Origin of the sequence: Corallococcus sp. bb12-1, assembly GCF_026626765.1 — a bacterium.
In the GTDB taxonomy this organism is placed as follows: domain Bacteria; phylum Myxococcota; class Myxococcia; order Myxococcales; family Myxococcaceae; genus Corallococcus; species Corallococcus terminator.
Genome location: NZ_JAPNJZ010000017.1, coordinates 56,240 through 101,379 on the forward strand (window position 1 = coordinate 56,240; position 45,140 = coordinate 101,379).

Genomic DNA, 45,140 nt, shown 5'->3' on the forward strand with positions numbered 1-45,140 from the left:
TCCACCACGTCCGCGAAGGGCAGGCCCTGCTCCGGCCGCGACGCCGCCGCGATGACCCCGTCCCGGAACAGCAGCGCGTCCGGGGACACCGCCTGCCCGTGCAACTGCACGAGCATCCGCGCGGCCACCGGCGCCAGCCGCTCGCGCAAGGTGATGCACGCCTCGCGCACCGCCGCGCCGTTGAGGTCCGAGCCACTGGAGGCCGCCGTCGCGGACGTGTTGGGCACCTTGTCCGTCGCCGTCTGCGCCACGCGCACGCGGTCCGAGGACAGGCCCAGCTCGCGCATGGCCACGCCTTGAATCTTGGTGTGCAGACCCTGGCCCATCTCCGTGCCGCCGTGCGACAGCAGCACGGAGCCGTCGCGGTACACGTGCACCAGCGCGCCCGCCTGGTTGAGGAAGGTGGCGGTGAAGGAGATGCCGAACTTCATCGGAGTAATCGCGAGGCCCCGTTTGATGCGGGGGCTCTTCGCGTTGAAGGCATCCACCTGCGCGCGGCGCTGCTGGAAGTCCGAGGACTCCATCAGGTCGTTCCACAGCTTTGGCAGCCGGTTGTCGTCCAGCTCCTGGCCGTAGTGCGTGGTGTTGGTGTCGCCGACGCCGTCGTAGAGGTTCCTCTGGCGAACGGCCTCCGGCGCCAGTCCCAGCACGCGCGCGATGCGGCCCAGGATGTCCTCCATCACCAGCATGCCCTGCGGCCCGCCGAAGCCCCGGAACGCGGTGTTGGACACCAGGTGCGTCTTCGCCACTCGGCCCGAGTAGCGCACGGACGGGACGTAGTAGCCGTTGTCCAGGTGGAAGAGGGCGCGGTCGGTGATGGACTCGGACAGGTCCAGGGACCAGCCGCCGTTGGACACCAGGTCCGCCCTCAACGCGAGCAGCCGGCCCGTGGCGTCGAAGCCCACCTCCCACTCCGCGTGGAACGGGTGGCGCTTGCCGGTGACGGCCATGTCCACGTCCCGATCCATCATCCACTTCACCGGCCGGCCCGTGAGCACCGCCGCCAGCGCGACCAGCGCGGCGGGCGCGTTGCCCTGCGTCTCCTTGCCACCGAAGCCGCCGCCCATGCGGGGCGCCTTCACCACGACGCGGCTCCGGGGCACGTGCAGCACGTGCGCGATGACCGCCTGCACCTCCGACGGGTGCTGGGTGGAGGAGGTCACGGTGACGTCGCCGTCCTCACCCGGCTCCGCGAAGGCGGCTTGCGTCTCCAGGTAGAAGTGCTCCTGGCCGCCCATTTCAATCTCGCCGCCCAGCCGGTGCGGGCTGGACGCGAGCGCGCTGTCCACGTCGCCCCGGCGGATGATGTGCGGGTCGGTGTGGTAGCTGCCCTGCGCCCGGGCTTCGGCCAGCGTGAGCACCGCGGGCAGGGGCTCGTAGTCCACCACCACCTGACGGGCTGCTTCGCGGCAGGACTCGGGCGTTTCACCGATGACGAGCGCCACCACCTGCGCGTGGAAGAGCACTTCGTCCTTCGCGAGCAGCGGTTCGTCGTGGCGGATGGGCCCGGTGTCGTTCATGCCCGGGATGTCCTCCGCGAGCAGCACCTTCACCACGCCGGGCACCTTCAGCGCGGCGCTGGCGTCGCGGCGGAGGATGCGCGCGTGCGCGTGCGGCGACAGCACCGGCCACACCGTCAGCATGGGACGGCGCTGCGCCAGGTCATCCACGTACTGCGCGCTGCCCGTCACGTGGCCCAGCGCGCTCTCGTGGCGCAGCTCGCGGCCCGCGTCCGCAGTGGCGGAGGGCTCTCCGGTGATGAAGCGGGGCCGCTCGTCCAGCACGGGGCTGCGCTCGCCGGAGACGAACTTCTCGAAGAGCGACACCACCAGCCCGCGCCGGTAGTCCGCGCCGCCGCGCAGGTCGCTGATGGGCGTGAACTCCGCCGCGAGCGTCGTCCGGACGCGCGCCACCGCCTCGGCGTTCCAGGGGTGGCCCACGAGCAGCGCCTCGGTCTTGAGCGCGCGCACCGGCGTGGCCGCCACGCCGCCGTAGCCGAGCCTCGCGGTGCGCACGATGCCCAGGGAGTCCGTCTCGATGCAGAAGCCCGCCGCGACGATGCTGATGTCCAGCTCGCGGCGCTTGGACACCTTGAAGCTGTCCGAGTGACGCTTCAGGCCACTGTCCTTCGCGGGCGCGTGGGGGATGACGATGAAGCGGACGACCTCGTCCGGCTGGAGCGCCGTCTTGCGGTAGGCGAGGAAGAAGTCCGACAGCGCCAACGTCCGCTCCCCGCGCACGGAGGCGAGCACCAGCTTCGCGTCCAGCGAGAGCAGCACCGGCGCCAGGTCGCCGATGGGCGACGCCGTGACGAGGTTGCCCGACAGCGTGGCGCGGTGACGGATCTGCCGCGAGGCGAAGACGTTGAGCATCTTCGCCACCTCCGGCACCTCGGAGCCCAGCGCGTCCTCCACGTCCACCAGCGACGCGGCGCCGCCCACGTACCAGCCGTCTTCTTCCCGGCGGATGGCGCGCAGGGACTCCACGCCCTCGGTGGAGATGAGGAAGGGGTAGCGGCGGGACTTCTTGGTGATGTCCACGCCCAGCTCCGTGGCCCCGGCCACGAGCATCGCCTCCGGGTGCAGGGCCCTCAACGCGAGCAGGTCCTCGAGCGTGCCCGGGCGCAGGAACAGGCCGTCGCGTGCCTCGTAGCGCAGGGGCGGGGTGGGGGAGGGTGGGCCTTCCAGCGAGACGCCGGGGAGCGTGGGCGCGGTGCCCTTCGCGTCGCGGGTGGCGAGCGCGTCCATCATCGCGTCACGGATGGGGCGGTAGCCCGTACAGCGGCAGATGTTGCCGCAGAGCTGATCCGCCACGGCCTCCGGCGAACCCGCGTCCTTGCGACAGTACGCCTCCACCATGGAGACGACGAAGCCCGGGGTGCAGAAGCCGCACTGCGACCCGTAGTGCTTCACCATGGCCTGCTGCACGGGGTGGGGCGCGTCGCGCTGGCCCACGCCTTCGACGGTGACCAGCTCGCGGCCGGCCACCATGGGCAACAGCGCGATGCAGCTGTTGAAGGCGCGCAGGTTCTTCTGGCCGTGGGTGTCCTGGTCCACCATCGCCACGGTGCAGGCGCCGCAGTCTCCCTCGGCGCAGCCCTGCTTGGTGCCCGTCAGCCCGCGTGAGCGCAGGAAGTCCAGCAGCGTGGTGTTGGGCGACTCGGCGTCGACCCGGACGGTCTGGCCATTGAGCCGGAACTCGAAAGGGGTGCTCATTCTCCGGAAGATAGCAGGGGCGCGGGCGATGGCTGAGCCCCTGCTTCCGGCGCCAGTCCGTGGTGGAGCTGGAGCAGCCCCGCCGCGATGCTGACCGCCACCTCCTGGGGCGACTTTCCTCCAATGGGCAGGCCCATGGGGCACTGGACGCGGCCCACCTGCCGGGCGGGCAGGCCCTTCGCGTCCAGGCGCTGCCGGAAGCGGGCCCACTTCGTGTCGCTGCCAATGAGCCCGATGTAGCGGGCGGGCTTCTGGATGGCGAAGGCGATGATGTCCTGATCCACGTCGTGGCGGTGCGTCATCACCGCCACGTAGGTGCGCCGGTCATCCCACGGGGCGGACGCCGCGAACTCGTCCCAGGGTTCTTCGTGGCGGACCACGGAGGCCGGCACCTGGGGGGACTGGACCCATTCGGCGCGCTCGTCCACCAGATGGACGCGAAAAGGGGTGCCTTCGAGGATGCGGCACAGGGCCTGGCCCACGTGGCCGGCGCCGAAGAGATAGAGCTGCGGCCCGTGATTGACGGGCTCGACGAAGACGTCCACGACCCCTCCACAACACTGGCCCAGCTTCGCGCCCAGCGGATAGCGGAACGTGCGCGCCTCGCCCCGCTCCAGGCACCCGCGCGCATCCTGGAGGACCAGCTGCTCCAGGTGACCTCCGCCGATGGTGCCGTGGAAGCTTCCGTCCGCGCGCACCAGCAGCTTCGCGCCGGGGGAGGCGGGCGTGCTGCCCTTGCACTCCGTCACCGTGACGACGGCGAACGGGGTGTTGGTGCGTGCCCACTCCGTGAGCTGGTGAACCCAGTTCCACATGCAGGCCCCAGCTTGCCATGGAGCCCTCCGGGGCGTCCGGTTGTCTGCTCAGGAGAGGAGGAGGGAGGCGCCCCTTGCCGGGTGGGGGAGGCACACCACCTTTGCGCCAGACGATTTCACTTCACCGATTCCAAGGAGCCACGTCATGGCCAATACCGACGTCGATACGCTGAACTCGTTCCTTCGCGGTGAGCTGTCCGCCGTGGAGACCTACCGGCAGGCTAGCAAGCACATCAAGAGCCCCGTGGCCCTCACGGAGGTCGAGGCCTGCCTGAAGGACCATGAGAGCCGGGTGGAAGCCATCAAGGAGCGCATTTCGAAGCTGGGCGGGCAGCCCGCCGAAAGTTCAGGGCTGTGGGGCACGTTCGCGAAGGCCGTCCAGGGCGGCGCGGACCTGTTGGGCGAGAAGATCGCCATCGACGCGCTGGAACAGGGCGAGGACCACGGCCTGGCGGACTACAACCGCGACATCGACAAGCTGCATGGCGCGGAGCGCACCTTCGCGCGCAGCACCCTGCTGCCGGCCCAGAAGCAGACGCACGGCAAGCTCAGCCATCTGAAGAAGAACCCGAACTTCCACTGAACGTGGCGGTTGCGCGGTGCCGGACATCGCGAGGCGCCCATCCCTGCTTCGAGGGTGGGCGCCTTGTGGTGCAGCGCACGTCCCTCCATCCAGTCCTGGAGGCCGGGGGCGGCGTGCGATATTCGGAAGGCCTCTTCCGTCGGCATCGAAGAAGGCAGGGGTCTGGAGAAGCGCGCATGGGGCGTGAGCACACGGGGCCAGGACCGCACGGGTCCGGCACCGACAGGGATGACGAGGGGACAGCCTCCCCCCGAACGCCCGACGTGCGCGCCGAATCCGACCTGCCGTCCATTCCGTCCCCGACGCTCGCGGACACCAGCCACGCCGCGGGCGCGCTGGGCACCGGCATCGAAGTGCTCTTCACCACCTCCGAGCGTGCCCTCCAGTGGGCGTGGCTGGTGCTCCAGCTGGCCCGGGGCGTGGTGGATGCCACCCCGCGCGGCGACGCCTTCCTGCGCGAGGCCCGCGCGTGCGTGGTGGACTTCCTGGACCACATCCCGCCGCACGTGCGCCGCGGCGTCGAAGAGGTGCTCGTCTTCGGCAACCTCTGGCAGGCCGTGGGCGTCCGCCTGCGCCGCCGAGGCACCTTCCCCCAGAGCGACGACGAGGCCTGGCGCCAGCTCAGCGAGGACGTGGAGCTGCTCCAGCGCGCCGCGCAGGCCCGCCTGGGCACCGCCGCCGCGCTGGAGCAGGGGCTGCTCAAGGACCTGGGCCGCCTGCGGGCGCTGGGCCTCACCGTGGGCAGCGACGCCACCGACCTGAGCACCGGCGTGGAGTCCTTCACCCGCTGCATCGGGGAACTGATGGCCGTCGCCAGCGCCGTGCGCCGCGCCTGGGAGGCTGCCGCCGGGGAGCTGGCGGAGTCCGCCGCGTGGCTGCGCGCGGGGGACCCGGCCTTCAGCTCATGGCTCGCGGATCACCTGGTCGACTCCGAGCCCGCCTGGATGCGGACCCAGGCGACCGCGCGCTGGCTGCGCGACGTGGGCGCCCTCGCCGGACAGCCCTGAGCCTCGCCCAGGGCGCTCCGGCTGAACGCTACGGCTCCACGAGGATGCGGTGCCGGTGCAGCTCCAGGAGGATGTCCGGATCCAGGTCCGCCTGCCGGTGGTCGCGCAGGTGCTGGCGCACGGCCTCCACCGGCTTCTGGCCGGTGAACTCCACCAGCAGCGAGTAGGCCTCGCCGGGCAGCGCCACCGCGTCGAATTCGCTGTAGGAGCCCAGCGCGACGCTGCCGTCCGACAGCCACTTCACCGTCGCATCCGGGTTGAAGCGCAGCACGCGCGGCAGGGTGGGGGCGGTGGCCTGCGTGTGCAGCCGCTCCAGCAACTTCAGTTCGATGGTGCCATCCAGGCCCAGCATCCGCTCCAGGCCGTCCGCGGGCACCGCTCGCACGGCGTCGTAGCAGGCGCGGTAGAAGTCATGCTCCATGCCCACGTACCCCTTCCAGAGGGCCGCATACACCTTGGGCAGGGGAGGCGCGTCGTCCAGGTCCTCCACGGTGAGCGGGACGGTGGCGATCTCCGCCTTGTCGCGCCCGTCCATCAGGAACTCTGGCATGAGCTGGAGCAGGGCGTGGCGGGAGAGCTGGTACTCCGCGAGCGTCAGGTACGTCTTCAGCGACATCCAGAAGCGCCGGCCGTCCGCGCCCGCCACGTACTTGCAGAAGAACGTGGAGCACACCGACTCGCGGTACGCCCAGATGGTGCAGCCGCCGGACTCCAGCGCGTAGTACGGACAGCGCATGTTCGCGGACCGGCCGAAGAACTGGTGCGCGTTCTTGTACAGGTGGTTGAACTTCGCGGGCGCCTTCACCCACTGGGGGCTCACGCCGATGCGGCTGTCGATCTTCTGCTCGATGCGCCGGCGCCCCTCCGCCATCTCCTTCGAGTCGTCCGACAGCAGGGCGCCAATCAGGTAGTTGGGCAGGCGCGGGTAGTACGTGCAGCACTTGGTGTCCGGCCGGAACAGGTGTTCGACGCCGTCCACGGACTCCACGGTGGACTGCGCGGACGCGCGGCTCATCGCGCACTTCGAGCACGTGGCCTTCGTCTCCGTGGGCGCCTCCTTCTGGAAGAAGGACGGGAACAGCTCCCGGTACAGCGCGGGCAGGGTCGAAAGGAGGGAGGACATGGAGTGCGGTATCAGGAGGCCCGGGCGGCCCATTCCAGATGGTAGGTGACGGCGTCGGGGGAGTGGCGGGTGCGGTGCAGGGTGAGGCCCTGCACGCCGATGCGCAACAGTCCTTCTTCCAGCACCCCTTCCGCGAAGCCCTCCATCAGGTCCGGCTCGTTGAGCCAGAGGTCCACCTGGGTAGCGCCCAGCACGGTGAGCCGGGTCTCCGTGAAGTTGTTGCCGCTGCGGAAGTTGTGCTGCATGCGCTCCAGCGAACGCATGGGCCCCACCACCTTCGCGAGCGTGAGCACCGCGCCGCCCATCAGCGTCTGGGCGTAGCCTTCGATCATCCGCCTGCCCAGCAGGCGCCGAGCGACGTCCAGGGGTTCGGCCGGATGCAGGGTGCGGCCCACGTCATCCAGGCACTCCACCCACGTCGCCAGCGGATACGCGGCGAGCAGCGGGGCCTGCGGATCCAACCCTCGCGCGCGCAGCCGGGTCATCAACGCCGGTGGCAGGTGCGGCAGCAGGGTCTTGCGGTACAGGCTGTCCACGGTGTTGCCGAAGATGACGCGCTCGTCCCGCATGGCCATGTGCCTTCCACGGACCCAGGGGGTCCTGGACACGCATTCTTCGCCCAGCGGCCCGGTGCAGGCCAGTTCCCAGGCGACTTCGTGAGCGTTCAGGGACTCACGCGCTCAGGCCTCCTCGTCGGGAAGGAGCGTGCGGAGCAGTTCGTCGTCGGGTCCGAGCGGGCGCCAACCGGAGGGCGGAGGTACCGCGCGGAGCGTAGCTCTGACCTGCTTCACGCGCTCCTCATGCGTCTCTGGGGTGTAGCTACTCCAGCGGGCGAGAGCTTGGGCGACATCGAATCTGTTGGTGTCATCCAGCACGGGCGGCCATCCATTTGGAAGATGGTGGAACAGTTCGCGTACGAGCTGCCCGCGCACCAGGCGTGTGACCTGCTTGCGCTGCTCCGCCTCGGCCACCAACCCGCTGAACACCTGCACCCCGGCGACGTCGTCCGCACCCAGCTCTTCCGCCAACGCAACCAGTGATGCGGTAGGGCGTGCTTCGGCAAAGGCGGTCAGCGAGTCGTATCCATGCTCGCGGACGCGCTCGTAGAGGCGGGCCTTCCAGTTCCCCTGCCAGGATCGTCCGTCAGTCATCGCCTTCTGCCTGGGATGAAGTTCATCGAGATGTCGTACTCCTTCAAATATCCAGCGACGAGCTTCAAGATCTCGTTCCGTGTCAACCTCTGGCCAGTTTCGGCCTCCGCGTCGCGTAGCACCTTCATGATCATTCGGTTCCATTCGCCGGGCCATGTGCGCCCCAGGCGCCAGTCGCCGCCGCCGTGAATGGCCTCATGGTGCGATTTCTCCAGCCTCACGCAGAACTGGTCGATGTTCATGTCCCCCGTGAAGCCGCGCTTCTCGAACCATGCCCGATGCTCGTCGGGAAGGACGTGGTGCTTGGGCGCGTCGGCCATGCCCGCCCCGGCCCTGTCTGTCACCTGCATGGCGCGCACTTCGGGGCTGTCCCCCAGCGCGTCGCGCACGCCCTTGGGCAGGTCCTGATGCGCTTGGGCCATCAGGACCTGTCCGCCATGGATGCGGACGGCCGCGCTGACGGCGGGGACGGAGATGACGCCTGCCTGCACGAGCCTGCGCATCATCTCCACCCACTCGGCGGAGACCACAAGCCGCGAGCCCACCATGACTCCACTCGAACTCATCACGAGGCCCACGCCGAGCGTGGCGGGGGCGGAGGGAGGCCTCCGCGGCAGTGACATCTTCATCGTGGAGATCAGGGTGAGCATCTCCACCGCCTGCATCGCCGCGATGACCTGCCCGCCGAGCTTCATCGTGGAGCGGGTCTCTCGATGGAGCGCGTCGAACTCAACGGTCAGCTTCCCCATCAGCTCGGGCATCGCGGTCGCCGCCGCCTCGACCCGCTCCGGGTCCAGTGATGCGAGGTCCGTCAGCGTGGGCTGCATGAGCCCCTGCACGCGATGAAGGTCGACGAACAGCTTCTCGACGCTGCACAGCGGGCAGTATCGGAGCACGGCGTCAGAGAGGTGGAGGAAGTCAACCCAGGTGGCCAGCAGGAGGGTCCCGAACAGGGCAGCCTGGAGCCGGGGCCCTGTCATTCGCAGGAGGCCCAGCTCCATGTTCGAGTCATCGACGTCCGATGCCGCATCCGTCAGCGCGGTGGCACTTCCGAGCGCACCCTGAAGCCACGTCACCTGATGGGAGCCATGGTCGAGATAGCGCGTGAAGACGCCGTTGAGGCCCCATCCCCCGAGGGCTGGAGGACGGGCCGCGAGCTTGGAGAACGCGGCTTCGACGCGAGTCATCGAACCCTTCACCTCGTCCATGGCTCCGAGGACTGCTTGACGCGTCAGTGCGGCGCTTTGCTCCCCACTCCCAACGGCCCCAGTCCTGCTGCCTGACCCTGCTCCCGTCGCGTCGCCACGTGGCCGCTGGCGACGCAACAGCCGTTGGGACACCTCGAGCCCCTCAATGGATGACGGAGAAGGGCCGCGGACGCGCGGGTGCCCATTGCTCGAAGCCTCTCCCCTCGCGGGCGCGGGAGTCACACGCGGCGCGTAGCTCAAGCTCCGGCCACCCCCAGTCTCATGTGATACCGAGGCGCATCCCGTGGCCAGCATCACCACGGCCAGCAGCAGGGCGTCAGCGCGCATTGTCTTCTCCCAGGCCCGCCGGGGCGCAAGCCACCGGCAGGGTCAGCAATCTCAATCAGTGGGTGAACCGCGCGCTCGCGGCTCCAGGAGGCGAGGCGCGCGCGTACGTGCGCGCGCAGGCGGCCGTCCCTCAGGGTGAACCCGGCGGGTGGCACATGCCGACGTGAGCACCGTCGCCGTCCCAGGGGCCTGGAGCAGGCCCGTTTCCGTTGCCCTCGCCTCCACCGCGCAGGGTCGCGGTGGAGGCGGGCGCTGCGGATGCGTCAGTAGTGCACGGACAGGGACACGCCGCTGTAGGCCGAGAAGGCGCTCAGCAGGATCCACTGCCGGCCGGCGGTCGCTTGCGTGCCCAGGTTGCACGTCTCGGTGTTGCCGCCCAGGTAGGGCCGGCAACCGTAGGTCGTCGCCGACGGCGCGTTCCCGAAGCGGGTGTAGAGGTCCACGTCCCCGGTGCCCCCGGAGACGCTCACGGTGGAGGCGGTGTTCGCGGGCACGTCGAAGCAGTAGTACTGCTTCGAGCCCGCCGCGCCGGAGAGGCTGGAGACCGTGGTGTTGTTCGGCAGCAGCGTGCACGGCGGCGGCGGCGGCTCGATGCCCACGCCCACCGCGGTCCACGCCGCATCCACCGCGTTCTGGATGGCGGTGCTGTAGCCCAGGCTCTGCGCCGCCAGCTTCGTCATCGTCTTGGCCTGCGCCAGGTTGGTGCTGGCGAGGAAGAGGTTGGCGTTGGCGTAATGGAAGATGCGCCCCGCGGCCTGCACGCCGATGCCCGGCACGTTCACCGTCGACTTTCCTCGCGGGTGCACGCCGCCCGTGGACAGGAGCTTGAATGCGAGGTTCGGCACGCCCGAGCCGTAGTGCACGTCGGTGCCGGGCGCGAACTGCGGGAAATAGTCCAACGACGCGCCATCCAGCGCCGGGTCGTTCATGTAGCGCAGGGCGTCCCCGGGCGTGTTCGGCGTCACGAACAGCTCACCGATGTGCCAGATGTCCGTCGTGGTGCTCCAGGTGCCAGACGCCCAGCTTCCGCACGTCGCGGCGAAGATGTCTGACAGCGACTCGCTGAGGGCGCCGGACTCACCCGAATAGATGAGGTTGGAGTTGGCACTCGTCACCGCGTGGGTGAACTCGTGCACGACGACATCCGGATCCGTGCAGGGCGACCCTGACGAGATGCCGTCGCCGTCACTGCACACCATCGTGCTGCCGTTCCAGTAGGCGTTCGGGTACGGCGAGGTGGAGTGCACGCTCGCCTTCAACTGGGCGCCCGCGCCGTTGTAGGAGTCATAGGCGTAGTTCTGCTGGAAGCAGTCGTAGAAGAAGCCCAGGTTGTCGTACGTCGTGTCGAGGACCGTGTCCCCGGTGGGAAGCTGCCCCTCGTTCCGGCACCAGCCGTTCGTCGGGCCTCCCACCGAGCACACCCGGCGGTTGCGCGCGGTGTGGATCTCCGACGTCCGCAGCACCTCCGCGCCGTCCGCCGCGCCGATGAAGACGTGGTCTTGCACCGGCAGGCCGTCCGGGGCCTCGCCGGACACCACCACCTCGAAGGCGCGCACCAGGGCCGCGTCCGGCGTCGGGCGCACGAACACCTCTCGGGGCACTGACGCCGTCAGGCCTCCGGACGTCGCCGCCAGGGCCGCCTCCCGCGCCCGCTCCGGAGAGACGCGCGCCGCTTCCAGCGGCCCTTCACCATCGCGCGCGGTGGCGTTCACCAGGTACACCCGGCCCGCCTCGTCCAGGTGCACAAGCAACTCCTCGCCCACCACCGGCAGGCCCGCCTTCACCTGTGCGTAGCGCACGTGGGTGTGGCCCAACTCGTCGCGGCGGATGCCCACGGGCGTCACATCCTTCATCTTCAGCCGGAGGGCGGGAAGCACCCGGGCCAGCGTGGGCTCCAGCAGCGCATGCGCCTGCCAGGCCGAGGCCCCGGTGATGGGACGGCCCGTGGCCCCCAGCTCGCCCTTGAGGAACGACGGAACACCGTCCGCGTGCGCATCCAGCACCTGCGCGCCGGGCAGGGCGGCCAGCGCCGCCTCCACCTCTCGTTGGCCGGAGTTCTTGATGCTTCCGGAAGGCGCAAGAGCGGGCGCTTCCGCGTCCGGCCCTCCCGCACCACAGGCGGACAACGTGAACGACAGGCCGGCCAGGAGCCAGCGGCTGTTACGCGTCATGGAGCTACCCCCGTTGGAGACGAAGCCCTGCTTTGAGGCATTACAAGGAAAGCATGGGTCGCTGACTGTCAGTAGGGTTCTTGGAAGACCTGGAGTCCGTGGACGGATCACCCGAGCCCACGTCGGAGGCGGTGCACCCACCTGGACGGGGGGCAGCCATCCGGACGCGAACTCCGGGCGTTGTGACGCGGGGCGCGATGATAAGGACGGCCCCGCTGTTACCTCCCGTCACCCGTTCGCAAGGTCCTTCATGCTCACGCTGCGCGGGGCTCCGGCCCTCTCCGAATTCCGGCTCGCCAAGGTGCTCGTCCGTTGTCGCGAGCAGGTGCCCACGGTGGCCACCGTCTATTCGGAGTACGTGCACTTCGCGGACACGTCGGCGCCGCTGACGGACGCGGAAGCAGAGCGGCTGGGGCGCCTGCTGGAGTACGGCCCCCGGGCGGCGAAGCGCGAGCGCACCGGCACGTTGCTGCTGGTGGTGCCGCGTCCGGGCACGGTGTCGCCCTGGTCCACGAAGGCGACGGACATCGCGCACCACTGTGGCCTCGCGCAGGTGCGCCGCATGGAGCGTGGCATCGCGTTCTTCCTCACCGGCCCGGGAGGCCGCGAACTGGACGCGCAGGAGGCCGAAGGCGTGGAGGCGGTGCTCCACGATCGGATGACGCAGGCGGTGCTGCCCCGCATGGAGGACGCGGCGGTGCTCTTCCAGACGCACGCGCCCCGGCCGCTCACGCGCGTGGACGTGCTGGGCGGAGGCCGGGCCGCGCTGGTGCTGGCCAACGGCGAGCTGGGCCTGGCGCTGGCGGAGGATGAGATCGACTACCTGGTCGAGCGCTTCACGGAGCTCAAGCGCAACCCCACCGACGTCGAGCTGATGATGTTCGCGCAGGCCAACAGCGAGCACTGCCGCCATAAAATCTTCAACGCGTCGTGGACGCTGGATGGCAAGCCGCGCGAGCGCTCGCTCTTCCAGGCCATCAAGAACACCTTCGCCGTGAGCCCCGGCGGCGTGCTGTCCGCGTACAAGGACAACTCCGCCGTCATCGAGGGCTTCGAGGTGGAGCGCTTCTTCCCGCAGGGCGAGGCGCGCGAGTGGGGCGCCGTGCGCGAGCCGGCCCACATCATGATGAAGGTGGAGACGCACAACCATCCCACCGCCATCTCCCCGTACCCGGGCGCGGCCACGGGCGCGGGCGGGGAGATCCGCGACGAGGGCGCCACCGGGCGCGGCGCGAAGCCCAAGGCGGGCCTCACGGGCTTCTCCGTCAGCCACCTGCGCATCCCGGGCTACACGCAGTCGTGGGAGGTGCCGTACGGCAAGCCGGACCGCATCGTGTCCGCGCTGGACATCATGCTGGACGGTCCGCTGGGCGGCGCGGCGTTCAACAACGAGTTCGGCCGGCCGAACCTGTGCGGCTACTTCCGCAGCTTCGAGCAGCAGATTCCCACCGCCACCGGCGTGGAGGTGCGCGGCTACCACAAGCCCATCATGCTGGCGGGCGGGATGGGCAACATCCGCGCGGGCCACGTGAAGAAGGAGCAACTCCGCGCGGGCGACAAGCTCATCGTGCTGGGTGGCCCGGCGATGCTGATTGGCCTGGGCGGCGGCGCGGCGTCCTCCATGGCGCAGGGCGCGAGCGCGGCGGACCTCGACTTCGCCTCCGTGCAGCGTGACAACGCGGAGATGGAGCGCAGGTGCCAGGAGGTCATCGACCAGTGTTGGATGCTGGGCGATGCGAACCCCGTGCGCTCCATCCACGACGTGGGCGCGGGCGGTCTGTCCAACGCGCTGCCGGAGCTGGCGCACGACAACGGCCTGGGCGGCCGGCTGGAGCTGCGCGAGGTGCCCAACGACGAGCCGGGCATGTCCCCGGTGGAGATCTGGTGCAACGAGGCGCAGGAGCGCTACGTGCTGGGCGTGGCGCCGGAGGACCTGTCGCGCTTCGCCGCCCTTTGCGAGCGCGAGCGTGCCCCCTTCGCCGTGCTGGGCGAGGCCACGGCCGAAGAGGTGCTCACGCTCTCCGACAGCCAGTTGGGTGACACGCCCATCGCGCTGCCCATGGACGTGCTCTTCGGCAAGGCGCCGCGCATGCACCGCGAGGGTGTGTCGCGGCCGCTGAAGCACGCGCCACTCGACATCCCGAAGGACTACAAGGCGCTAGCGCACGCGGTGCTGGCGCACCCGACGGTGGCGGACAAGTCGTTCCTCATCACCATTGGCGACCGCAGCGTGTCCGGCCTTACGGCGCGCGACCAGATGGTGGGCCCCTGGCAGGTGCCGGTGGCCGACTGCGCGGTGACGCTGTCCTCCATCCTGTCCACCACGGGCGAGGCCATGGCGCTGGGCGAGCGCACGCCGCTGGCGCTCATCGACGCGGCGGCCTCCGCGCGCATGGCGGTGGGTGAGGCGCTGACGAACCTGGCGGCGGCGCGCATCGACAAGCTGTCGGACGTGAAGCTGTCCGCGAACTGGATGGCGGCGGCGGGCAGCCCCGGCGAGGACGCGAACCTCTACGCGGCGGTGCACGCGGTGGGCATGGAGCTGTGCCCCGCGCTGGGCATCGCCATCCCCGTGGGCAAGGACTCCATGTCCATGCGCACGCAGTGGCAGGAGGACGGCGCGAAGAAGGCGGTGACGTCGCCCCTGTCGCTCGTCATCACCGCGTTCGCGCCGGTGCTGGACGCTCGTCATACGCTGACGCCGCAACTGGTGGACGTGGCGGCGGACACGCGGCTGCTGCTGGTGGACGTGGCGGCGGGCCGGCAGCGCCTGGGCGCCTCCGTGCTGGCCCAGGTCCACCAGCAGGTGGGCCCGGAGTGCCCCGACGTGGACGACGCGGCGCTTCTCAAGGGCTTCTTCGCCGGGGTGCAGGAGCTCCAGGCGGCGGGCGTGCTGCTCGCCTACCACGACCGCTCCGACGGCGGCCTCTTCGCCACGCTGGCGGAGATGGCCTTCGCGGGCCACTGCGGCCTGGACGTGGACGTGGCCCCGCTGGGCAGCGACCCGGTGGCGGCCCTCTTCAACGAGGAGCTGGGCGCGGTGGTGCAAGTGCGCTCGGCCGACGTGACGCGGGTGCGGGACGTCTTCGCGAAGCACGGCCTGGGTGGTCACGTGCACGCGCTGGGTTCTCCGACGCAAGCGCCGGTGGTGCGCGTGCGCGGCGGTGGTTCCGAGCTGCTCGCGGAAGACACCCTGGCGCTCAAGCGCACGTGGTCTCGCGTCAGCTACGAGATGCAGAAGCTGCGCGACAACCCCGTCTGCGCGGAGGATGAGTACGCGGCGAAGTGCGACGCGAGCGACCCGGGCCTGTCGCCGGTGCTCACGTTCGACCCGGCGGTGGACGTGGCGGCGCCGTTCATCGCGAAGGGGGCCCGGCCTCGCGTGGCCGTGCTTCGCGAGCAGGGCGTCAACAGCCAGCAGGAGATGGCGGCGGCGTTCACCCGCGCGGGCTTCACCGCGGTGGACGTGCACATGAGCGACCTGCTCGCGGGCCGCGTGTCGCTGAATGACTTCCACGGCGTGCTGGCGTGCGGCGGCTTCAGCTACGGCGACGTGCTGGGCGCGGGCGGCGGCTGGGCGAAGTCCATCCTCTTCAACCCTCGCACGCGCGATGCCTTCTCCGCGTTCTTCTCGCGGCCGGACAGCTTCGGCCTGGGCGTGTGCAACGGCTGCCAGATGTTCGCGCAGTTGCGCGACCTCATCCCTGGCGCGGATGCGTGGCCGCGTTTCGTGCGCAACGCGTCCGAACAGTTCGAGGCCCGCCTGGGCACGGTGCAGGTGGCCCCGTCCCCGTCGCTCTTCTACAAGGGCATGGAGGGCAGCCGGATGCTCATCGTCGTGTCGCACGGCGAGGGGCGCGCGGAGTTCCCCAACGCCGAAGAGGCCGCGCGCGTGGACGGCTCCGGGCTGGTGACGACGCGCTGGGTGGACAACCGGGGACAGGTGGCCGTGAAGTACCCGGCCAATCCCAATGGTTCGCCGCACGGCATCGCGGGGCTCACCACGAAGGACGGGCGCTTCACCATCACCATGCCCCACCCGGAGCGCGTGCACCGCACCGTGCAGCACTCCTGGGCCCCGGCGACGTGGGGTGAGGACGGCCCCTGGATGCGCATGTTCCGCAACGCCCGCGCCGCCCTGGGGTGATTCGGGGGGGCGGTGGGGCCTTCCGGCGTTACGGCAGGAAGGCGCCCTTCACCGCGTCCAGCAACGGATTGGCGCCGGTGGCGGCGTCGATGCAGCCCTGGTTGAGGGTCCAGATGATGGCGCCGCCATAGCCTTCCTGTTTCACGAAGGCGCCCTTGGCGGCGATGGCCTGCGGACTGTCGTAGGAAATCCACGTCACGGTCCCGTCCTCCACCAACTGGTCCGGCGCGAACGTCACGTAGCTGGCCTGCGCCTTCTCATCCCACTGGTACTTCCCCTGCTTCGAGTAGCGGAGGATCTTCTTGTACGTGAACGAGTTGTCCCCACCGACGTAGTCGGACCAGTTCGTGAACGGCTGGTAGGGCCCGGTGATGTGGCGCCACGCGAGTCCGTAGAAGGGGATGCCCAGGCCCAGCTTCGCCTTGGGGATGCCCGCCTTCACCCACAGCTCCAGGCTGGAGGACACGGACGTGGGATGCAGGCCCTGCTCCCCGCGCAGCGCGGACGTGTGCCAGGACTTCCAGCCGTCCCACGGGCCGATCATCTCGTAGGACATGAGGTTGAGCTGATCGAAGTAGGACGCCAGCTGCACGAACCACGGGTCGGCGTCGTTGGGGAAGTTGGTGTTGATCCAGTGCAGGGGGAAGGTGAGGAGCATCTTCGGACGCGCCTCGCGCAGGGCCTTCGCCAGGGCCAGCAGGTGGGGGCGGTCCTCGGGCTTCACGGGCTCCCAGTCCAGGTCCAGCCCGTCGTAGCCGAAGTCGTCCATCGCCTTGAGCAGCGCGCGGACGAACTTCGCCCGGTTCGCGTCGGAGGCCGCGCCCACCCAGCCGTCGTGCTCGCCGGAGCCGCCCACCATGATGATGGCCTTGCGACCGGCCGCATGGGCGCGCTTGGACAGGATGCGTGCGATCTCCGGCCCGCGGTCATTGTCGAACTTCGTGCTGAGCGTGCCGTCCGCCTTCGGGGTGACGCGGCCCACGAGGATGTGCGTGAGCGCGCTGAAGTCCACCTTCTCCGGCGGGTAGTCGTCCGCGTTCCAGCCCGTGTAGTAACCGGACACCCACTTGCCCTGGCCGGGAGGCGCCGGAGGGCTGACCACCACGGTGGCCACGGCCTGCTGGTTGGGATCCGCCTTGCTTCGGGCCGTCACGCGGTAGACGCCCGGCTTCTTCGGCGCCGTGTAGAGGCCGGTGGCTCCGAGGGCGCCGCCCTCCCGGCCCGGATCCACGCTCCAGGCCACCTCCGTGTTCGGGCTGTTCGCCACCGTGGCGACGAAGGCGTGCGTGGCGCCCGGGGACAGGAAGACGTCGGGTGTGTTCAGGGTGACGCTCACGCCCGCCTTGAGCGACGGCGTGCCCGAGTGCTCCACGCCAATGTCGTCGAAGAAGAGCGGGGGCAGGGTGCCGCCGCTGTCCTCCTGGAGCCAGAGCCCGGTGATGCTCTTGCGCTCCTCGGGCACCAGCTTCGACAGGGGCACGCGGCAGGTGGTCCAGCGTCCGGTGGGAATGGCGCCGCCGTCACACGTAGGGCCCAGCGGCACGCCCACGGGCTGCTCCGTGCCGATGACGACGCGCACGCGCACCGCCGCGTTCCCGCTTGTCTTGCCGCCGTGCACGCGCAGCACCAGCGTGTCTCCGGGCTCCACGCGCAGGCCCTCATGGCCGAAGTACAGCGCCTCCCAGGCACCCAGTGTCACGGAGATGGCGCGCTTGCCGGCGGCGACGGGCGCGGTGGCGCCGAGTGAATGTGTCCCCGCCCAGGTCAGGTCCTGCCAGGGCGCGACCAACTGGTCCTGATAGATCCATATCGTCGGTCGGGCCGGAGTGCCCCCGTCCGCAGGCGTCTTGGGGCGCGGTGGTGCGCCATGGCTCACGCTGGCCATGAGCAGCGGGGTGAGCAGCGCCGCCAGCCACCCCGTCGGATTCCGTCGCATGGTGCTCCACCCTCATGAGGAGGGGAACCGGTCCGCCGGGACGGCGCCCTCGGGGGCCTCATACTACCCGGTCAATACTCCTGAATGCAGATGCTGGGTGCACCATGCGAAGAGCCAGCGCAGGAGAAGCCACGAGGGCAAGGGGTGACCTGCGTCTCACACACCCGCTTGCAGCTTCGATATTGCTTGAAGCGTGCCCACCAGGGCCGTTCGATGGAGCTTCCTTCGGCGTACGGCCAACTCATGCAGTAGTTCGGTCCTGCTCCGGCGCAGTCCTCATCGTGCTCACAGCCATACGAGCCGGTCAGCATCCAGGTCGCCCCAGCGGAGAGCGCCATGAGGGCGAGGGTCGTCATCGCGGTGGGCAGTCGAGCAGCCATTCATTTCCTCGCGGTGCATGTGTGTGCGACTTGGGTGACCCCGTGGTCCCAGGCCTCGCACATGCGGCACGAATGATGGCGGGCAAGGTGGAAGGCGCGCCCTGCTCCCGGTTGCGACCCGGAGCAGGGCATCCGGCAAGAAAGGCTTACGCCCGCACCAACTCGATAGGGCTGCCTTCAGGCACGTGCTTCATGGCCACCGAGTTCATGCAGTAGCGCAGCCCCGTGGGCGGCGGGCCGTCCGGGAAGACATGGCCCAGGTGTCCGTCGCAGCGGGCGCAGCGCACCTCGGTGCGCACCATGCCGTGGGACACGTCGCGGATCTCCGTGAGCGAGTCCGGGGACAGGGCCTGGGTGAAGGACGGCCAGCCCGTGCCGGACTCGAACTTCGTCCCGGACTGGAACAGCGGGTTGTTGCAGCCGGCGCACACGTAGGTGCCGGGCGTCTTCGTGCCCAGGAAACAGCCCGACCCCGGGTACTCCGTGCCGTGCCGGCGCAGCACGTCGAACTCCTCGGGGGTGAGGCGCTTGCGCCACTCGTCGTTGGAAAGATTGAGCTTGTCCGTCATGGGTCCTCCTCCACGGTTCCGGGCACCTGCCCGAGCACGACCTTCGATGCTCCAGGGTGATTCCCGTCGCACCGTATACCAGGGAGGCAGGCGGGGGGCTGTCTCCCCGACACTCCATGGCACGGCCCTGCGAGCCAGCAGACAGGAGCACGAAGAAAGGGTGGCGCGGGTTGTACCTCGGCAGGGACGCGCACGCCCCGAGGAGGTTGCCGATGCGGATTTCGGAGCTGATGAAGAAGGACGTGGAGACCATCGACGCGGGCGAGTGTCTGCGCACCGCCGCCGAGCGCATGCGCATCCACTACATCGGCGCGCTGCCCGTCACGGAGAACGGCCAGCTCGTGGGCATGCTGACCGACCGGGACATCGCCGTGCGCTCCACGGCCCTGGGCAAGGACCCCAACGTCACCTCCGTGCGCGAGACGATGACCGCCGCCGTCATCACCTGCTCCGCGGACGACTCGCTGGATGCCGGCGAGCGCCTGATGGAGGAGAAGAGCGTGCGGCGGCTCGTCGTCGTGGACGCGGACCGCCACGCGGTGGGCATCCTCAGCATGGACGATGTCGCCACCGTGCCCGGCAAGCTGATCCGCCCCGGTGAGCTGCTGGAGCATCTGAGCATCTATTCATGAGCCGTTGACGGAAGCAGGGCCCGGCATCCCCCCACGAGGTGGGGAACACCGGGCCCTCGGAGCGACTGACTTCAGCCCGCCACGGCTGGCTGGCACGCGGCGGACAACCACGACACGGCCTCATCCCAGGACAGGTCGCGCTGGGCGCCGTCTCGCTGGCGCAGGCGGACGTTGTTCGCCTCCACCTCGCGGCCACCGACCACCGCGAGGAACGGCACGCCGTCCTCATGCGAGCCCAGCACCTTGCGCGACAGCGACTCGTCGCGGACATCCGCCCTGGCGCGGCAGCCCGCCTGTCTCAACCGCGCGGCCAGCCGTTCCGCGTACGCGGCGGCCCCCGCGCCCACGGAGGCCACCACCACCTGTTCGGGCGCGAGCCACGCGGGCAGCGCGCCCCCATGGTGCTCCAGCAGGATGCCGATGAACCGCTCCAGGCTGCCGAACAGCGCGCGGTGAAGCATCACCGGGCGCAGGCGTGCTCCGGCCGCGTCGACGTAGTGCAGGTCGAAGCGCTCCGGCAGCACCAGGTCCAGTTGGATCGTGCCGCACTGCCACGCGCGGCCCAGCCGGTCCTGGAGCACGAACTCCAGCTTGGGCCCGTAGAAGGCGCCCTGGCCCGGCTGCTCCGCGAACTGGAGCCCCGCCTGTCTGGCGGCCGACTGGAGCCACGCCTCCGCCTGGTCCCACACCGCGTCGCTGCCCGCGCGCATCGCCGGGCGCCCGGAGAAGGCCACCTGCACGTCGTCGAAGCCGAAGCCCGCGTAGAACGCCTTGAGCGACTTCACGTAGCGCACCACCTCCGCCTCCACCTGCTCCGGAGCGCAGAAGATGTGGCCGTCGTCCTGCGTGAACTGGCGCAGGCGGAACAGACCATGCAACGCGCCGCTGGGCTCGCTGCGGTGGACCAGCCCGAACTCCCCCAGCCGCAGAGGCAGGTCGCGGTGGCTGGGCGCCATGCGCTGCACGAGCTGGATGTGGCCCGGACAGCTCACCGGCTTGAGGGCCAGGTGCCTGTCCCCCTCGGGCAGGCAGAACATGTTCTCGCGGAAGTTCTCCCAGTGGCCGCTCTGCTCCCAGAGGGGCTGGGAGCACAGCTGTGGCGTACGGACTTCCTGATAGCCCTCGTCGCGCATGCGGGCGCGGACGTGGTCCTCCAGCAGGCGGTACAGCATCAGTCCGCGCGGGTGCCAGAACACCATGCCCGGGGCCTCTTCCTGCAGATGGAAGAGGTCCAGGCGCTGGCCCAGCGCGCGGTGGTCATGTTCGTCGAGCATCGTCGTGTCTCCGTGTGTCGGTCGGATGAAGAGCCGGGGCCGGACACGGGGCGTGAGTGCTTGCACGGTCGCCCCGGCCGGAACTCGGCGGGGCGGGAAACCGTGCGCTCGTCAGACCACCGACACGCGCACCGATACCCGTCCCGCCGAGGCGGTAGTGGTCGTGGTCGCGGTGGTGGTGATGAAGAGGCTCACGGGACAAGAAGTGCTCCCGGGCGCACGGAAAGTCAAGCCGTGCGCCGGGATGAGGCGGACCGTCAGTTCAGCAGCGCCATCAGGCCGAACAGACCGACGAACAGGTAGAAGAGCGACTCGCCGGCGATGAGGCCACCGCCCACCAGCGACATGGTGCTCATGTCCTCCGGGAGCACCGCTTCGCCCGGCGCGGGTTCGCGGGTGAAGCGCTTGGAGAAGGTGTTGAACAGCGACGTGAGCACGCCGCCCACGCCGAACCAGATCGTGGCCGGCAGCGCGATGAAGCCACCGAACGCGGCCGCGTAGGGGCTCGGCAGCACCACCGAGTCCATCACGTAGCCCGCCGCGAAGCCCTGCCGCGAGCCCTGCACGAAGCGCAGGTAGGCCGGGTGGCGGCGGATGATCTTGCGCAGGACCTCCATCGTGAAGCCGATGCCCAGGCCGATGAGCAGCGCCTTCACCTTGTGAGCCGACAGCGCGCCCAGGTCGCGGATGGCGCCCACGAACTTGTACGTCATCGCGCTTCCCCACTGGCCCACCTGCGTGTCGGGGTGATCCAACTGGTTGACTGAGAGCACCGGGTAGGCGCCCATGAACACGCGCGCCAGGCCTACGCACAGCACCGCACCCATGAAGATGCCCAGCACCTGGTAGCGGAACTGCACCACGCGGTTGGTGCCCAGGCGCCAGCCGGTGGAGCGGTCCTGCTGCATGTCGCAGCCCACCGACGTGGAGATGAGCAGGATGGAGGACGCCATCAGGCCCACCAGCGGATCCTTCAGGCCCAACAGCGACATCAGCAGCACCGACATCACGAACGCGCTGGAGATGGGGTTGTTGTCGCTGATGCCGTAGGCGATGCCGTTGATGAGCACGAACAGCAGCGACAGCGCGAGCCCGAAGATGATGAAGCCCGCGGGCTGATGCAGCACCTGCGTGGCGACGACGACGACCGCCACGCCCCAGCCCACCACCCAGGCGATGAGCCGGGGAACGTTGACCTTCTTCCAGGCCGGCTCGTTGTCCACCGGCGCCTGCGCGCGGCCCCGGATGCGCGCCACCGCCTGCACCGCGAGCAGCGCCAGGTCCACCAGCGCCGCGCCGCAGATCATCGCCAGCGAGATGAGGAAGCCAATCTTCCGGTACGGATCATTGGGCCCCAGCCACCCGATGCCCTGCAGGAACGGGGTGATGGCGAAGCCCAGCAGGCCCATGCACATCGCGGGCACGGTGATGCGGCTGCCCACCACCATGCCGGCGCCCACCGTGGAGCTGCTCACGCTCAGCGCCGCGACGGCCGCGACCTTCTCCGTCAGCCACGCGGCCAGGATGCCCAGGCCGGTGCCGCCGCCCAGCTTCGCGATGGAGGCCTTGAGCAGGCGCTTGTCCGTGAGCGCGCGCAGGATGTTCGCCACCGCGTAGCCCGACGGGTAGTCCAACTGGAGCCGGTCCACGAGCAGCGGCGTGTAGAGCATGCCCACTCCGACGCCGAACATGCCCACGCAGCCGACGAAGAGCATCAGCTGCCACGCGGGCGGCTGGGGCATGCCCAGCCACACCATGGCTTGGATCAGCACGGACATGGCGCACAGCGAGGCCACCGACGCGGCCATCGTCTGCATGTAGTTGGCGCCGTGCTTGCCCTCCGCGCCGTAGCCGTAGGTGACGACGCTGCCGAGGATGCCGGAGAGCACCTGGCTGGCCACGAAGAAGCCCAGGCTGAAGTTCATGTACGACGCGGCCACGCCGCCCAGCGGGCCGAGGATGAGGATGGCCACCGTGGCGAGCAGCAGGTGGTACTTCCACGTGTTCACCGCTGGCAGGAAGCGGAAGCGCGGGGTCACCGCCTCGGATGCGGGCGACAGGGGGGCGGAGGGCTCCGGGGGGAGCGGTTGGGCGGGGTGGGCCATGGGTGCGGCGGAGGGTAGCGGCGTTCACTGGCGGCCCACAACCGGAGGCGTCTCCCCGGACGCGAGCGACCCGGCGGCCCGTCGCTGCCCGAGTCGCGAGGCTCGCGAGCCCTTGCGCGGGGCGACGGGCCGTGCGACGTCGCCGTGCATGCGACTCACCCTGCACCGTGGTGTCAGCCTGGCCGTCCTGGCCTCCGCGAAGACGGAGGCCGACCACCACGAGGACCTGGGGTGCAGCATCCAGGGGCCCACCGCGCGTCCGGTGCGCCGCGCGCAGCTTCCGCTCAAGCGGCACATCGCCGCGCTGGGCCGCGAGGGCGCGCTGCGGGAAGCCGACGCGCTGATTCGCTGGCTGGAGGACACGCCCCGCTATGCCGCGCTGTGCGTGGGCACGAAGCGGCGCATGGGACGTCGCGTGCTGCGTGAGGACGTCCTCTTCCCGGATGCCCTGCGCCACCGTCCCCGCGTGCTCCACCTGCGCCAGGACTCGCTGGGCCTGGACGTGCCCGTGCGCGCGAAGGACTGGTCGGTGGTGGCGGACCTGTTCGCGGCGCTCGCTCGGGGCGCGACGCCGGAGGAGCTGCGCGGACTGTCTGTTGTGCCAGTCGTGGATGAGCTGTTGGGCGACATGTCCCAGGCCGGCTGGCTCGTGCGGCACGAGGGGCCGGTGGAGGTGCCCGGGCCGGGGGCCCTCTTCGTGGGGCACAACACGGTGCTGGTGGCGGGCAGGGAAGGGCGCGTGCTGGTGGATCCGTACTTCCGTCCCGCCGGGGACGCGGACCTGCCCGGCTACGGGCCATTGCAGGCGGGCGACCTGGGGCGGGTGGACGCGGTGGTCATCACGCATTCCCACGGGGACCACTTCCACCTGGGCTCGCTGCTACCGCTGCCCCGCGACACGCGCATCTTCGTGCCGACGGTGGCGCGCGAAAGCCTCTTCTCCACGGACTGCGCGCTGCGGCTCACGCAGCTGGGCTTCACGCGCGTGGAGGCGCTGCGCTGGGGCGAGACGCGGCAGGTGGGGGACGTGACGGTGCGCGCGCTGCCCTTCCACGGCGAGCAGCCCACCGATGGCGAGGGGCCGCACCCGGGCCTCTTCAACGAGGGCAACACGTGGCGGGTGAGCACGCCGGACTTCTCCGCCGCCTTCTTCGCGGACGCGGGCCATGACGTGCGCGGGGACATGGAGAAGGTGTGCCGCGCGGAGCTGAAGCAGCAGGGCCCGGTGGACGTGCTCTTCTGCGGCGTGCGCGGCTTCCGGCTGCCGCCCATCTTCTTCGGCTTCACCACGCTGGACGCCTTCCTCGTCAACGTGCCGCGCGACGCGCTCACCACGCCGCAGCGGTTGATGGCGGGGCCGGAGGAGGCGCTGCGCTACGGGGCGCTGCTGGGCGCGCGCTACGTGGTGCCCTGCGCGGACGGCGGCGCCCCCTGGTACTGGCGCGAGGGCATGGGGCCCCGCTACGAGGGCTATCCGGGCGAGCCCGTCGCGGGCGCCAGTTCGCTGGATGAGAACCCGGACGCGGATCCCTATCCGGAGCGTCTGGCGGAGGTGCGCAAGCAGAAGGGCGAGGGACCGAAGGCGCTCCTCTTGCGGCCCGGTGAGGCGCTGAAGTGGCGGGGGGCCCGGTCACCGGAGGTGCGGCGCACGCCCGGCTTTGAGTGGCCCTTCGGCGACTGGCGTCAGCCCGGGGTGGAAGTCCCACGGCGCAGCAACCCGCGCACGCGCCAGAGGGCGCCCAGGTAGAGGAGGCCCAGGGCACTGAGGCAGGTGATGCCCACCGCCACGTACCGGCGGATGAGGTGGCTGATGTTCCAGCCGTAGGTTCGCACCAGCTTGCTCGGGTCGCTCAGGCCCGAGCCCTCGTTCTGGCCGAAGGGGATGCGCTCCACGTGGGAGAGCGCGGCCCACCACTGCTCGAAGCCGTCCATGAAGGCCGCCGCGCCAATGGCGACGAAGCCCCAGCGCAGTGCATTCCTGCGCAGGTAGTGCCCCGAGGGCACGTAGAAGGTGGCCATCAGCGCCGTGCCCAGCACCATCATTCCCGCGTCGCCGCCGAAGGTGATCATCGACCTGGCTTGCAGGCGGTCCAGTCCCAGCGTGCCCACGGCTTGCGCGAGGAGCAGCACCGCGCCCACGCCCAGCCACGTCCACCGGCGCCGCTTCCAGCCCTGATACGTGAGGGTGGCCAGCAGGCCCGCCAGGGCCAGCGGGATGAAGAGCGACCGTTCCTCCGACACGGTCGTGGCCCAGAACGAAGGGGTGGCGCTGAAGCCGCAGAGCCAGGCGGTGACGGCATGCCCCAGCTCATGCACCGGCATCGTGAGGAAGATTCGCATCAGGGCGTGGAAGCCGGGCGAATGCACCGCGAGGGTGGCGACGAGGAGCGCCGCGGGCAACACCACCAGCCGCAGGCGCGCCTCCCGGGCATCCTCGCCGTCCGTGTCTTCGTGGAAGGTGATGCCCTCCAGGGCGGCGTCCTGCTCGGGCCGCGCCGCGACCAGGGGCGGTACGAACGCGGGCGCGGTGTGGGCCTCCAGGGCCTCGCGCAACGCGAGCCGCTGGTCCTCCGCTTCACGCACGACCGCGCCCCGTTTCGCGGCCTCCCGTTCCTCGGCCTGTCGGGTGGCGGCGCGTGCTTCGGCGCGCAGGTAGATGACGCCGCACGCCGGGCACTCGAGCCCGTCCACGCGAGGGGCGCCACAGCGGGGGCAACTGGCGGACGGGTCGCTCACGGAATCAGGACTCTACCAGTGTCAGCGACGCGTCCAGCGCCACCGCGCGCGCCTTGCGCCCGGGGTGCTGCTCCACCAGGCCCCGCGCTGCCAGCCGCCGCAGCGCCTCGCGCACGGTGCTCCGGCTCACCCCGTAACGGCACGCCAGCTTCTGTTCCGAGCCCAACGGGCCGCTTCCCGGAAACCGCCCCAGCGAAATCTCTCGCTCGAGTTGCTCCTCTACATACGCAACGAGCCCCACCCGCTCCATCCCCATCGCCCTCCTCGCCAAAGCCTCTGCTACCCAAGCAGAGGCGTCTGACATGGGCTTGAGGGCCAACAGTCCTCGTCGCCTTGGCGGCCCGGCGCAGCCTGCGGCTTCAGGTGGCGCGAACCTGTCCGACAGTCGGACAGGTTCGGCGTGAAGGGTGCCCGGCGGACGCCTCCTCCCATGGACCCGCCTTGGCGTCAGCTCCAGTGCGACGTCGCGACCCAATGCTGAGCTCCGCGAGGCGCGCATCCTCGCGGAGAACTCCGGGGCGTGGGATGGGGTAACGATTTTCTGGCGACCTGCTTGGATGTGACGCGGGACGGGCGAAAATCCGGGCGACGCGACGGGCCTGCGTCCCCGAAACGCGCGAGAGCCAGGGCTTCGGCATGGGATGGGGACCTTGACGCCCCGGCTCCGCGCGCCCATGTGATGGGAATGGCCGAACTGGACATCCGTACCCGGGGAAGGACCGCTCCGGGGCGCCTGCGCGCGTTGGACGCGTACCTGTGCCGCTTCGAGTCCGCGCTCCTCACGCGCCAGGACGACGCCTGGGCCCGCGCCGTCTTCGCGGACGTGGGCTTCGGGGAACACCCCTGGACGACGTTGGAGAGCGCCGCCGCATTCCGCGCGCTCAACCCCGAGTTGATCATCATCGGCGTGGAGCTGGACGCGGAGCGCGCTTCGTCCGCCGCGCGCACCCACTCGGATGCGCGGACGCACTTTCGCGAAGGCGGCTTCACGCTGCCCCTGTCGCCGGACGAACCCGCCCGGCTCGTGCGCGCCATGAACCTGCTGCGCCAGGGCCCACTGGAGCGCATCCCGGAGGTGCACCGCACGTTGTCGCGCTCCCTGCTGCCGTCAGGCCTGCTCGTGGAGGGCAGCTCCGACACGGACGGCGCGGTGCTCGTGGCCCACCTGCTGCGTCGTGTCTCCGAGGACGCGTCCCCCGTGCGCGAGAGCCTCCTGTTCCACACCGACTTCTCCCGGGGCTTCGCACCCCTGCTGCTGCGCGACTGGCTGCCCCGCGACCTGCGCCGCCGCGTCCGTCCGGGCGAGCCCGTGCACGCCTTCTTCCAGGCCTGGGAGGCCGCATGGAAGGCCGCGCGCGCCGCCGGTCACACCGCACCGCCCGAAGCCTTCGCGGAGTCCGTCCTGCGCCTCGCGGCCATGACGCCAGGGGTCTCCACCGACGCCTGGCTGCTGACCCATGGGTGTCTGCGCTGGAGCCCGCCCGGCGGCATCGCACCCTGACGGGACAGTCAGTGCTTGGAGGAGCAATCGTCGTGGGGACCCGTCACAAGCGCAGCGGGAAAATGTATTCTGTCGGGAATTGCCCTCCGGGCGTCACCCGGGCTTCCGGAAGGCAGATGGCTCGACATGAACAGGCACCTTCTGACGCTTCTCACCGCGGGGCTGATGGCCAGCACTTCGGCCGCCGGTCCCGCCGCCCCGGATGCGGGTGGCGGTCGCCTCGCGCAGCGTCTCCGACAATCCCGTCGTTCCTCCGCGCGCCCTCGCGGCGGGTCCGACACCGCGAACCTGGAGCAAGAGATGGAAGAGGCGGCCTTCTCCGATGAGGCCCCCGCGGCAGTCATCGCGGCCCGTCCCCCCGTGTTGCTGTTCTCCGCCAACTTCTACGGCACCCTGGCCGCGGCGCGCTGTCTGGGTCGCCACGGCGTGGACGTGACGGTGGCGGATACGGGCCGGCTGGGCCCGGCCAGCTATTCGCGCTTCGTCAGCCGCCGCGTGCAGTGCCCGCCGGAGTCCCAGCCGGAGGCCTTCCTCCAGTGGCTGGTGGACTTCGGCCTGCGCGAGCCCGTCAAGCACGTGCTCTACCCGACGAGCGACGAGCTGGCGTGGCTCATCGCCGCGCACCGCCCGAAGCTGGAGGACCTCTTCCACCTCTACGACCCGGGCGTGGACGCGGTGTACGGGCTGCTCAACAAGCGCCGGCTCTACGAGGTGGGCACGGAGGTGGGGCTGCATCTGCCGCGCACCTGGTTCCCCCAGTCGGAAGCGGACCTGGAGCAGGTGCGCCGCGAGGCGAGCTTCCCCGTCCTGCTCAAGCCCACGACGCAGATCCTCCACGCCACCCACCGCAAGGGGCAGCCGGTGGCGTCCCCGGAGGACCTGGCGCGCGAGTACCGCGAGTTCGCCCGCGACACGTACGCGCCCATGCTCGTGAAGTTCGATCCAGCCGTGGTCAACCCCATGGTGCAGGAGTTCCACCCGGAGGCGGCCGAAGGCATCTACAGCCTCTCCGGCTTCGTGGACGAATCCGGAGAGCTCTTCGAGGCCCGCGCCGCCATGAAGGTGCTCCAGCGTCCGCGCAAGCTGGGCGTGGGCGTCTGCTTCGAATCCGCCCCCCTGCGCCCGGACCTCGTCGCGGGCCTCACGCGGCTGTGCAAGCGGCTGGGCTACCACGGCGTCTTCGAGGTGGAGTTCATCCAGACGAAGGACTCCTACCTCCTCATCGACTTCAACCCGCGCTTCTACGGGCAGATGGGCTTCGACATCGCGCGGGGGCTGCCCCTGCCGCTGCTCGCGTACCACGCGGCCACGGGCAACCGGGACGCGCTCGCGAACGCCGTGGCGGACGCGCGCGACGTGGCCCCCCGGCATGACGAAGAGGTGTTCTGCAACCGCATCGCGCTGGAGATGCTGCTCAACCTCCAGCGGCTGTCCGGCGCGCTGCCGGCCAGCGAGGCCCGGCAGTGGCGGCAGTGGCTCAACACCCACCGGCAGAAGGCGGTGGATCCGCTCATCGACCGGGACGACATGATGCCCGCGGCGGTGGAGCTGGCCACCATCGCCTACGGGTCCGCGCGCCACCCCCGCGCCTTCCTCCGGATGATGGTCTTCAACCGGAGCTGAGGCGCGGCGGACGACGGGCGGGCCGCTAGGAGCGTGTCGGGGTAATCGGAAGAACCTATTTGAAAGGTAGGCAGAGGCGTGGTGCTCTTTGCCTACCCATGAGCAAGACCTTCCGCCCCTACGCGCCGGAGCAGTCGGAGTTGCTGCCGCCCTCGCCCCGAGAGTGGCTGCCAGCCGGGCACGTGGCGTACTTCATCCTGGACACGGTGGCGGAGCTGGACTTGAGGCCGCTGCTGGAGCGCTACGAGCGGGAGCTGCGGGGCTATCCGCCGCACCACCCGCGGATGATGGTGGGGCTGCTGCTGTACGGGTACTGCGTGGGGGTGGCCTCCTCGCGCAAGATTGAGAAGAAGACGTACGAGGACATCGCCTTCCGAGTCATCGCCGCGGGTCAGCACCCGGACCACAGCACGGTGAGTGAGTTCCGGCGCCAGCACCTGGACGTGCTGGCGGGGCTCTTCGTGCAGGTGCTGGCGCTCTGTCAGAAGGCGGGGCTGGTGCAGTTGGGGCACGTGGCGCTGGACGGCACCAAGCTGAAAGCCAACGCCAGCAAACATAAGGCGATGAGCTACGAGCGGATGCAGCAACGCGAGAAGGAGCTGGCCGAGAAGGTCGCGGCGCTGCTCAAGGCGGCCGAGGCGGCGGACGCGGCCGAGGATAAGCTCTACGGCAAGAAGAAGCGCGGAGACGAGCTCCCCGAGGAGCTCAAGCGAGCCGAGACGCGGCTGGCGCGCATCCGCGCCGCCAAGGCGGAGCTGGAGGCCGAGGCGAAGGCAGCCAGGGCGGCGCGGCAGGCCGAGAAGCAGCAGGCCGAGAAGCAGCAGGACGGAGACGACGAGCCGCCGAGTGGCCCGACACCGCTACCGGGCCACCAGGTGCAGAGCGAAGCAGACGGCACGCCCAAACCCAAGGCGCAGCGCAACTTCACCGACCCGGAGAGCCGAATCCAGAAGACGCAGCATGGCTTCATCCAGGGTTTCAACGCGCAGGCCGCCGTGGACGAGGCGCACCAAATCATCGTGGCCCAGGCACTCACCAACCAGCCGCCGGACGTTGAGCACTTCTTGCCGCTGCTGGAGCAGGTGGTGGAGAACTGCGGCCAGGTGCCCCAGGTGACGACGGCGGACGCGGGCTATTTCTCCGAGGAGAACCTCACGCGCGCGGCAAGCATGGGCATCACCGCGTACGTGGCCGTCGGGCGGCAAAAGCACGGAGTGCAGCCGCCCGCGGTGCGAGGACGAATGCCGCGCGAGCTGAGCGTCAAGGATTGGATGGCGCGTCGACTGAGGACGAAGGCAGGACGACAGGCGTACGCCCGACGCAAAGCGGTGGCGGAACCGCCCTTCGGCCAAATCAAACAGGCGCGAGGCTTCCGCCAACTGCTGCTGCGTGGGCTCAAGAAGGCGCGCGGCGAGTGGGCGCTTATCTGCCTCACCCACAACCTGCTGAAACTCCATAGGGCACAGGCCACCGTGTAGTGGCGGTGCCGCCGGCCCCAGACGGGCGAGGCGGCACCGATGCAGCAAGGAGCCTGTTACCCAGCTCCTTGCCCGTTACCCCAACACACTCCTAGCTGGCGGCCCGCGAGGCCACGGGGGCCGGATCATCGAAGGTGATCAGGTCCTCGTTCTGCTCCGCCCGGCGCAGCACGCGCACCTTCCCGCCCTCCACGCCGACGATGGCCGGCTGCGGGAAGGAGAAGGACGTGCCGAAGGGCACGAAGTACGCGCCCGCGTCCATGATGGCCAGCGTGTCGCCCACCTTCAGCTCCGGCAGCCGCACCGCGTGGTACAGCGTGTCGCCCGGCGTGCAGATGGGGCCCACCACCGTGTACGCCCGGTGCGCGGGCGCGTCCGGCCGCTCGACGTGGAAGAGCTGGTGGTACTCGTTGCGCACGCACTCCGCATGGTTGATGCCCATGTCGAGCACCGCCCAGGTGCGCTCGCCGCCGTCCTTCAGCGCGTGCACGCGGCCCAGCAAGAGCTGCGTGTTGCCCGTCATCGCGCGGCCCGGCTCCAGGAAGATGCGCGGACGCGCGCGGCCCTTCTTCGCGTAGTGCGCTTCCACCTGGGACACCACCTTCGCCACGTAGCGCTCGATGGAGAGCGCCGCCGCGAAGTCCGGCGCCGGCAGGTCGCGCTGGAAGGTGAGGTTGAGCCGCCAGTCCTTGTTCTCGATGTGCTCCACCGTCGGCGTGCAGAGGCTGCCGCCCAGATCCAACACCTCCAGGTCCAGGCCCAGCTCCCGGTGCAGCTCGTCCGCGAAGTCCAGCACGGAGCCGACGAAACCCTCCAGCTCACCTTCCGTGCGGATGAGCTCGCCCCGGTGCGCGTGCAGGCCCACCACGTCCAGCGTGCCCGCCGCCAGCGCCTTGCGGTACGCGGCCAGCGCCATGCCGCCCGCGATGGGCGTGCCGAACTGCGACGTCCAGCCCTGCGCCGTCGTCACCCGCACCGCGACGCGCGGGCGCTTGCCCAGCTCCGCCGCGTGCCGCGAGAACACGTCCAATTCCTCCACGTGGTTCGCCGCCAGCAGGCCGATGCCCCGAGTAATCGACTCGCGGATGGACGCGTCCGACTTCACCGGCCCGTTGTAGACGATGCGCTCCGGCGCCACGCCCAGCTTGAGCGCGAGCCACAGCTCGTAGGCGGAGATGACTTCCGCGCCCACGCCCTGCGCATGCAACGCGGCCAGCACGCCGGGCACGGGGTTGGTCTTGTACGAGTAGTAGACTTCGCAGCCGCCCGCGGCGCCCGGGGGCACCGCCTGGAACGCCGCCGCGTTGCGGTTCAGCGCGGCCACATGCACCACGTGCAGCGGCGAGCCGTGCTCCTTCACCAGGTTCGTGAGCGACACGCCTTCCAGCAACAGGCCCTGGCCGGGGCGCGACTCCAGGCTCCACGTCTCCGGGGGGAGGAAGGCGCGCGCGGGGGCCATCGCACGCTGCACCACGGGCCCCAGGGTCTGCTTCAGCTGCCGCTTGGCGGTTCCAACGAGACGACGACGCAGGCTCACGGTGGGGACTCTTTCAGGAAGCGCGGGGCAGCTTGAGGGGCAGGTAGCGCGTCAGTTCGAAGCGCTTCTTCAGCGCGCGCGTGGCCAGTTGCAGGAGCCGGTACTCCAGCTCCCCGTGCTCGCGCCGGTACTTGTTGTGGATGATGGCGTTGGACTCCGCCACGGACTTCTCCACCTTCTCGCCCTTCTTGCCCAGGTCGTGCATGAGCGACGGCTTGCCCACCCGGTAGTTGAGGATGGGGCGGTTCACGTAGACGTGGCCGTAGCGGCGGATGCCGCGCATGTAGAAGTCCACGTCCTCGTAGACGGGGATGTTCGGATCGAACCCGCCCAGCGGCTGGAAGTAGTCGCGGCGCACCATGCACGCGGAGTTCACATACAGCGTGCCCAGGAACAGGATGTGCGCCACCGTCCACGCGCTGTTGGGCGTGGTGGCACCCACCCTCGCCACGCGCTCGAAGTAGCTGCTCTTGTCCTCCAGCCACTCGGGGTCCTCGCTGAAGGGCACCACCCAGCCCACCGCCACGCCCGCGTCCGGCCGCGCGTCCAGGGCGGACACCATCGCCTTCAGCGCGCCTTCGGCCAGAAGGTCGTCGTCGTCCAGGAAGTGCAGGTAGCGGCCCCGGGCCAGCGTGGCGCCGTGGTTGCGCACCAGCGCGGGACGGCCCTTGGACGGCACTTCCTGCTTGAAGTAGCGCACGCGCGCATCGCCCAGGCCTTGCACTGCTTCGCGCGCGGTGCCCTCGGGCGAATCGTCCAGGACCAGCACCTCCACCTGGACGCCTTCCTGACGCAGCGCGGAGTGGATGGCCTCCACCACTTCCTTCTCGCGCTTGTACGTCGGCATCACCACCGAGACGTCAATCTGGGACATGCCGGACTTATACCGGGCGCGGCCCACGACTGAGAAGCCAGCCGGGGGACTGCCTGTCCCGGGCGACCTGGAGCGACGGGACATTCTGCCACAGGGGCATTGCGCCCCAGCTCCGCCCCAGTGTCCGGTGCTACCCGCCTGCCTCACGGGGGAGGGGGCGTCCGGGCATTCCTCCCGGTTTCTCGGAAGTTTCTACTGCGTCGCCGGCCGTGGATCCGGCAGGTTTTGCGGCCCTGGCACGACAGGATTGCCGCACCGTGGCCGCCCGCCCGCGCCCGTCCGCGGCGTCAGAAGCTGGCCACGGCGAAGTCGAAACCGTCGTCGAAACCGGCGTCGTCCTCACCCAGGTCCCGGGTGGAGGCGAGGAAGGGCTCCGGGGCGTCCTCCTCCGAGAACGCGTCGCCGTGAGCGGACAGGTCGCTATCTTCCGCCGGGTCGAGCGGCAGCCATCCGGGAAGCAGTTCCTCGCGGGCCATGTGCGTTCTTCCTCTCCGCAAGCAGTACGGCGTCAGCCGGTGACTTGCAGTCGGTGTGCCACCCTTCGATTCGGAACGGATCATCGGAATGGGTCGTTCCCGACGGAGGGTGGGTCGCCGACCAGGCAGGCACTGCTTGACGGAAGGACGCCGGGCCGACAGGAAAGGAACACCGATGGCCCTCCTGCTGGCACACGAAATCGAATCTCCGCGTCCGTGCAGCTATCTGCCGGGACGGGAGGCGTCCCTGGAGACGCTGTTGATGCGCAACGTCACGCCCCGGGAGTACGAGCACCTGCTCGTGCGGGGGTGGCGCCGTTTCGGGCCGCAGTACTTCCGGCCCGCGTGCGTTTCTTGCCAGGAGTGCGTGTCCCTGCGGGTGTCGGTGGAAGGCTTCCAGCCCAACCGCAGCCAGCGCCGGGCCCGGGCCGCGTGCGCGCACCTGCGCGTGGAGGTGGGGCCGCCGCGCGTGGATGAGGAGCGGCTCGCGCTGTACCGGGCGTGGCACGCGGAGCGGGAGACGGTGCGCGAATGGGACGCATCGGAGCTGGGCGCGCGTGAGTATTCGCTCCAGTTCGCCTTCCCGCACCCGTCCGCGCGCGAGGTGGCCTGGTACGACGACAGCGACCCGGCGGGTCCGAAGCTGGTGGGCCTGGGCCTGTGTGACGAGATGCCGCAGGCGTGGAGCGCGGTGTACTTCTTCTACGACCCTGCGTTCTCGCGGCTGTCGCTGGGCAAGGCGAGCGTGCTGTTCCAGGTGGAGCTGGCGCGCGAGCGGGGCATCCCGTACGTCTACCTGGGCTACCGCGTGCTCGCGTGCGATTCGCTGCGCTACAAGGCGGGCTTCCGTCCGCACGAGCTGCTGGAGAGCCGGCCCGCGATGGATGAGCCCCCGCACTGGCGGGCCGCGCCGGAGACGCCGGACACGCCCTGATCAGGGGCCGCCGAGCAGCGCCGCGCCGAAGAAGTCGCGCAGGCGGCGCTCGTATTCCTCCGGTGCCGTCTTCGCGTACTCGCCGTGGTGCGCGCCCTTCACCACCCAGTACGCCTTGGGTTCGCACGCGGCCTGGAACATCGCGTCCTGGAGGAACGCAGGTGCGTACGCGTCCACGTCGCCGTTGATCAGCAGCAGCGGCCGGCCCTTCAGGTCGCACAGGCGGGCCATGGGGTCCACCGCGTCCACGTCCACGCCGGACAGGCGCATCGTCCAGAGCACCGGCTGCACGCTCAGCGGCCCCCACTTGCCGTAGCTGTAGCGCGTGTCGGCGACCAACGACGGATACGCGCCCGCGGCGGCCACCGCCTTGAGGCGTGGGTCGTCCAGCGCCTCCAGGAGCGCGGTGGTGCCGCCCATGGAGAAGCCCAGCACCCCCAGCCGCGAAGGGTCCACGTCCGCTCGCGCCGACAGGAAGTCCACCGCCGCGCGCAGGTCCTCGCGTTCGCGGTCACCCCAGGTGACGAGGTCGCCGTCGCTCTCGCCGTGGCCGCGCGAGTCGAAGAGCAGCACTCCGTAGCCCGCGCGCGACAGCGCCTCCGCCTCGAAGAGCATCTGCGTGCGGTTCTCCGCGAAGCCGTGCAGCACCACCACCGCCGCGCGGTTGCGAGACGGCACGTACCAGCCGCGCAGGGTCAGCCCGTCGCGCGTGCGCAGCACCGCGTCCGTGCGGTTCGTGAGCATCGCGTCGCCGAGCGGCTTCAACGCCTGACGCGCGGGATGCAACACGGAGCGCGCCGTGCGCACGTTGCGCACCGCGATGACGGCGGCCAGCGCGAGGAGACCCGCCAGGGCGAGCGCGAGGAGGCGGGCAGGGCGCAGGGGGTTGGGTTTCTTCACGGGGATGGGTTGTGAGCCTATATCCAGGCCCTGGGTTCCCGACAGGAGTCTGCCGGGCGGGAGGTTTCCGCCCCAGGGAGTCACACGTGCTGGAGGACCGCCCCGAGGGCTTCCGCTGCCCCGTGTCACGAACCCGCCCGCCGGGCTGCCGGGCCCGTGTTTCAAGCTTTCGAAAACAACGGTCCGGGAGATCCAAAACCATCACGTCATTCAATTGTCCGCTGAGTGGCGCGCCCGTGAGTCCTTCGCTACCTATGGCACGGAGCCTGGGTTATTGATCCACGGGCCATTCAACGGGAGGGCCCGGCGGTCGTTCGCGAGCCGCACGGGAAATGAAAATCATTTCTTTCCGGGAATCCCAGACATTGAACCCGCTGGCGCAGCGAGACATGACCGCCTCCGCACCGGCGCCCGCCAGACGGCGCGTGTTGTTCACGCTCGTCTTCATGGGCACGGGCGGCATCGAGCGCTCGGTGTGCAACGTGCTGGCGGGCCTGGACCGGGAGCGGTTCGACCCTTCGTTGTTCTTCCACCACGGGCCCCCGCCGCCGGACACGCGCGACCGCATCCCCGCGGACGTGCCCATCTCCTGGGGCGTGGGCATCGACGCGTACCGGCGCTGGGAGCTGCCCCGGATGCTCTGGAAGCTGTTCAACGAGGCGCGCAAGGCGGACATCATCGTCTCCGGGCAGGAGGGCCGGGCGGCGCTGCTGGCGCGGATGGCCGGGGCGATGCTGGGCAAGCCGGTGCTGGGGATGGTGCACTTCGACTGGGGGGCGTTCCACCGCGAGCAGCCGCGCCGGCAGCTCTGGGGCCTCAAGGTGCTGTACCCGGGCATGGACCGCATCGTGGCGTGTGGCTACGACTCCGCGAAGGCGTTCGCGGAGCTGGTGAACGTGGACCGCGAGCGGCTGGAGGTCATCCCCAACTTCGTGGACGCGGCGCGGATCCGCGCCGCGGCGCATGCCCCGCTGCCGCAGTGGGCGGAGGTCGTGTTCCAGAAGCCGGTGGTCATCGCGGTGGGCCGGCTGGAGCCGCAGAAGTCCTTCGACGTGCTCATCCGCGCGCATGCCCGGATGCAGGCGGCCGGGGCGGACACGCACCTGCTCATCCTGGGGGTGGGGTCGCTGGAGGCGGAGCTCAAGGCGCTGGTGAAGGAGCTGGGCGTGGAGTCGTCGGTGTTCATGCCCGGCTTCGCGGACAACCCGCATGCGCTGATGGCGCGGGCTACGGCGTTCGCGCTCTCCTCGCGCTTCGAGGGCCTGCCCATGGTGCTGCTGGAGGCGCTCGCGCTGGGCTGCCCCATCGTCAGCACGGACTGTCCCTCCGGCCCGGCGGAGGCCCTGGACGGGGGGCGGGCAGGGGTGCTGGTGCCCATGGGGGATGACGCGTCCATGGCGGAGGCCCTGGGGCGGGTGGTGAAGGACGCGGCCTGGCGGGACGACCTGCGGACCCGGGCACTGGCCCGGGCGGACGAGCTGTCCTCCGAGCGGGCCCTCAAGGCCTGGGAATCGCTGCTCGCGGACGTCTGAGCCGTCCCGGGTTAAGTAGGAAAGGACGGGGGGCCGGGTCAGGAAGATCTTGCCCCCCCTGTCCGGCTTCAACAGGATTCGCCCCCATCATGACGACCACGAACGAGACGCAGGGCCTCAACTTCCTCCAGGAGGTCATCGAGGAGGACCAGCGGACCGGCAAGCACGGCGGTCGCGTGCACACCCGCTTTCCGCCCGAGCCCAACGGCTACCTCCACATCGGCCACGCGAAGGCCATCGCGCTGAACTTCGGGCTGGCGAACCAGTATGGCGGCAAGTGCAACCTGCGCCTCGACGACACCAACCCGCTCACCGAGGACACCGACTACGTGGAGTCCATCCAGCGCGACGTGCGCTGGCTCGGGTTCGACTGGGACGACCGGCGCTTCTTCGCGTCCGACTACTTCGACCGGCTCTACGCCTTCGCCGAGCAGCTCATCTCCCAGGGCCAGGCCTACGTGTGCAGCCTGTCGCCGGAGGAGATCAGCGCGTACCGCGGTGACTTCACCACGCCGGGCCGGGACAGCCCGTACCGCACGCGTTCGGTGGAGGAGAACCTGGACCTGTTCCGCCGGATGAAGGCGGGCGAGTTCCCGGACAGCAAGCACACGCTGCGCGCCAAGATCGACATGACGTCGTCGAACCCGGTGCTGCGCGATCCGCCCATCTACCGCATCCGGCACGCGCACCACCACCGCACGGGCGACACGTGGTGCATCTACCCGCTCTACGACTTCGCGCACTGTCTGTCGGACGCCATCGAGGGCATCACGCATTCGGTGTGCACGCTGGAGTTCGAGAACCGCCGCGTGCTGTACGACTGGATCGTCAACGCGCTCATCAAAGGCGACCGGCCGAACCAGTACGAGTTCGCGCGGCTGAACCTCACGTACGCGGTGATGAGCAAGCGCAAGCTGCTCCAGATGGTGACGGAGCGGCTGGTGTCGGGTTGGGACGACCCGCGCATGCTGACCATCAGCGGCCTGCGTCGCCGGGGCTACACGCCCGCGTCGCTGCGGGACTTCGCGAAGCGCATCGGCGTGAGCAAGTCGGACAGCCTCATCGACATGGGCGTGCTGGAGCTGAGCATCCGGGACGACCTGAATGAGACGGCCCCGCGCGCCATGGCGGTGCTGCGTCCGCTCAAGGTGGTGGTGGAGAACTACCCGGAGGGGCAGACCGAGGAGCTGGAGGTCGCCAACCATCCGAAGAAGGCGGAGCTGGGCACGCGCAAGGTGCCATTCATGCGCGAGCTGTACATCGAGGCGGACGACTTCCAGGAGGTGCCGGAGAAGGGCTTCTTCCGTCTGGCGCCGGGCAAGGAGGTGCGCCTGCGCTCCGCGTACTTCATCAAGTGCGAGCAGGTCATCAAGGACGCGGCCGGCAACATCACGGAGCTGCGCTGCACCTATGACCCCGCGACGCGCGGCGGGGATTCGCCGGATGGCCGCAAGGTGAAGGGCACGCTGCACTGGGTGCCGGGCAACGCGCCCGTCGCGCAGGTGCGGCTGTATGACAGGCTCTTCTCCGTGGAGCAGCCGGACCGGGACAAGGAGAAGGACTTCAAGGCCTTCATCAACCCGGCCAGCCTGGAGGTCGTCTCGGATGCTCGCGTGGAGCCGTCGCTCGCGCAGGCGAACCCGGGGGACCGCTTCCAGTTCGAGCGCCTGGGATACTTCTGCGCGGACGCGCTGGATTCGAAGCCGGGCGCGCCCGTCTTCAACCGCACGGTGACGCTGAAGGACTCGTGGGTGAAGGAGCAGAAGAAGTAGGACGCTCGCTTCACGGTGGATGCGTCAGCACGGAGGCCCCGGGTTCTTTCGCTCGGGGCTTCGTCGTTTCAAGGGGGCAGCAGGCCCCACGCGTCCAGCGAGGCGCAGCGTCCGTTGCGCCAGGTGGCCTGCGTCGTGGCCGGCGTATTCCAGGTGATGAACGTTCCGCCAGGTGAATAGGGCAGCCACGCGGGGATGGGCGAGCCGGTGCGGGCCATCGCGCCCCAGGCGGACTGCATCTGCTGGGACAGCGTCAGGTCCTGCGGCGTGGGCGTGGTGGCCACGGCGTCGAAGCGGCCGAACAGGTAGACGATGTCCGTCCCGTGCGCGACGCCCAGCGGCGCCAAGGGGCCGTTGGGGAGGGCTCGCGCGAAGCGGTAGAGGTACGCGGGGGCGGTGCCCACGGTGGCGCTGGCGGTGGCCAGCCGCTGGGCCGGGCACGCGAACGACAGTTCCGTGCCCAGCGCATCCGCGGCGGCGACCTCTCCCACCACCGAGGGTTGGTAGAGCGCGGTGAGCTGCGTCTTCCTGGCGCTCGCGCCGATGGCGTCCACGTAGCGGCCGAAGTCGCCGGGGGTGCCGACGACGCCCATGCTGGCGAGGACGAAGCTGGCTTCGTTGTCATTGGCGCCCACCAGCACGGGCACGTCCCCGCTGCCCGCGAGCACCCGCGCGAGCGGCCTGTCCTTCAACACGACGCCGTCCACCACCGGCAGCGTGGGCCACAGCGCGAAGCCCATCTCCGTCACGGGTGTGAGCTGTAGCTGGGTTCCCAGCACCTGCACGGGCGGCTTCGCGCGGAGGCACGCGGCGACATCGCCTTCGGTGCACTCCAGGACGATGGCCGTGACGAGGCCCACGAAGTACGCCGACGGGAAGGCGCCCACCGGCTGTTCCTTCTCCAGGACGGGGCGGTAGGTGCCGGACTGGATGGCGGCGCGCTGGAACAGCCCCTGGGCCGGCGTGGCCGCCAGCAGCGTCGTCACGGAGACGGCGCCTGCGGACTCACCCGTAATCATCACGCGCTTCGGGTCGCCTCCGAACGCGGCGATGTTGCGGCGCACCCAGTCCAGCGCGGCGATCTGATCGCGCAGGCCCCAGTTGCCCGTGCCCCCATCCGGCGCGGTGAGCTGGGGCAGGGTGAGGAACCCGAGCAGGCCCAGCCGGTAGTTGAACGACACGACGACCAGATCCTCACGCTGTGCGAGCTGCGCGGCGTCGTACCAGGCCTCGCTGGACGCGCCCTCCACGTAGCCGCCGCCGTGGATCCACACGAGCACCGCGCGCGGCTTCGCGGGGGCGGTGGGGGCCCACACGTTGAGCCGCAGGCAGTCCTCGTCCAGGTGGAGCACGTTGTCCCTGAACTGGGGACAGGGTGGACCGAAGGCGGTGGCGGTGAGGGGCTGCGTCCACCGCGTGGGGCGCGCGGGCGGGGCCCACCTGCGGTTCCCCGTGGGAGGCGCCGCGTACGGGATGCCCTTGAAGACGTTGAGTCCGCCCGCGACGGAGCCCCGGACGGGACCGTCGTCGGTCGTCACGTCGAGCGTCTGGGCGACGGCGCCCACGTGGGCGGAGGGCTCCTCCGGGAACTCCTCGGGGGCCGTGCAGCCCCAGAACAGGAGGAGGGACAGGAGCCAGGGCAGGCGCGGAGCGATCTCAGGCATGGGAGTCCGCGACGCTAGTCCAGGCCCTTCTGGGGGGCGACGGCGCGCCCGTTGCTCGGACGGCATGCTTCGGAGGGCACACCGCGATGCCTACGCGCAGTCCTTCACGCTGAAGCAGGTGGAGGCGTTCCAGCAGGGCCGGGTGCCGCAAGGACGGTTATGAGCGGGGCGGCGCCTCGCGGGTCATCTCGACCATCGTGGGACGCCAGCCCAGGCGCTCGAACAGGCGCCGCGCGGACTCGTTCTTGGCGGCGGTGGAGAGCACGACGCGGGGGGCGCCCATGTCGGTGAGCCGCTGCACCATGGCCTCCGCGAGCAGCCGGCCGGTGCCGGTGCCGCGCGCCTTCGCCTCCACCCAGATGTCGTGCAGGGCGCCGTGCTTGTCCAGGAGCATGTTCCAGTCCACGCCCTCCAGCCGGCCGTAGCAGTAGCCCACGACATCGCCGTCCAGTTCGGCCACCAGCACCACGGCCTCTGTGGGACGGCGCGCCTCCTTGCCCAGCCACCAGCGGTATCCGGCCTCCACGTCGTCGGGGACCATGAAGCGCTGCGAATCGAACCCGTGGTGCTGGTGCGCGAGCGCCGCGCCCATGCGACCCAGCGCGGGTTCGTCCGAGGTCTTCGCGGGACGGATGATGACGGACATGGAGACTCCTGGCTGCGGGGTTCGATGCCCCCAGGATGGGCATCCGGGGCCGCGTCTGTCGAAGCGTTCCGGAGGGAAATGCTCAGCCGGCCACGCGGGCAAGCGCCGCGCCCAGGCCCTGCTCCACGACGTTCCGGTAGGGGCCCTCGGGAACATGGGGGAGCGCGTCCACGCCCTGCTGGTAGTGGGCGCGGGCTGTGGGGAAGTCGCCCCGGTCCTCGGCGCACCTGCCCAGGTTGAGGTGGAGCGACGCGAAGAAGGGGCGCACGCGGTCGTCATCGACGGAATGGGCCCGGTCGAGCGACACCTGGTTCCAGTGCCGGGTGTCCTCTGGCGTGGGTTGATGCCGCGCGAGGTAGTGGGCCGCGATGCAGGCCTCGTAGTCGTCCCTGGCCGCGTCCCAGGCCCGCTGGAAGCACTCGCGTGCCTCCTCGTGCCGGTGGGCGGCCTCCGCCTGCATGCCCTGGCCGCACAGCTTCACGACGGGATTCTCCGGGTCCATGCCCGGCATGATGCAACGGCCCGGCGGCCCTGGCGATGCAAGGCCCTACCGGGCCCCGGAGCGCACCGGCTGCTGCTGGCGCCGTCTCTGACCGAGCTCCGAGCGCGCCATGTCCAGCAGGCTCCAGGCGGACACCGCCGCGAGCACCGCGCCGACCAGCGTCACCACGTAGTTCGACACGCCGACGGTCTCGCACTGGATGCACGCCACCGACGGATCCGCCGGCTCATAGTGCAGCGTCACCGGGGCCCCGGCCGGGTAGTGCCGCGTCACCGCCTGGGCCTCCGCGAGCGCCCCGGAAGCGTGACCGTCGAAGGCGAACGTGTCGGACGTGTACGGGGTGCCGTTCACCTCGTAGCGGTAGCTCACCTCCGGCCGGAAGCTCACGGAGCGTCTGGCGCGCAGGGTCTCCACGCGGGACTCCACCACCGTGCCCTGCACCGTCGGCCAGCTCCGGCTCACGGTCGTGCGGTAGACCATCCGCCCGCCCGCGAACATCAGCGCCACGCCGATGCCCAGCAGGCCCAGCCCCATCAGCCACTTCATCATCGCGTCGCACCCTTGCCGCGCCCGGCCCTGGAGCCCCCGGCGCTGGAAGTCGTCTTCCTCCCAGCGATTGCAGCCGCCGGGCCAGCGCTCCTCCCGGGGCGGAGCCTCCTTCTCGCCTGGGGCAATCTTCCCCGTGGGGCAATCCGCCCCAGCGCGCGCCCTTTCCGTTGGTTTCCAAAGCAGCGCCGAGGGGGCAGACTCGGCGGCACTCCATGCCCGCTCTCGCCCTCGAGCTCGAAGTGGCCCGACGCATCGCGCGCCAGGCTGGTGACCTCCTCCTGCAGGTCTACGCCACCGACTTCTCCGTCACGAACAAGGCCGGCGGGGCGGGGCCCGTCACCCTGGCCGACGAGCGCGCCAACGCCTTCATCGTGGGCGAGCTGCGCAAGGCCTTCCCGGGCGACGGCGTGGTGGCGGAGGAGACGGAGGACGCGTCCGACGCGAAGCGCTTCGAGCGCTGCTGGTACGTGGATCCGCTCGACGGCACGCAGGAGTTCGTGAACCGCAACGGCGAGTTCGCCGTCCATATCGGGCTCGCGGTGGAGGGCAGGCCCGCGCTGGGCGTCGTCTACCGCGCCGTCGGGGACGTCCTCTATTCGGGCGTCGTCGGGGGGCAGGGCTTCGTGGAGGACTCCCAGGGGCGCCGCGCGCTGCGCGTCTCGGACGTGGCGGATCCAGCGGCGCTGCGGCTGGTCGTCTCGCGCTCCCACCGCTCCAGCGCGACGGACGCGGTGGTGGCGCGGCTGGGCATCACCCGGGAGCAGGAGTCCGGCTCGGTGGGCGTCAAGTGCGGCCTGCTCGCGGAGGCCCGCTGCGACCTCTACGTGCACGCCAGCGACAAGAGCTACCGCTGGGACAACTGCGCGCCGGAGGCCGTTCTGCGTTCGGCGGGCGGCATCCTCACGGACCTGGCCGGCGTGCCGTACCGCTACGACGGCTCCGAGCTCCAGAACCGGCGGGGCCTGCTCGCGTGCAACGCCGCCGCCTTCGACCAGGTGCTGCCCGTCGTGTCGCAGGTGGCCCGCGAGGCCGGCCTCCTGCCGTGACGCGGCTTCAGCCCCCGTCCACCGCGCGGCGCAGCTCGCCGAACAGGCGCGCCAGGTCCGGGAGCTGGTAGCTGGCGTTGAGGCCGCTCGGGTTGGGCAGCACCCACAGCCCGGTGTCTCCGAGCGTCTCCTCCTGGCGGCCAAACCGCGCCTTGGGCCGGGCGAAGGCGCCCCGGTACGCGCCCAGGCCCAGCACCGCGAGGAAGGCCGGGCGGTAGCGCTTCACCTTCTGCTCCAGGCTCTTTCGGCCCTTCACGTACTCGGAGGCGTCCAGCAGGTCCGCGGAGGCCGTGGCCCGGTCCACCACGTTGGTGATGCCCAGGCCTAGCGCCTTCAATTCGCCCTGTTCGGACGGCAGGAGGCGGCGCGGCGTGAAGCCCGACAGGTGCATCGCGGGCCAGAAGCGGTTGCCCGGCCGCGCGAAGTGCACCCCCACCACGGCGGAGTAGAGGCTGGGGTTGATGCCGCAGAAGAGCACCCGCATGCCCGGAGCCAGCAGGTCCGGCACGGTGCGGTCGGTGGCGGCGAACAGCTCGTCCTTCGTGGGGCGGTGGAGGGTCTTCATTGGACGTGGGAGTCCAAACCTAGCGGGTTGGGTGCGGCCTCGCACGTCGCTTCGTCTCGCGGGCACTCCAGGCTGCCCGCCCCCCGCTGCCGCCCCTGTTGAAGGATTGACGGCGTGCCTCAGGGCGAGGAGCGCCACGCGGCCACGGCGAAGAGGATCCAGCCCACGAGGAAGCCCAGGCCGCCCAGCGGGGTGATGGCGCCCAGCACTCGCACCCCGGAGAGAGCGAGCGCGTACAGGCTGCCGGAGAACAGGACGATGCCCGCGAGCATTGCCCACCCGGAGGCGGACAGGAGCGCGGAGGGGCGCGTCACGCCCAGCAGGCCCACGGCCACCAGCGCGAGCGCGTGGTACATGTGGTAGCGCGCTCCGGTTTCGAAGACGACCTGCAGGTCCTGGGGCAGCCGGGCCCGCAGTGCATGCGCCCCGAAGGCTCCCGCCGCCACCGACAGGAAAGCGTTCACCGCTCCCACCACGAGCCACCACCGCATGATCGAGTGCCTTTCTTCGCGCGCTTGACTGCGGCACGCTACACCGCGCCTCACGGCAGCGTCCTGGTTGAACACGCACCCCGCCCCAGCCGCGCCCGACCCCCGATGATGACTTCTCCTTCCTTCCAGCCGACCCCGTCGATCCCCTTCGAGCTGCGCCAGTCGCCCATCCAGGGACTTGGTGCCTTCGTCACCCGCCGCATCCGCAAGGGGGCGCGCATCATCGAGTACATCGGTGAGCGCCTCACCCAGGCCCAGGCGGACGTGCGCTACGACGACGAGTCGATGGAGCGCCACCACACCTTCCTCTTCAACCTGGACGACGACACGGTCCTGGACGCGGGCACGCTGCACAACGAGTCGCGCTACATCAACCACTCGTGCGAGCCCAACTGCCAGTCGCTCATCGACAAGGGCCACATCCACATCTACGCGCTGCGCGCCCTCGAACCGGGGGAGGAGCTGACGTACGACTACGCCTACGAGCGCACGCCGGAGATGGGCGATGACGCGGAAGGGCTGTACGTCTGCCGCTGTGGCACGCCCTCGTGCCGGGGCACCATCCTCGCCCCGGAGACGAAGGCCCCCGCGCGCCGCAAGAAGCCCGCGAGCAAGGCCAAGCGCGCCGCCAAGGCCCCTTCGAAGTCCAAGGCCGCGCCGAAGTCCAAGACGTCGTCCAAGGCCGCTTCCAAGTCGAAGTCAGCCTCCAAGTCGAAGTCCCGGCCGGCCTCCAAGTCGAAGTCCGCCGCGACCAAGCAGCGGGGTACGAAGCGCGCCAAGACGGCGGGCCGGGGCCGCCGCGCCGCGGGCTGAAGTCCGCCAAACGGCCGCGCGCGTTCCGGAGGCGGGCATTAGAGTGGGGGCGTGAAAGACGTCCTGCGCTTCCTGCTCACCGAAGCTCCCGACTCACCCGCGCTCGATTCAGTGGAGGTCTGGTGGCGACGGCACCTCGCGGTGTTGCCGCGCTTCCCGGCCCCCTCGGACCTGGCGCTCGCCAGCGGGTTCCGGGCGGACCGGCTGGGGTTCGCGTTCGCTTCCGGCTACCACGCCGCGCTGCGCTCGCTCTTTCCCCAACTTCCCGCGGACCGTCGCGTCGCGCTCTGCGCCACCGAGTCAGGGGGAGGGCACCCCACCGCCATCGAGACCACGCTCACGCCGGCCGGCGCGGGCTGGACGCTCGATGGGACGAAGACCTACGTCACCCTGGGCACGCACGCGGAGGTGCTGCTGGTGGTGGCCACCGAGGGCCGCGACGCGCAGGGCCGCAACCGCCTGCGCATGGTGGTGGTGGACGCGAAGAAGCCCGGCGTGCGGATAGAGCCGCTGCCCCCGCTGGGCTTCGTGCCGGAGGTGCCCCACGCGGCGCTGCGGCTGGAGGGCGTCGCCGTGGCCTCCGAGGACGTGCTGCCCGGGGATGGCTACACGCGCTACCTGCGGCCGTTCCGCACCGTGGAGGACTGCCACGTCAACCTGGCCGTGCTGGGCTGGCTGGTGAAGGTGGGCCGTCAGTGCGGCTGGCCGGTGGCGCTGCGCGAGGAGCTGGTCTCCATCGCGGTGCTGATCCGTGCGTTGTCGCAGGAGGACCCGAGCGACCTGGGCGTGCACGTGGCGCTGGGCGGAGCGCTCGCGCAGATGCACCGCGCGCTGGAGCGCTGCGAGACGGCCTGGGAG

The 45,140-nt window shown here is 70.3% G+C and carries 36 protein-coding genes and 1 pseudogene (1 of these 37 cut by a window edge); 14 read left to right on the forward strand and 23 right to left on the reverse strand.

Translation table 11 applies throughout. The features are described 5' to 3' along the window. Together xdhB and xdhC are read right to left on the reverse strand one after the other, a co-directional pair. Positions 1 to 3,215, reverse strand: the 5' portion of a protein-coding gene (xdhB, locus tag OV208_RS20590; protein ID WP_267575557.1) for a xanthine dehydrogenase molybdopterin binding subunit. Its footprint begins 619 nt before the window's first position; 3,215 of the gene's 3,834 nt are visible here — the first part of the coding sequence; it begins with the start codon at positions 3,213 to 3,215; its stop codon lies off the left edge, out of view. Beyond that, the gene (gene xdhC, locus OV208_RS20595) at positions 3,212 to 4,030 is read right to left on the reverse strand and encodes a xanthine dehydrogenase accessory protein XdhC (RefSeq protein ID WP_267575558.1); all 819 of its coding nucleotides are present in this window, start codon (positions 4,028 to 4,030) and stop codon (positions 3,212 to 3,214) included. The genes xdhB and xdhC overlap by 4 nt, the downstream gene beginning before the upstream one ends. 145 nt (positions 4,031 to 4,175) lie before the next feature. Between xdhC and OV208_RS20600 the strand changes: the two genes are divergently transcribed. After that, the gene (locus tag OV208_RS20600) at positions 4,176 to 4,613 is read left to right on the forward strand and encodes a DUF2383 domain-containing protein (RefSeq protein WP_267575559.1); all 438 of its coding nucleotides are present in this window, start codon (positions 4,176 to 4,178) and stop codon (positions 4,611 to 4,613) included. 263 nt (positions 4,614 to 4,876) lie between these two features. After that, the gene (locus tag OV208_RS20605) at positions 4,877 to 5,620 is read left to right on the forward strand and encodes a hypothetical protein (protein ID WP_267575560.1); all 744 of its coding nucleotides are present in this window, start codon (positions 4,877 to 4,879) and stop codon (positions 5,618 to 5,620) included. A gap of 28 nt (positions 5,621 to 5,648) precedes the next feature. On the opposite strand, the gene OV208_RS20610 is transcribed toward OV208_RS20605, so the two are convergent. The 5 genes from OV208_RS20610 to OV208_RS20630 all read right to left on the reverse strand — a co-directional run bounded on the left by OV208_RS20610 (position 5,649) and on the right by OV208_RS20630 (position 11,600). Further along, positions 5,649 to 6,743, reverse strand: a complete 1,095-nt coding sequence (locus OV208_RS20610; RefSeq protein WP_267575561.1) for a hypothetical protein — start codon at positions 6,741 to 6,743, stop codon at positions 5,649 to 5,651. 11 nt (positions 6,744 to 6,754) lie between these two features. After that, positions 6,755 to 7,318, reverse strand: coding sequence for a DUF2378 family protein (locus OV208_RS20615; RefSeq protein WP_267575562.1), 564 nt, complete (start codon positions 7,316 to 7,318; stop codon positions 6,755 to 6,757). Between the two features lie 105 nt (positions 7,319 to 7,423). Continuing rightward, positions 7,424 to 7,894, reverse strand: coding sequence for an NUDIX hydrolase (locus OV208_RS20620; protein ID WP_267575563.1), 471 nt, complete (start codon positions 7,892 to 7,894; stop codon positions 7,424 to 7,426). Next, entirely contained in the window at positions 7,891 to 9,102 is a 1,212-nt protein-coding gene (locus OV208_RS20625; RefSeq protein WP_324291397.1) for a DUF2380 domain-containing protein, read from the reverse strand. Before OV208_RS20625 ends, OV208_RS20620 begins: the two co-directional genes overlap by 4 nt. 590 nt (positions 9,103 to 9,692) lie before the next feature. After that, complete coding sequence (locus OV208_RS20630; protein WP_267575565.1) at positions 9,693 to 11,600, reverse strand: M4 family metallopeptidase; 1,908 nt, start codon at positions 11,598 to 11,600, stop codon at positions 9,693 to 9,695. Positions 11,601 to 11,850: 250 nt separating this feature from the next. Between OV208_RS20630 and purL the strand changes: the two genes are divergently transcribed. After that, entirely contained in the window at positions 11,851 to 15,747 is a 3,897-nt protein-coding gene (gene purL, locus OV208_RS20635) for a phosphoribosylformylglycinamidine synthase (RefSeq protein ID WP_267575566.1), read from the forward strand. Positions 15,748 to 15,775: 28 nt separating this feature from the next. Here purL and OV208_RS20640 read toward each other — a convergent pair whose 3' ends face one another. Together OV208_RS20640 and msrB are read right to left on the reverse strand one after the other, a co-directional pair. Then, the gene (locus OV208_RS20640) at positions 15,776 to 17,683 is read right to left on the reverse strand and encodes a glycoside hydrolase family 18 protein (RefSeq protein WP_267575567.1); all 1,908 of its coding nucleotides are present in this window, start codon (positions 17,681 to 17,683) and stop codon (positions 15,776 to 15,778) included. Positions 17,684 to 18,209: 526 nt separating this feature from the next. Beyond that, complete coding sequence (gene msrB, locus OV208_RS20645) at positions 18,210 to 18,632, reverse strand: peptide-methionine (R)-S-oxide reductase MsrB (protein WP_120542728.1); 423 nt, start codon at positions 18,630 to 18,632, stop codon at positions 18,210 to 18,212. A 212-nt stretch (positions 18,633 to 18,844) separates the two neighbouring features. Here msrB and OV208_RS20650 point away from each other — a divergent pair, with 212 nt between their 5' ends. Further along, complete coding sequence (locus OV208_RS20650; RefSeq protein ID WP_267575568.1) at positions 18,845 to 19,264, forward strand: CBS domain-containing protein; 420 nt, start codon at positions 18,845 to 18,847, stop codon at positions 19,262 to 19,264. A gap of 71 nt (positions 19,265 to 19,335) precedes the next feature. On the opposite strand, the gene thrS is transcribed toward OV208_RS20650, so the two are convergent. Both thrS and OV208_RS20660 read right to left on the reverse strand, forming a co-directional pair. Beyond that, complete coding sequence (gene thrS, locus OV208_RS20655) at positions 19,336 to 20,538, reverse strand: threonine--tRNA ligase (RefSeq protein ID WP_267575569.1); 1,203 nt, start codon at positions 20,536 to 20,538, stop codon at positions 19,336 to 19,338. 257 nt (positions 20,539 to 20,795) lie between these two features. Beyond that, the gene (locus tag OV208_RS20660; protein ID WP_267575570.1) at positions 20,796 to 22,643 is read right to left on the reverse strand and encodes an OPT/YSL family transporter; all 1,848 of its coding nucleotides are present in this window, start codon (positions 22,641 to 22,643) and stop codon (positions 20,796 to 20,798) included. 148 nt (positions 22,644 to 22,791) lie between these two features. Here OV208_RS20660 and OV208_RS20665 point away from each other — a divergent pair, with 148 nt between their 5' ends. Further along, positions 22,792 to 24,390, forward strand: a complete 1,599-nt coding sequence (locus tag OV208_RS20665; RefSeq protein ID WP_267575571.1) for an MBL fold metallo-hydrolase — start codon at positions 22,792 to 22,794, stop codon at positions 24,388 to 24,390. On the opposite strand, the gene OV208_RS20670 is transcribed toward OV208_RS20665, so the two are convergent. Both OV208_RS20670 and OV208_RS20675 read right to left on the reverse strand, forming a co-directional pair. After that, positions 24,327 to 25,379, reverse strand: coding sequence for a hypothetical protein (locus OV208_RS20670; protein ID WP_267575572.1), 1,053 nt, complete (start codon positions 25,377 to 25,379; stop codon positions 24,327 to 24,329). The two genes, OV208_RS20665 and OV208_RS20670, sit on opposite strands and share 64 nt — an antisense overlap. A gap of 16 nt (positions 25,380 to 25,395) precedes the next feature. Next, positions 25,396 to 25,635: pseudogene (locus OV208_RS20675) on the reverse strand (winged helix-turn-helix domain-containing protein); the annotation flags it as partial. 429 nt (positions 25,636 to 26,064) lie between these two features. Here OV208_RS20675 and OV208_RS20680 point away from each other — a divergent pair. The 3 genes from OV208_RS20680 to OV208_RS20690 all read left to right on the forward strand — a co-directional run bounded on the left by OV208_RS20680 (position 26,065) and on the right by OV208_RS20690 (position 29,981). Further along, a complete protein-coding gene (locus OV208_RS20680) occupies positions 26,065 to 26,880 on the forward strand; it encodes a methylase (RefSeq protein WP_267575573.1) in 816 nt (271 codons plus the stop codon). Positions 26,881 to 27,180: 300 nt separating this feature from the next. After that, the gene (locus tag OV208_RS20685; RefSeq protein ID WP_267575608.1) at positions 27,181 to 28,503 is read left to right on the forward strand and encodes a carbamoyl-phosphate synthase; all 1,323 of its coding nucleotides are present in this window, start codon (positions 27,181 to 27,183) and stop codon (positions 28,501 to 28,503) included. Between the two features lie 98 nt (positions 28,504 to 28,601). Then, the gene (locus OV208_RS20690; RefSeq protein WP_267572142.1) at positions 28,602 to 29,981 is read left to right on the forward strand and encodes an IS1182 family transposase; all 1,380 of its coding nucleotides are present in this window, start codon (positions 28,602 to 28,604) and stop codon (positions 29,979 to 29,981) included. Between the two features lie 91 nt (positions 29,982 to 30,072). On the opposite strand, the gene OV208_RS20695 is transcribed toward OV208_RS20690, so the two are convergent. From OV208_RS20695 to OV208_RS20705, 3 genes are all read right to left on the reverse strand, one after another. Beyond that, on the reverse strand, positions 30,073 to 31,518 hold the full coding sequence (locus OV208_RS20695) for a pyridoxal-dependent decarboxylase (RefSeq protein ID WP_267575574.1): 1,446 nt from the start codon (positions 31,516 to 31,518) through the stop codon (positions 30,073 to 30,075). Between the two features lie 13 nt (positions 31,519 to 31,531). Beyond that, positions 31,532 to 32,392, reverse strand: a complete 861-nt coding sequence (locus OV208_RS20700) for a glycosyltransferase family 2 protein (protein WP_120544545.1) — start codon at positions 32,390 to 32,392, stop codon at positions 31,532 to 31,534. Between the two features lie 287 nt (positions 32,393 to 32,679). Next, a complete protein-coding gene (locus tag OV208_RS20705; protein WP_267575575.1) occupies positions 32,680 to 32,868 on the reverse strand; it encodes a hypothetical protein in 189 nt (62 codons plus the stop codon). 175 nt (positions 32,869 to 33,043) lie between these two features. On the opposite strand from OV208_RS20705, the gene OV208_RS20710 reads away from it, so the two are divergent. Further along, positions 33,044 to 33,802 (forward strand): arginyltransferase, encoded by a 759-nt coding sequence (locus OV208_RS20710; RefSeq protein ID WP_267575576.1) that lies wholly within the window; start codon positions 33,044 to 33,046, stop codon positions 33,800 to 33,802. Here OV208_RS20710 and OV208_RS20715 read toward each other — a convergent pair whose 3' ends face one another. Beyond that, complete coding sequence (locus OV208_RS20715; protein ID WP_267575577.1) at positions 33,803 to 34,702, reverse strand: alpha/beta hydrolase; 900 nt, start codon at positions 34,700 to 34,702, stop codon at positions 33,803 to 33,805. A gap of 389 nt (positions 34,703 to 35,091) precedes the next feature. Between OV208_RS20715 and OV208_RS20720 the strand changes: the two genes are divergently transcribed. After that, positions 35,092 to 36,234, forward strand: coding sequence for a glycosyltransferase (locus tag OV208_RS20720; protein ID WP_267575579.1), 1,143 nt, complete (start codon positions 35,092 to 35,094; stop codon positions 36,232 to 36,234). Positions 36,235 to 36,323: 89 nt separating this feature from the next. Continuing rightward, the gene (locus OV208_RS20725; RefSeq protein WP_267575581.1) at positions 36,324 to 38,006 is read left to right on the forward strand and encodes a glutamine--tRNA ligase/YqeY domain fusion protein; all 1,683 of its coding nucleotides are present in this window, start codon (positions 36,324 to 36,326) and stop codon (positions 38,004 to 38,006) included. Positions 38,007 to 38,074: 68 nt separating this feature from the next. Here OV208_RS20725 and OV208_RS20730 read toward each other — a convergent pair whose 3' ends face one another. The 4 genes from OV208_RS20730 to OV208_RS20745 form a co-directional block, all read right to left on the reverse strand. After that, entirely contained in the window at positions 38,075 to 39,670 is a 1,596-nt protein-coding gene (locus OV208_RS20730; protein WP_267575583.1) for a carboxylesterase/lipase family protein, read from the reverse strand. 157 nt (positions 39,671 to 39,827) lie between these two features. Continuing rightward, positions 39,828 to 40,316, reverse strand: a complete 489-nt coding sequence (locus OV208_RS20735) for a GNAT family N-acetyltransferase (RefSeq protein WP_267575586.1) — start codon at positions 40,314 to 40,316, stop codon at positions 39,828 to 39,830. A gap of 82 nt (positions 40,317 to 40,398) precedes the next feature. Then, on the reverse strand, positions 40,399 to 40,818 hold the full coding sequence (locus OV208_RS20740) for a hypothetical protein (protein ID WP_267575592.1): 420 nt from the start codon (positions 40,816 to 40,818) through the stop codon (positions 40,399 to 40,401). A 45-nt stretch (positions 40,819 to 40,863) separates the two neighbouring features. Next, positions 40,864 to 41,367 (reverse strand): DUF3592 domain-containing protein, encoded by a 504-nt coding sequence (locus OV208_RS20745; RefSeq protein ID WP_267575594.1) that lies wholly within the window; start codon positions 41,365 to 41,367, stop codon positions 40,864 to 40,866. A gap of 212 nt (positions 41,368 to 41,579) precedes the next feature. On the opposite strand from OV208_RS20745, the gene OV208_RS20750 reads away from it, so the two are divergent. Next, positions 41,580 to 42,413: a 3'(2'),5'-bisphosphate nucleotidase CysQ family protein gene (locus tag OV208_RS20750; protein ID WP_267575596.1), complete on the forward strand. Its 834-nt coding sequence runs from the start codon at positions 41,580 to 41,582 to the stop codon at positions 42,411 to 42,413. Positions 42,414 to 42,420: 7 nt separating this feature from the next. On the opposite strand, the gene mug is transcribed toward OV208_RS20750, so the two are convergent. Next, positions 42,421 to 42,978: a G/U mismatch-specific DNA glycosylase gene (gene mug, locus OV208_RS20755; protein ID WP_267575598.1), complete on the reverse strand. Its 558-nt coding sequence runs from the start codon at positions 42,976 to 42,978 to the stop codon at positions 42,421 to 42,423. Positions 42,979 to 43,097: 119 nt separating this feature from the next. After that, positions 43,098 to 43,472: a DUF423 domain-containing protein gene (locus OV208_RS20760; protein WP_120545059.1), complete on the reverse strand. Its 375-nt coding sequence runs from the start codon at positions 43,470 to 43,472 to the stop codon at positions 43,098 to 43,100. Positions 43,473 to 43,577: 105 nt separating this feature from the next. Here OV208_RS20760 and OV208_RS20765 point away from each other — a divergent pair, with 105 nt between their 5' ends. Together OV208_RS20765 and OV208_RS20770 are read left to right on the forward strand one after the other, a co-directional pair. Further along, a complete protein-coding gene (locus OV208_RS20765; protein ID WP_267575611.1) occupies positions 43,578 to 44,282 on the forward strand; it encodes an SET domain-containing protein in 705 nt (234 codons plus the stop codon). 51 nt (positions 44,283 to 44,333) lie between these two features. After that, positions 44,334 to 45,140: acyl-CoA dehydrogenase family protein (locus OV208_RS20770; RefSeq protein WP_267575600.1), on the forward strand; the 807-nt coding region annotated here is incomplete at its 3' end.

Bases quoted from the DNA above. Each gene is read 5' to 3' on its own strand.
- xdhC (WP_267575558.1), bottom strand. From the start codon at position 4,030: ATGTGGAACTGGGTTCACCAGCTCACGGAGTGGGCACGCACCAACACC.
- OV208_RS20600 (WP_267575559.1), top strand. From the start codon at position 4,176: ATGGCCAATACCGACGTCGATACGCTGAACTCGTTCCTTCGCGGTGAG.
- OV208_RS20610 (WP_267575561.1), bottom strand. From the start codon at position 6,743: ATGTCCTCCCTCCTTTCGACCCTGCCCGCGCTGTACCGGGAGCTGTTC.
- OV208_RS20615 (WP_267575562.1), bottom strand. From the start codon at position 7,318: ATGGCCATGCGGGACGAGCGCGTCATCTTCGGCAACACCGTGGACAGC.
- OV208_RS20620 (WP_267575563.1), bottom strand. From the start codon at position 7,894: ATGACTGACGGACGATCCTGGCAGGGGAACTGGAAGGCCCGCCTCTAC.
- OV208_RS20625 (WP_324291397.1), bottom strand. From the start codon at position 9,102: ATGGACGAGGTGAAGGGTTCGATGACTCGCGTCGAAGCCGCGTTCTCC.
- OV208_RS20630 (WP_267575565.1), bottom strand. From the start codon at position 11,600: ATGACGCGTAACAGCCGCTGGCTCCTGGCCGGCCTGTCGTTCACGTTG.
- purL (WP_267575566.1), top strand. From the start codon at position 11,851: ATGCTCACGCTGCGCGGGGCTCCGGCCCTCTCCGAATTCCGGCTCGCC.
- OV208_RS20640 (WP_267575567.1), bottom strand. From the start codon at position 17,683: ATGCGACGGAATCCGACGGGGTGGCTGGCGGCGCTGCTCACCCCGCTG.
- msrB (WP_120542728.1), bottom strand. From the start codon at position 18,632: ATGACGGACAAGCTCAATCTTTCCAACGACGAGTGGCGCAAGCGCCTC.
- OV208_RS20650 (WP_267575568.1), top strand. From the start codon at position 18,845: ATGCGGATTTCGGAGCTGATGAAGAAGGACGTGGAGACCATCGACGCG.
- thrS (WP_267575569.1), bottom strand. From the start codon at position 20,538: ATGCTCGACGAACATGACCACCGCGCGCTGGGCCAGCGCCTGGACCTC.
- OV208_RS20660 (WP_267575570.1), bottom strand. From the start codon at position 22,643: ATGGCCCACCCCGCCCAACCGCTCCCCCCGGAGCCCTCCGCCCCCCTG.
- OV208_RS20665 (WP_267575571.1), top strand. From the start codon at position 22,792: ATGCGACTCACCCTGCACCGTGGTGTCAGCCTGGCCGTCCTGGCCTCC.
- OV208_RS20680 (WP_267575573.1), top strand. From the start codon at position 26,065: ATGGCCGAACTGGACATCCGTACCCGGGGAAGGACCGCTCCGGGGCGC.
- OV208_RS20685 (WP_267575608.1), top strand. From the start codon at position 27,181: ATGGAAGAGGCGGCCTTCTCCGATGAGGCCCCCGCGGCAGTCATCGCG.
- OV208_RS20690 (WP_267572142.1), top strand. From the start codon at position 28,602: ATGAGCAAGACCTTCCGCCCCTACGCGCCGGAGCAGTCGGAGTTGCTG.
- OV208_RS20700 (WP_120544545.1), bottom strand. From the start codon at position 32,392: ATGTCCCAGATTGACGTCTCGGTGGTGATGCCGACGTACAAGCGCGAG.
- OV208_RS20705 (WP_267575575.1), bottom strand. From the start codon at position 32,868: ATGGCCCGCGAGGAACTGCTTCCCGGATGGCTGCCGCTCGACCCGGCG.
- OV208_RS20710 (WP_267575576.1), top strand. From the start codon at position 33,044: ATGGCCCTCCTGCTGGCACACGAAATCGAATCTCCGCGTCCGTGCAGC.
- OV208_RS20720 (WP_267575579.1), top strand. From the start codon at position 35,092: ATGACCGCCTCCGCACCGGCGCCCGCCAGACGGCGCGTGTTGTTCACG.
- OV208_RS20725 (WP_267575581.1), top strand. From the start codon at position 36,324: ATGACGACCACGAACGAGACGCAGGGCCTCAACTTCCTCCAGGAGGTC.
- OV208_RS20730 (WP_267575583.1), bottom strand. From the start codon at position 39,670: ATGCCTGAGATCGCTCCGCGCCTGCCCTGGCTCCTGTCCCTCCTCCTG.
- OV208_RS20735 (WP_267575586.1), bottom strand. From the start codon at position 40,316: ATGTCCGTCATCATCCGTCCCGCGAAGACCTCGGACGAACCCGCGCTG.
- OV208_RS20740 (WP_267575592.1), bottom strand. From the start codon at position 40,818: ATGGACCCGGAGAATCCCGTCGTGAAGCTGTGCGGCCAGGGCATGCAG.
- OV208_RS20745 (WP_267575594.1), bottom strand. From the start codon at position 41,367: ATGATGAAGTGGCTGATGGGGCTGGGCCTGCTGGGCATCGGCGTGGCG.
- OV208_RS20750 (WP_267575596.1), top strand. From the start codon at position 41,580: ATGCCCGCTCTCGCCCTCGAGCTCGAAGTGGCCCGACGCATCGCGCGC.
- mug (WP_267575598.1), bottom strand. From the start codon at position 42,978: ATGAAGACCCTCCACCGCCCCACGAAGGACGAGCTGTTCGCCGCCACC.
- OV208_RS20765 (WP_267575611.1), top strand. From the start codon at position 43,578: ATGACTTCTCCTTCCTTCCAGCCGACCCCGTCGATCCCCTTCGAGCTG.